General features: G+C 69.6%; 54 protein-coding genes and 11 pseudogenes. 32 read left to right on the top strand and 33 right to left on the bottom strand.

Annotation, left to right across the window (positions count from 1 at the left end; all coding sequences use genetic code 11):
- Positions 1-52: 52 nt before the first annotated feature.
- Both ACFVYK_RS13715 and ACFVYK_RS13710 read right to left on the bottom strand, forming a co-directional pair.
- Positions 53-538 (bottom strand): acyl-CoA thioesterase, encoded by a 486-nt coding sequence (locus tag ACFVYK_RS13715; RefSeq protein WP_389772714.1) that lies wholly within the window; start codon positions 536-538, stop codon positions 53-55.
- Positions 539-987: 449 nt separating this feature from the next.
- Positions 988-1680 (bottom strand): ScbR family autoregulator-binding transcription factor, encoded by a 693-nt coding sequence (locus tag ACFVYK_RS13710; protein WP_389772711.1) that lies wholly within the window; start codon positions 1678-1680, stop codon positions 988-990.
- Between the two features lie 150 nt (positions 1681-1830).
- Between ACFVYK_RS13710 and ACFVYK_RS13705 the strand changes: the two genes are divergently transcribed.
- A complete protein-coding gene (locus ACFVYK_RS13705; protein ID WP_389772710.1) occupies positions 1831-2841 on the top strand; it encodes a ScbA/BarX family gamma-butyrolactone biosynthesis protein in 1011 nt (336 codons plus the stop codon).
- Positions 2842-3119: 278 nt separating this feature from the next.
- On the opposite strand, the gene ACFVYK_RS13700 is transcribed toward ACFVYK_RS13705, so the two are convergent.
- The gene (locus tag ACFVYK_RS13700; RefSeq protein WP_389772707.1) at positions 3120-3770 is read right to left on the bottom strand and encodes a ScbR family autoregulator-binding transcription factor; all 651 of its coding nucleotides are present in this window, start codon (positions 3768-3770) and stop codon (positions 3120-3122) included.
- Positions 3771-3930: 160 nt separating this feature from the next.
- Here ACFVYK_RS13700 and ACFVYK_RS13695 point away from each other — a divergent pair, with 160 nt between their 5' ends.
- Positions 3931-4905, top strand: coding sequence for a ScbA/BarX family gamma-butyrolactone biosynthesis protein (locus ACFVYK_RS13695; protein ID WP_389772704.1), 975 nt, complete (start codon positions 3931-3933; stop codon positions 4903-4905).
- An 11-nt stretch (positions 4906-4916) separates the two neighbouring features.
- Here ACFVYK_RS13695 and ACFVYK_RS13690 read toward each other — a convergent pair whose 3' ends face one another.
- A complete protein-coding gene (locus ACFVYK_RS13690; RefSeq protein WP_389772701.1) occupies positions 4917-5507 on the bottom strand; it encodes a TetR family transcriptional regulator in 591 nt (196 codons plus the stop codon).
- A 140-nt stretch (positions 5508-5647) separates the two neighbouring features.
- Here ACFVYK_RS13690 and ACFVYK_RS13685 point away from each other — a divergent pair, with 140 nt between their 5' ends.
- The 4 genes and pseudogenes from ACFVYK_RS13685 to ACFVYK_RS13670 form a co-directional block, all read left to right on the top strand.
- Positions 5648-6739 carry an acyl-CoA dehydrogenase family protein gene (locus tag ACFVYK_RS13685; protein WP_389772698.1) on the top strand — a complete coding sequence of 364 codons (1092 nt, stop codon included), beginning with the start codon at positions 5648-5650 and terminating at the stop codon, positions 6737-6739.
- A complete protein-coding gene (locus ACFVYK_RS13680; protein WP_389772696.1) occupies positions 6736-7455 on the top strand; it encodes an HAD-IB family hydrolase in 720 nt (239 codons plus the stop codon). Before ACFVYK_RS13685 ends, ACFVYK_RS13680 begins: the two co-directional genes overlap by 4 nt.
- 21 nt (positions 7456-7476) lie before the next feature.
- Positions 7477-7680, top strand: a complete 204-nt coding sequence (locus tag ACFVYK_RS13675; RefSeq protein ID WP_389772693.1) for a helix-turn-helix domain-containing protein — start codon at positions 7477-7479, stop codon at positions 7678-7680.
- A 96-nt stretch (positions 7681-7776) separates the two neighbouring features.
- A pseudogene (locus ACFVYK_RS13670) lies at positions 7777-7905 on the top strand (DDE endonuclease); the annotation flags it as partial.
- Positions 7906-8141: 236 nt separating this feature from the next.
- Here ACFVYK_RS13670 and ACFVYK_RS13665 read toward each other — a convergent pair.
- From ACFVYK_RS13665 to ACFVYK_RS13655, 3 genes are all read right to left on the bottom strand, one after another.
- On the bottom strand, positions 8142-8675 hold the full coding sequence (locus ACFVYK_RS13665; RefSeq protein WP_389772690.1) for a hypothetical protein: 534 nt from the start codon (positions 8673-8675) through the stop codon (positions 8142-8144).
- 261 nt (positions 8676-8936) lie between these two features.
- Positions 8937-9251, bottom strand: a complete 315-nt coding sequence (locus ACFVYK_RS13660; RefSeq protein ID WP_389772687.1) for a hypothetical protein — start codon at positions 9249-9251, stop codon at positions 8937-8939.
- 4 nt (positions 9252-9255) lie between these two features.
- Complete coding sequence (locus ACFVYK_RS13655) at positions 9256-9555, bottom strand: phosphotransferase (RefSeq protein WP_389772685.1); 300 nt, start codon at positions 9553-9555, stop codon at positions 9256-9258.
- A 275-nt stretch (positions 9556-9830) separates the two neighbouring features.
- Between ACFVYK_RS13655 and ACFVYK_RS13650 the strand changes: the two are divergent.
- A pseudogene (locus ACFVYK_RS13650) lies at positions 9831-10039 on the top strand (transposase); the annotation flags it as partial.
- On the opposite strand, the gene ACFVYK_RS13645 reads toward ACFVYK_RS13650, so the two are convergent.
- The 4 genes and pseudogenes from ACFVYK_RS13645 to ACFVYK_RS13630 form a co-directional block, all read right to left on the bottom strand.
- Positions 10040-11575 (bottom strand): hypothetical protein, encoded by a 1536-nt coding sequence (locus tag ACFVYK_RS13645; protein ID WP_389772683.1) that lies wholly within the window; start codon positions 11573-11575, stop codon positions 10040-10042.
- Between the two features lie 451 nt (positions 11576-12026).
- Positions 12027-13655, bottom strand: a complete 1629-nt coding sequence (locus ACFVYK_RS13640) for a PHB depolymerase family esterase (protein ID WP_389772680.1) — start codon at positions 13653-13655, stop codon at positions 12027-12029.
- A 465-nt stretch (positions 13656-14120) separates the two neighbouring features.
- Entirely contained in the window at positions 14121-14243 is a 123-nt protein-coding gene (locus ACFVYK_RS13635; RefSeq protein WP_389772678.1) for a helix-turn-helix domain-containing protein, read from the bottom strand.
- Positions 14244-14319: 76 nt separating this feature from the next.
- Positions 14320-14571: pseudogene (locus ACFVYK_RS13630) on the bottom strand (IS3 family transposase); the annotation flags it as partial.
- 333 nt (positions 14572-14904) lie between these two features.
- Between ACFVYK_RS13630 and ACFVYK_RS13625 the strand changes: the two are divergent.
- A complete protein-coding gene (locus tag ACFVYK_RS13625) occupies positions 14905-16032 on the top strand; it encodes a serine hydrolase domain-containing protein (RefSeq protein ID WP_389772676.1) in 1128 nt (375 codons plus the stop codon).
- 42 nt (positions 16033-16074) lie between these two features.
- Here ACFVYK_RS13625 and ACFVYK_RS13620 read toward each other — a convergent pair.
- The 4 genes and pseudogenes from ACFVYK_RS13620 to ACFVYK_RS13605 form a co-directional block, all read right to left on the bottom strand.
- Positions 16075-16561: pseudogene (locus tag ACFVYK_RS13620) on the bottom strand (lamin tail domain-containing protein).
- Between the two features lie 316 nt (positions 16562-16877).
- On the bottom strand, positions 16878-17285 hold the full coding sequence (locus ACFVYK_RS13615; protein ID WP_389772673.1) for a hypothetical protein: 408 nt from the start codon (positions 17283-17285) through the stop codon (positions 16878-16880).
- Positions 17286-17413: 128 nt separating this feature from the next.
- Entirely contained in the window at positions 17414-18298 is an 885-nt protein-coding gene (locus tag ACFVYK_RS13610) for a PaaX family transcriptional regulator C-terminal domain-containing protein (RefSeq protein ID WP_389772670.1), read from the bottom strand.
- A complete protein-coding gene (locus ACFVYK_RS13605) occupies positions 18295-18930 on the bottom strand; it encodes a GNAT family N-acetyltransferase (protein ID WP_389772667.1) in 636 nt (211 codons plus the stop codon). The genes ACFVYK_RS13610 and ACFVYK_RS13605 overlap by 4 nt, the downstream gene beginning before the upstream one ends.
- A gap of 185 nt (positions 18931-19115) precedes the next feature.
- Between ACFVYK_RS13605 and ACFVYK_RS13600 the strand changes: the two genes are divergently transcribed.
- On the top strand, positions 19116-20087 hold the full coding sequence (locus ACFVYK_RS13600; protein ID WP_389772665.1) for an alpha/beta hydrolase family protein: 972 nt from the start codon (positions 19116-19118) through the stop codon (positions 20085-20087).
- Between the two features lie 495 nt (positions 20088-20582).
- Here ACFVYK_RS13600 and ACFVYK_RS13595 read toward each other — a convergent pair whose 3' ends face one another.
- The 8 genes and pseudogenes from ACFVYK_RS13595 to ACFVYK_RS13560 form a co-directional block, all read right to left on the bottom strand.
- Complete coding sequence (locus ACFVYK_RS13595; protein WP_389772837.1) at positions 20583-20960, bottom strand: fic family toxin-antitoxin system, toxin component; 378 nt, start codon at positions 20958-20960, stop codon at positions 20583-20585.
- Positions 20960-21199, bottom strand: a complete 240-nt coding sequence (locus ACFVYK_RS13590; RefSeq protein ID WP_389772663.1) for a hypothetical protein — start codon at positions 21197-21199, stop codon at positions 20960-20962. The genes ACFVYK_RS13595 and ACFVYK_RS13590 overlap by 1 nt, the downstream gene beginning before the upstream one ends.
- A gap of 604 nt (positions 21200-21803) precedes the next feature.
- Positions 21804-22172 carry an STAS domain-containing protein gene (locus tag ACFVYK_RS13585; protein ID WP_389772660.1) on the bottom strand — a complete coding sequence of 123 codons (369 nt, stop codon included), beginning with the start codon at positions 22170-22172 and terminating at the stop codon, positions 21804-21806.
- Entirely contained in the window at positions 22169-23614 is a 1446-nt protein-coding gene (locus ACFVYK_RS13580) for a PP2C family protein-serine/threonine phosphatase (RefSeq protein ID WP_389772834.1), read from the bottom strand. The genes ACFVYK_RS13585 and ACFVYK_RS13580 overlap by 4 nt, the downstream gene beginning before the upstream one ends.
- A 339-nt stretch (positions 23615-23953) precedes the next feature.
- Positions 23954-24010 (bottom strand): annotated as a pseudogene (locus ACFVYK_RS13575) (hypothetical protein); the annotation flags it as partial.
- 68 nt (positions 24011-24078) lie between these two features.
- Positions 24079-24426: a peptidase inhibitor family I36 protein gene (locus ACFVYK_RS13570; protein WP_389772657.1), complete on the bottom strand. Its 348-nt coding sequence runs from the start codon at positions 24424-24426 to the stop codon at positions 24079-24081.
- A 703-nt stretch (positions 24427-25129) separates the two neighbouring features.
- Complete coding sequence (locus ACFVYK_RS13565; protein WP_389772655.1) at positions 25130-25474, bottom strand: hypothetical protein; 345 nt, start codon at positions 25472-25474, stop codon at positions 25130-25132.
- A 513-nt stretch (positions 25475-25987) separates the two neighbouring features.
- Positions 25988-26197, bottom strand: a complete 210-nt coding sequence (locus ACFVYK_RS13560) for a hypothetical protein (RefSeq protein WP_389772847.1) — start codon at positions 26195-26197, stop codon at positions 25988-25990.
- Here ACFVYK_RS13560 and ACFVYK_RS13555 point away from each other — a divergent pair.
- From ACFVYK_RS13555 to ACFVYK_RS13530, 6 genes and pseudogenes are all read left to right on the top strand, one after another.
- Positions 26169-28589 (top strand): annotated as a pseudogene (locus ACFVYK_RS13555) (hypothetical protein); the annotation flags it as partial. The gene ACFVYK_RS13560 and the pseudogene ACFVYK_RS13555 sit on opposite strands and share 29 nt — an antisense overlap.
- Positions 28586-29236 carry a Type 1 glutamine amidotransferase-like domain-containing protein gene (locus tag ACFVYK_RS13550; protein ID WP_389772653.1) on the top strand — a complete coding sequence of 217 codons (651 nt, stop codon included), beginning with the start codon at positions 28586-28588 and terminating at the stop codon, positions 29234-29236. The pseudogene ACFVYK_RS13555 and the gene ACFVYK_RS13550, both read left to right, overlap by 4 nt.
- 629 nt (positions 29237-29865) lie before the next feature.
- Entirely contained in the window at positions 29866-30432 is a 567-nt protein-coding gene (locus ACFVYK_RS13545) for a hypothetical protein (RefSeq protein WP_389772651.1), read from the top strand.
- 11 nt (positions 30433-30443) lie between these two features.
- Positions 30444-31523, top strand: a complete 1080-nt coding sequence (locus tag ACFVYK_RS13540) for an acyltransferase domain-containing protein (RefSeq protein ID WP_389772831.1) — start codon at positions 30444-30446, stop codon at positions 31521-31523.
- 129 nt (positions 31524-31652) lie between these two features.
- Positions 31653-31981, top strand: a pseudogene (locus ACFVYK_RS13535) (DUF4440 domain-containing protein); the annotation flags it as partial.
- Positions 31982-32441: 460 nt separating this feature from the next.
- Positions 32442-33251, top strand: a complete 810-nt coding sequence (locus ACFVYK_RS13530; RefSeq protein WP_389772648.1) for an MBL fold metallo-hydrolase — start codon at positions 32442-32444, stop codon at positions 33249-33251.
- A 245-nt stretch (positions 33252-33496) separates the two neighbouring features.
- Here ACFVYK_RS13530 and ACFVYK_RS13525 read toward each other — a convergent pair.
- From ACFVYK_RS13525 to ACFVYK_RS13510, 4 genes and pseudogenes are all read right to left on the bottom strand, one after another.
- Positions 33497-33622: pseudogene (locus ACFVYK_RS13525) on the bottom strand (helix-turn-helix domain-containing protein); the annotation flags it as partial.
- Positions 33623-33818: 196 nt separating this feature from the next.
- Positions 33819-34340 carry a nitroreductase family protein gene (locus ACFVYK_RS13520; protein WP_389498007.1) on the bottom strand — a complete coding sequence of 174 codons (522 nt, stop codon included), beginning with the start codon at positions 34338-34340 and terminating at the stop codon, positions 33819-33821.
- Between the two features lie 360 nt (positions 34341-34700).
- Positions 34701-34955: pseudogene (locus ACFVYK_RS13515) on the bottom strand (hypothetical protein); the annotation flags it as partial.
- Positions 34956-35123: 168 nt separating this feature from the next.
- Positions 35124-36809: a membrane-associated oxidoreductase gene (locus ACFVYK_RS13510; RefSeq protein WP_389772646.1), complete on the bottom strand. Its 1686-nt coding sequence runs from the start codon at positions 36807-36809 to the stop codon at positions 35124-35126.
- Positions 36810-37581: 772 nt separating this feature from the next.
- On the opposite strand from ACFVYK_RS13510, the gene ACFVYK_RS13505 reads away from it, so the two are divergent.
- Positions 37582-37899, top strand: a complete 318-nt coding sequence (locus ACFVYK_RS13505; RefSeq protein ID WP_389772644.1) for a hypothetical protein — start codon at positions 37582-37584, stop codon at positions 37897-37899.
- Between the two features lie 378 nt (positions 37900-38277).
- On the opposite strand, the gene ACFVYK_RS13500 is transcribed toward ACFVYK_RS13505, so the two are convergent.
- On the bottom strand, positions 38278-39276 hold the full coding sequence (locus tag ACFVYK_RS13500) for an NADP-dependent oxidoreductase (protein WP_389772641.1): 999 nt from the start codon (positions 39274-39276) through the stop codon (positions 38278-38280).
- Between the two features lie 122 nt (positions 39277-39398).
- Between ACFVYK_RS13500 and ACFVYK_RS13495 the strand changes: the two genes are divergently transcribed.
- From ACFVYK_RS13495 to ACFVYK_RS13485, 3 genes and pseudogenes are all read left to right on the top strand, one after another.
- Positions 39399-40277 (top strand): LysR family transcriptional regulator, encoded by an 879-nt coding sequence (locus tag ACFVYK_RS13495; RefSeq protein WP_389772639.1) that lies wholly within the window; start codon positions 39399-39401, stop codon positions 40275-40277.
- Between the two features lie 462 nt (positions 40278-40739).
- Positions 40740-40898 (top strand): annotated as a pseudogene (locus tag ACFVYK_RS13490) (helix-turn-helix domain-containing protein); the annotation flags it as partial.
- Positions 40899-40913: 15 nt separating this feature from the next.
- Complete coding sequence (locus ACFVYK_RS13485; protein ID WP_389772828.1) at positions 40914-42962, top strand: NB-ARC domain-containing protein; 2049 nt, start codon at positions 40914-40916, stop codon at positions 42960-42962.
- Between the two features lie 174 nt (positions 42963-43136).
- On the opposite strand, the gene ACFVYK_RS13480 is transcribed toward ACFVYK_RS13485, so the two are convergent.
- The gene (locus tag ACFVYK_RS13480) at positions 43137-43367 is read right to left on the bottom strand and encodes a hypothetical protein (RefSeq protein WP_389772636.1); all 231 of its coding nucleotides are present in this window, start codon (positions 43365-43367) and stop codon (positions 43137-43139) included.
- A gap of 341 nt (positions 43368-43708) precedes the next feature.
- On the opposite strand from ACFVYK_RS13480, the gene ACFVYK_RS13475 reads away from it, so the two are divergent.
- From ACFVYK_RS13475 to ACFVYK_RS13450, 6 genes are all read left to right on the top strand, one after another.
- On the top strand, positions 43709-44614 hold the full coding sequence (locus tag ACFVYK_RS13475) for an NADP-dependent oxidoreductase (protein ID WP_389772633.1): 906 nt from the start codon (positions 43709-43711) through the stop codon (positions 44612-44614).
- An 85-nt stretch (positions 44615-44699) separates the two neighbouring features.
- Positions 44700-45761 carry an alkene reductase gene (locus tag ACFVYK_RS13470; RefSeq protein WP_389772630.1) on the top strand — a complete coding sequence of 354 codons (1062 nt, stop codon included), beginning with the start codon at positions 44700-44702 and terminating at the stop codon, positions 45759-45761.
- Positions 45762-45772: 11 nt separating this feature from the next.
- On the top strand, positions 45773-46252 hold the full coding sequence (locus tag ACFVYK_RS13465) for a MarR family winged helix-turn-helix transcriptional regulator (RefSeq protein WP_389772627.1): 480 nt from the start codon (positions 45773-45775) through the stop codon (positions 46250-46252).
- 345 nt (positions 46253-46597) lie between these two features.
- On the top strand, positions 46598-47644 hold the full coding sequence (locus ACFVYK_RS13460) for a S66 peptidase family protein (protein WP_389772624.1): 1047 nt from the start codon (positions 46598-46600) through the stop codon (positions 47642-47644).
- Between the two features lie 78 nt (positions 47645-47722).
- Positions 47723-48175, top strand: a complete 453-nt coding sequence (locus ACFVYK_RS13455) for a hypothetical protein (protein WP_389772621.1) — start codon at positions 47723-47725, stop codon at positions 48173-48175.
- A gap of 42 nt (positions 48176-48217) precedes the next feature.
- Positions 48218-48613, top strand: a complete 396-nt coding sequence (locus ACFVYK_RS13450; protein ID WP_389772618.1) for a hypothetical protein — start codon at positions 48218-48220, stop codon at positions 48611-48613.
- Between the two features lie 422 nt (positions 48614-49035).
- Here the strand turns inward: ACFVYK_RS13450 and ACFVYK_RS13445 are convergent, their stop codons facing one another.
- The gene (locus tag ACFVYK_RS13445; protein WP_389772616.1) at positions 49036-50367 is read right to left on the bottom strand and encodes an alpha/beta fold hydrolase; all 1332 of its coding nucleotides are present in this window, start codon (positions 50365-50367) and stop codon (positions 49036-49038) included.
- Positions 50368-50435: 68 nt separating this feature from the next.
- On the opposite strand from ACFVYK_RS13445, the gene ACFVYK_RS13440 reads away from it, so the two are divergent.
- Complete coding sequence (locus ACFVYK_RS13440; RefSeq protein ID WP_389772613.1) at positions 50436-51053, top strand: TetR/AcrR family transcriptional regulator; 618 nt, start codon at positions 50436-50438, stop codon at positions 51051-51053.
- Between the two features lie 779 nt (positions 51054-51832).
- On the opposite strand, the gene ACFVYK_RS13435 is transcribed toward ACFVYK_RS13440, so the two are convergent.
- The gene (locus ACFVYK_RS13435; RefSeq protein WP_389772611.1) at positions 51833-52096 is read right to left on the bottom strand and encodes a hypothetical protein; all 264 of its coding nucleotides are present in this window, start codon (positions 52094-52096) and stop codon (positions 51833-51835) included.
- A gap of 89 nt (positions 52097-52185) precedes the next feature.
- On the opposite strand from ACFVYK_RS13435, the gene ACFVYK_RS13430 reads away from it, so the two are divergent.
- Both ACFVYK_RS13430 and ACFVYK_RS13425 read left to right on the top strand, forming a co-directional pair.
- On the top strand, positions 52186-52338 hold the full coding sequence (locus tag ACFVYK_RS13430; protein ID WP_389772609.1) for a zinc-binding dehydrogenase: 153 nt from the start codon (positions 52186-52188) through the stop codon (positions 52336-52338).
- Positions 52339-52410: 72 nt separating this feature from the next.
- Positions 52411-52842, top strand: coding sequence for a YybH family protein (locus ACFVYK_RS13425; protein WP_389772606.1), 432 nt, complete (start codon positions 52411-52413; stop codon positions 52840-52842).
- Positions 52843-53012: 170 nt separating this feature from the next.
- Here ACFVYK_RS13425 and ACFVYK_RS13420 read toward each other — a convergent pair whose 3' ends face one another.
- Positions 53013-53168: a hypothetical protein gene (locus ACFVYK_RS13420; protein ID WP_389772604.1), complete on the bottom strand. Its 156-nt coding sequence runs from the start codon at positions 53166-53168 to the stop codon at positions 53013-53015.
- A 222-nt stretch (positions 53169-53390) separates the two neighbouring features.
- Between ACFVYK_RS13420 and ACFVYK_RS13415 the strand changes: the two genes are divergently transcribed.
- Complete coding sequence (locus tag ACFVYK_RS13415) at positions 53391-53786, top strand: MmcQ/YjbR family DNA-binding protein (protein ID WP_389772601.1); 396 nt, start codon at positions 53391-53393, stop codon at positions 53784-53786.
- Positions 53783-54142: an MmcQ/YjbR family DNA-binding protein gene (locus ACFVYK_RS13410; RefSeq protein WP_389772599.1), complete on the top strand. Its 360-nt coding sequence runs from the start codon at positions 53783-53785 to the stop codon at positions 54140-54142. Before ACFVYK_RS13415 ends, ACFVYK_RS13410 begins: the two co-directional genes overlap by 4 nt.
- Positions 54143-54226: 84 nt before the next feature.
- On the opposite strand, the gene ACFVYK_RS13405 is transcribed toward ACFVYK_RS13410, so the two are convergent.
- The gene (locus ACFVYK_RS13405) at positions 54227-54652 is read right to left on the bottom strand and encodes a hypothetical protein (RefSeq protein WP_389772597.1); all 426 of its coding nucleotides are present in this window, start codon (positions 54650-54652) and stop codon (positions 54227-54229) included.
- A 359-nt stretch (positions 54653-55011) separates the two neighbouring features.
- On the opposite strand from ACFVYK_RS13405, the gene ACFVYK_RS13400 reads away from it, so the two are divergent.
- Positions 55012-55242, top strand: a complete 231-nt coding sequence (locus ACFVYK_RS13400) for a hypothetical protein (protein ID WP_389772594.1) — start codon at positions 55012-55014, stop codon at positions 55240-55242.
- A 165-nt stretch (positions 55243-55407) separates the two neighbouring features.
- Positions 55408-55531 (top strand): annotated as a pseudogene (locus ACFVYK_RS13395) (peptidase E); the annotation flags it as partial.

Raw genomic sequence — 55531 nt, 5'->3', positions numbered from 1 at the left:
GAAAACTCCTGTCGTCATGAATTGGCCTACGGGTTCCTGGAGGCGAGCAGGGTTACAGGCGATCCCCGCAGAAATCGTCGAGATGCTTTCGCAGAGGCGGGCGGATGAGGTAGCTCTCCTGTTTGGTGAGGTCGAACATCACCATCCGGCTCACCGCCTTGACGCTCACCTGTTTCGAGTCGTCGAGTATTCGGAAGTTGAACTCGAAACTGGACCGTCTGATATTCGATGTCCACACCTCGACGCTGACCGGGTCCAGCGAGTACTCGAGCGGTCGCAGATATGCGATCTCGTGCGCGGCGACCACCGCGGTCTCACCGTCGAAGGCTCCGGTCGACATGAGCCATCTCATGCGTGCTTCTTCGATGATTCGCACGATCTCGCAGTTGTTCACGTGACCGTACGAATCCACGTCGCCCCACCTCAACGAGATCTCGACCGATGCCGGACCCATGCGATTCTCCGTGGGGCCGGAATACTGCGTCGTGACCTTCGGGCTGTCCAGTTTCACGGATTTCACGGATGCGTGACTGCTCATCGATAGACCTCGTCTCGGCATGGCCGTCTGCGCTCAGCGATCTGCCTGGTGCGCGGATTGCTGCAGGCGGTTCGTGGTCGGGAGGGCTCGGGATGGGTGGACATTCGAATCGTCGAGGGGGTCCTGTTCGGTCGCTCTGCCGCGCCGTCTCCTCGTTGAGACGGGTCCTCGTCGAGACGGGCCGAAGCGGATCGGCACACACCTCTGCACAGACCTCGGGCGGCTCTCAGGCCGGCCCCTGTCGAGCGCCTGGATCGATCCTGACACACGAAGCATACCTTTGGGAAGGTATTTTTCTGAGAGGAGGCCTGGTGTTGCGTCAAAAGTCGTCGAGTCACGGGTGGTTCACCTGGTCGCAGCGCTGCGGCGCCGAGGCGGGCGAGCCTCTCGGCAGGTATGCGGGCGGGCGCCCGGCGCGCCCTCGGCGCGCCGGGTGCCCGGAGGGAGGATCAGCGCTGGTCGGAGGCAGGCCGCGGCCGGGCGCGCAGCGCGGGGAACAGCAGGTCCCGCACCTCCCGCCAGCGTTCGGCGAAGTCGGCCCGCTCGTGGAGGTTGTTGGAGATGTGCTGGGCGCCGAAGAACGCCGCGACCGCCACCCGGGCGGCCACGTCAGGGTCCACGTGCTCCGCCAGCTGGCCCTGCTCCCGGGCTTCGCGCAGGAGCATCGAGATCAGGTTCGTCCAGTCCACGTAGGGCAGCGGGAGCTCGACGTCGATGACGTCCCGCTCGTTCTGCAGCCGGGTGCCGGCCTGCATGACCGGGTCGTTCAGGAACGCCGCCGTGGCCTCGTTGAACATCTCGATCACCGTGTCCAGCGGTGAGAGCCCCTTGGCCCTCACCGCCTGCAGTGCCAGAGGCCAGTTGGCGTACAGCGCCTCCACGACGGCAACGGCCAGGGACTGCTTGTTGGGGAAGTGGAAGTAGACCGCCCCCTTGGTCATCCCGACCTTCTCCGCCACGTCCTTGATGCCCGTCTGCTGGTAGCCGCGCTCCGCGAAAAGCTGCGCCGCGCAGTGCAGAATTTCCGCCCTGGTGCGCACCGCGCGCTCCTGCCGAGGTTCCGGCCCGAGGGTGACGGAGGAGCCTGCCGTCTCCGGCACCAGCCACAGTGGCCCCTGGTTGCTGTCCTGCCTCTGGCTCACTGTCGCTTCCTTCGCTCGTCGCTTGAAACCCCTAGCAATATACCTTCGCAGAGGTATATTTTCTCGTCGTGATCAGCGGTCACCCGGCCTGCCCCATGCGGCGGGGTGACCGCGCCTTGGGGACATCGCACAAGGGGGAGTGGTTTTCGCATGTCCATCAGCGCACCGCCAAGGTACCTTCCGGCACGACGGACAACGCCGACGGCCTCTGGCCGCAGACTCTCGTTCAGCCGTCAACTGCCGCCCGGCGCCGTCCACAAGGCCTCCGCGTCGGAGGTCTTCCTCACCGACGCCCGCCGGACGGAGGAAGACCGTTTCACGGTGGCCGCCCTGTGGCGCCGCGACGGGTTCCTCCATCACGACGGGAACAGCAGCCGAACCGATCCGCTGCTGCTGGTGGAGACGGTCCGCCAGGCGCTCATCCATGTCTCGCACCGCTTCTACGGCATACCGCAGGGGCATCCGTTCGTCCTCAACGCCCTCGAGTTCGATCTGCAGGGCAGTGGATCGACGGCCGGCCACGAGGGTCCGGTCCCTGTCGTCCTCGACGTCGCGTGCACGCGGACGGCAAGGACTCCGCGCCGCCTCGGCATGACCCTCGAAGCCGTGGCGTCGGTCGACGGCGCCCGCATCGGCCGGGTCCGCATGCACTGGGAGATGCTGGACTCCAGGCTCTACGCGATGGCCCGCGACCGCACGAGGCAACAGGCGCAAGCCCGGCCGGCCGAAGTGCTCCCCGAGGGGCTCCGGCGGCTCGACCCCCGTCAGGTGGGATACGGGCACGACGACCATGTGCTGCTCGCCCGGGACCCCGGGGGTCCCCACGGCGCGTTCTGGCTGGACATGAACCTCGGTCATCCGGTGCTTTTCGACCACCCGTGCGACCACGTACCGGGCATGGTGCTCCTGGAGGCGTTCCGACAGGCCGTGGCCGCCTTGGGCGCTCCGTCACGGCCCACCCTCACGCGTGTCGCCGCGGTCTTCAAGACGTTCGGGGAGCTGGACGCGCCGGTGCGCATCACCGTGCGGCCCGGGCCCGGCCGGGCGGCCGGACCGCGGAGTGCGGAGGTCACCGCCGTACAGGGAGACACCACCCTGGTCTCCGCACACGTCGCGTACCAGGTGCCGCAGGGCCTGACGCGCCGTGAGGCGGCGGCTTGAGGGACGTCACCGGACCGGCAGACGTCTTCTCCCTCCGCCCACCGCATCGGTGCCGGTAGGCGAGACGTGCCTGTGGTGCGCCATGTTGTTCGCGGTGCACCGGGGGCTCGCCTCCCACCCTTTTGGACGAGGGCCGGCCGGCGGACGGTGGCCGAGCGGTGCCGACCGAGAACTGGGCCCGGATCGCCGCTGCCCGTCCGCTGCCCGTCCCCTGTCGGGGTCGCCGCGGGTGCGCGCGGAGCACCTGCGGCCCATGGCCAGGAGCAGTGCTCAGGTTGTCAGGAGCGGTGCCCGGGGAAGAGGCATTGCAGGGTTTCCTCGGCCCGCTCCACCAGATCCTTGCGGTCGTTGAGCACCCAGGACATGTGCTGTGCGCCGAAGAACGCGGACAGCAGCACCCGGGCCAGCACCTCGGGATCGGCACCCGGGCTCAGCTGGTCCTCCTCCTCGGCGCCGGTGAGGAACTCGGTGAGCGCCTCGAGCGCCCCCACGTAGGGCGTGGGCAGCGAGGAGTCGATGTAGCGACGCTCGATCTGCAGCCGCGCCCCGGCCTGGATGACCGGGTCGTCGCGGAAGAGCACGGCGTTGCGGCGCACGAACTCGATGGCCCGGTCCAGCGGCGTGCGGTTCTCGCGGCGCAGAGCCTCCGTCACCTCGCCGACCCGGCCGTAGAACTCCTGGGCGACCGCGACGGCGAGCGCCTCCTTGTTGGCGAAGTGGAAGTAGACCGCTCCCTTGGTCAGGCCGGCTCGTTCGGCGACGTCGAGGACGGTGACCTCCGGAAAGCCCTTCGCGGCGAAGGCCTCCGCAGCGGCTTCCAGGACGCTCTCCCTGGTGCGGGCCGCGCGGTCCTGCTTCAGCGGCTCGCCCTTGGCGTTGGTCGCGGCCCGGCGCGTACGCACCGGGCGCGATTCCGATTCCCTCGCCACCTTGGCCCTCCATGTCCTCTTCGCGCGGAAAGTCTCATATGTGACCGTCCCTGGAATCCCCCTTGCATCATACCTTCCGGGAGGTATATTTTTTCGCCAGCACCGCCTGCTAGCGAACACCGATTCGTCAGCCTGCGCGCTTGTCACCATAGGGGGAACCATGCAGATTCATGCTGCGCTGCCGACTCTCAAGCCCGAACTGACCTTCCCGCAACCCGTTCCGCGTCATCTCGTCCACCGGGCGGCCATGGCGGAGGTCTTCGTGACCGATGCCCTGCCCGTCGGGGACGACCGCTTCCCGGTCGCCGCCCGGTGGCCGCGCGACCACTCGCTCCACCACCCGGACCGCCTCGGCTTCAGCGATCCGCTGCTGGTGGCCGCAACTCTGCGACAGGCCTCGCTCAACCTCGCGCACCGCTGGTACGGCGTCCCGCTCGGCCACCGCTTCATCGGCTTCGGCCTCTCCTTCGAGGTCACCGACCACACCGCGCCGCGCATCGGCCGCACCCTGCCGCCCGTCATCCTGGATGCCGCCTGGCACCGTTCGGAGGAGCGGTCCCGGCGGTCGGAGGTACGGCTGGACGTCGCCCTCGGCATCGTGGGCCGCGAGTTCGGCCGGGGCAGCCTCCGCTTCGCCGCCGTGGACGAGCGGCGCTACCCGTTGCTCCGCCACCGCGGTGCCCCCTCCGTGACCGCCCCGGAGGAAGCGGCGCACCCGCTGAGCGAGCGGGTGCCGGCCCGGCGGGTGGGCCGGCTGCGCGCCAACGACAGCGTCCTCGAACGCTCCTCCCGCGGCCGGCGGATGTGGGCCGGCCGCGACCACGCGATCCTCTTCGACCACCCTGTCGACCACATGCCGCTGGCGGCCCAGCTGAAAGGCGCCCACCGACCAGGCCACATGCTCACCGCCGAGGACCGGCCCGGGAACGGCGGCGCACCGCGGGTTCTGACCGGTCCGCCTGGCCTTCGCCGAACTCGATCGGCCCGTCGACCTGGTCGTCCGCGAGCAGCAGCCGCACGGAGCGGCCTCCCGGCTGCTCCTGACATCGCCCGGGGCGGCACGGTCGTCAGCACGGTCGCCATGACCTGGAGCGACCGGAGTGACCAACCGGACGGCCTTTCCCACGCCGCCTGACCGCCGGGGCCTCATCCCGCCCCTTTGGTGGCGAGCTTCGCCAGGACACTCCACATGTTCCGTACGCGCTGCGGGAGTTCCTCCCCGCTGAGCTCGCCCGACGCGTGGTAGGCGCCGAACAGCAGGGCCACCGTCAGGTCGGCGAACGCATCGAGGGGCAGCGCGACATCTAGCCGGCCTGCGGCCTCTGTCTCCCGGAGCAGCTTGCGGGACATCTCCTGGACGCTCGCCAGCAGCACCGAGGGCTTGCCGCCGGCCCGGAACTCCTCGTCGGCGAGGCGCAGTGCGGCCTGCAGGCGCACGTCCGCCGAGATGCGTTCGGCCACGGAGCAGATGAACTCCCCGAGTTCGGCCAATCCCTGGCCCTGTCTTTGGCCGATATCGCCGAGCAACTCCTCGACCACCGCCTCCAGGTGGCGCCGCAGCGCCGCGGCGAGGTCCTGCTTCGACGAGAAGTGCCCGTAGAGGGCGCCCTTCGTCAGGCCGGTCCGCTCGACGACCTGCCCCAGGCTGGCATCGGAGTAGCCGAAACGCACGAATTCCGCGGCCGCAGCGTCGAGCACCAGCTCATAGGTCCGGCGGGAACGCTCCTGCTTGGGCATGACGTAGCCCCTTTCTCCGACTGGCACCCCCGATCAACAGTAAAAATACCTTCTTGCAGGAATTTTTGAAACCCGTCGGGCGTCCTGTCGGTCCCCGATCTCCGTCCACTCTCCATCCACTCCATCCCAGGAGCCGAGCTGTGAACACGACCGCACCCGTCGCCCCCGCTTCCTCGTGGTCGGTGCGCGACCACGCCGCCGAGGCCGACGAGAGCCGCCGCCTGCACCCGGAGACCGTGTCGGCCCTGACCGAAGCGGGTTTTCCCCGGCACTTCGTCCCCGCAGCCTGGGGCGGCCACGAGGGAACCTTCACCGAACTGCTGCTGAGAACCGCCGAACTCGCCGAGCAGTGTGCCTCCACCGCCTGGTGCGCAGGGCTGTGGGCCGCGCACGGACGGTTCGCCGCCTACCTGCCGCCCGAGGGGCGACGGGACCTGTGGGCAACGTCGCCCGATGTGCGCATCTCGGCAGCCGTGGTGCCCCCCTCCGGCGCGGCTGTGCCCACCCCCGACGGCTGGCTGCTGCAGGGTGAGTGGCGGTGCGTCAGCGGCGTGACAGAGGCCGACTGGCTGCTGCTGGCCGTGCCCGAACCCGAGGGCGAGCCCGGGACCGGCCCTCTCGTCCTCGCGGTACCCGCGGAGGCGGCGACCGTGCTCGACACCTGGAACAGCACCGGCCTGCGCGGCACCGGCAGCCACTCGGTGAAGGTGGCCCCACTGGAGGTCCCTCGCCACCGCGCCTTCCCGCTGACGGAGATGCTGCGCGGCACCCCCGGCCCGGGGCGGGCCCGTTGTCACACGGTCCCCGCCCACCTCGGCGGCCCCGTGATCCTCGCCGCGCCGGCGCTCGGCGCGGCCCGCCTCGCGCTGCGCGCCTGGACGGCCCGGGCGGCCGAGCGGCTCGGGGGGCCGGGGAGCTCGGCACGGGAGGTGCTCGCCCGCTCCTCCGCCGAGATCGACGCCGCGGGGCTGCTGCTGGAACGGGCCGCGCACCGGGCGGACACCGAGCAGGGCGCCCTCGCCGTGGCGGAGAACCGCCGCGACGTGGCCTTCGTCGTCGACCTCCTGGTCACCGCGGTGGAGCGGCTCTTCCGCAGCGGCGGCGCCCAGGCCCACGATGCCGCCGGCGAACTTCAGCGCTGCTGGCGCGATGTGCACACGAGCGCGGCACACGGGGCGCTGCGCCTGGAAGCGGCCGCGCACGAGTACGCCGAGGCGGTGCTGGGCCGGTGAGCGCTGCCGGTCGTGGCCTGCGGGGGCCGCACACCCTGGTCTTCAGCGACGTCGACGAGACGCTGATCACGTGCAAGAGCCTCTTCGATTTCCTCGTCTACTACCGGCAGCAGCGGTACGGCCCCACCGCGGCCGCCGGCGCGACCGCGCTGCGCGCGGAGCTGGCGGCCCGAGCCGCCGCAGGCGAGCCGCGGGAGCTGCTCAACCGGGCCTACTTCCGGGCCTGGCAGGGGGAGTTGGTGAGCGAGGTGACCGCCTGGGGTCGACGGTGGTTCGCCGAGCGCGCTCGGGAGGGCGGCTTCTTCCGCACCGAGACACTGGCGGCACTGCGTTGCCATCTCGCCGACGGCGCGGCGGTGGTTCTCGTCTCCGGCTCCCTGCCGGCCGTCCTGGAGCCGATCGCCGAGGCGATCGGCGCGGCCGAGGTCGTCTGCGCACGGCCGGCGGCGCACCGTGGCCGGTTCACGGGGGAGTTGCTGGGGCCGCCGATGATCGGAACGGCCAAGCGGGAGGCCGTACGGGCCGTGCTGGACAGGTACCCGCAGGTGGCCGTCGCCGACTGCTACGGCTACGGCGACCACGTCACCGACCTGCCCATGCTCACCGAGGTCGGACATCCGGTGGTCGTCGGCGGCTCGCCGGAGCTGCTACGGCTTCTGCGGGTGTGTACAACTACTGAGGTTTTCGTCTTGTCGTCGGGTGGTGACGGTTCATGATCTCTGCGGTATGCCGGTGGTGTGCGTTATCCGGAGGGCGGGGGCCTGACCGCTGAGCGTCGGACTTTTCGGGGTGGATGCGGCTGCGGGCCGGGTGAGAGGTTCGCGGCGGGCGAGAAGACCGCGGTGATCGCGAAGGACCTGCAGGTGAGTGTGCGGTCGGTGGAAAGCTGGCGCCGTGCCTGGCGCGAGGACGGCATGGAGGCCCTGCGTGGCCGAGGGTAGAAGCCTCGCGGCGGCCCACGGGGCCTGGATCGTCTTCGAGGACGAGTCCGGATTCTCCATGACGCCGCCTCGCGCGCCGAGCCGGTAGTTGACCGACGCACCTGGGGCCGACGCGGACACACCCCCGTCACCCGGGTGACAGGCCGGTCCCGACGCAGGACCTCGGTCGCCGCCCTGTGCTGCTACAAACCGGGCGTGAAAAGCCGTCTCATCCACCGGCTCCGCAACCACCTCCTCCTCACGGTCGCCAACTACCGGCGCCGCTACCCGGCCGCGGGGTCGTCGGGCGCGCGGACCAGCGTGCGGTTAGCAAGAAGCGTGAGTTCGGGTCGGTGGACGACGCCGTGGTGGCGGCCATGCGGCAGCCCAGTTCACCTTCGGCGAGCCTGTCGCCGTAGGGGTCAGACGACGTAGGGGCCAGACGATGTGGGGACTGTGACGCGACCGCAGGGGCGGTGTGATCAGAAGTCCGAGATCCCCGGGTCGTCCGCACGCGGTGCCGGCCACCGTGGACCGGGCCGGGCGGGTGGGGCCGGCCTCGGGCGCTGTGTGCGGACGCGGCGCAGATGCTCCAGCGTCAACGCCGCCGGGACACCGGCCAGGAGGAGGGAGAGCCCCACCGGGAGCACCCCCGACCACAGCGTCGGTGACACGTAAGCGGTGCCGGACGTGCCGTCCACCCACCGTGCACGGACCGGCTGCGAGCGGACGTCGCCCTCGACGGTGACGTCAAAGGACGCGTTGCCGTCGTCTGAGGTGAAAGTGCCCGAGCACGACGTCGATGTTCCCGCGTTGGCCACGGCGTTGTCGTACGTGCGGCAGCGGACTTCGGTCACGGTCCCGGGCTCGCCCCACAGCGCCGCCCGCAGCTCTCCGGTGAAGTTCGTCAGCATGACGTAGGCCAGAAACAACCCGACCAGGCAGGCCAGCGCCAGCCACCAAGCGGGTCCGTCCTGCTCCGCTTGCCCGTCCGAAACGTCCGCACCCTCGCTCATCCCCCACCCCCCGGGTTGCCGACAGACCTCCATGGTGACCGCTCCGGAGCACCCCCGGAAGCCCTTGTGGAAGAGGCCGTCAACCGGCTCACGGCCGAGAGCTCCCTCCTCGTCGCGGCAGCGGCCGGCAACGCGGGCCGGGTCAGCGCGCGGGCGACGGCCTGGTCGTGCCGGCGCAGCTGAAGGTCCTGCCTCTGTCAGGTGGCCGCCACGTAGGTGAGGAGTTCGGCCGCCGCACGCTCTGAGACGAGGGTCGGATCGTCAGTCCAGGACTGCGTTGAAAGTCCTGCGGTTGGCCAAGGTGTAGGCGTGCTCCCTTTCGGACCACCGGATGCGCTCGGCGATCTCGTGATCGTCAGCGACGTGCGGAGACGGGTGCATGAGGTGGTGGCGCCACCACCGGGCATTGCGCATCTGGCGGTCGAGCGCGGCATCGATGAGACGTGAGCGGAAGGCGTCGTCGAGTCCGTACGCGCCTGCGAGGATGCGTACCTGTTCGGCCTGGTCGGCGGCGCCTGGAGCGTCGGGCTTGGAGGAAATGCACCAGGTCCACGCCATGTAGTCGAGGTCTTCCAAGGGATCACCGGGGGCGCTCGAAGTCGATGAAGGCCACCGGGACGTCGTCTGCGAAGACCGTGTTGTTCGGCCCCGGGTCGTGGTGGCAGACGACGGGATGCCGACCGGCCAGGCGGCTCGCGCGGGTGGGGTCGTGAAAGGCGCGGAGCAGGGAGTCGGCGGCAGCCACCTGAGGGTCTGTCCAGCGCTGGAAGCGGGCGGGCACCCAGCCGGGAAGGTAGCTGAGGATCTCGCGGTCGACCTCGTCGAACCCGAGATGACGCGGAGCGCCGGTGCAGCCCTGCCGTCGAAGGTCACCGAGCAATTCGGCGACGAACGCGGACGACGCGGTGACCGGCCGACGGACGGTATCGCCGATCCTGCGATCCGACGCCCGCTCCCGCAGCGAATTCCTCGCCCTAGCCCGACGAGGGACCGGAGAGATCATCGTTTAGGGCACGCCCGTCACCGAGTCCCAAGACCTCGCACAGCTCAACAACTTCGGGCCGGGCGATGCGGCGGTGGCCGTTCCAGCTCATCTCATCGTGCCACTCGCCCAGTGGGCCCTGCAGACCACACGACGGCACGATCCAGCCGCGCAACGAGCAGAACCTGCAGCAGTTCGTGAACCAGTCCACCTGGAATCCGGTGTCGGTGCGCCGGCGGATCGCTGAGCGGCTGGTGCCGCCGGTCGGCCCGGACGCCTGGGCGGTCGACGGCGTGTCGTTCCCCAAGGACGGACGGTGTCCGTCGGCGTCGCCCACCAGTCCTGCGGTGCGCTGGGCAAGCAGGCCAACTGCCGGGTCGCGTCACTCGACGGGGGGAGCGTCCTGGACCTCTCGGTGCGCTTCGTCAACGCCCGCGGTGTCGGGGAAGAAGCGCAACTCCTCGACACGACCCAGCTGGACGAGGAGGTGAGCCAGCCGGAAGTCCCCGTGCAGGTCGTTGTCCTGTGCCGCGCGCAGCTCATCGAAACGGCCCAGCTCCGCCAGCAGGCGAGCCATCTGCTGGTCACTTGATTCCCGCGCACCGGGAACTCGGGCGGCAGCCCGTCGGACAGCGACGGCATCGTCGATGCGACCCTCGTCGAGGAGTAGCTTGACGAGTCTGTCGGGGCTGTGGGGGTGGGCCTGGAGGAGGGTGATGGCCTCCTCCACCTGTCCCTGCCCGGCCAGGAGGTCGGCCAGCCTCAAAACGGCATAGGCGTCGTCGGAGTCGGCGAGCGCCCGCAGTCGGTCGATCCGGCCATGCTCGGCAAGCATCTGGGCCAGCCGGTAAGGAGCATGCCAGTCGTTGGGCTGCGCCTCGGTGCGGTCGCCCCATATGGCGATGGCGTCGTCGATACGGCCCTGGTCGGTAAACAGATGGGTCAGTCTGTAAACGGCGAGAGTGGAGCTTTCACCGACGAGCGCGCGCAACTGGTCGACACTGCCCCGCTCGGCCAGCAGATCGATGAACGCGGACAACTCGCGCTCACTGCGCGGATGCTCCAGCTCACGGGCCAGAGCGACGGCGGCGTACGTGTCACCGTCGTCAACAAGGGCCCGCAAGTCTCCCCTACTGTGCTTCTCCCTCAGCCAGAAGATCAGGTTGTTGCGGGCGTAGCTGTCGCCCGCGTCGGCTCGGGTCCGCAACTCCTCCACACGGTCCTGCTTCGCCAGCATGCGGGCCAGGGCATCACAGGCCGCCTCCCGCCCCCCGCTACTGTCGCCGGTATCGGCACGCGTCCGCAGCTCGTCGAGACGGCCGTGTTCCATCAGCAGGTGAGCCAGCCTGTCGGCGCCGTAACTGTCGTCGGCGTCGGCACGGGCCCGTTGGACGTCGAGAGCCTCGTCCACACGGCCGTGGTCGATCAGCAACGTGACGAGCAGGACGGTAAGTGAATCCGCGTCGCTGGGAGATGTGTCGGCCGTACCGAAACTGGCCTGCGCCGCGACGGCATCGTCGAAACGTCCCCCGTCGACCAGCGCAACTACCAACTTCTTCGCGGCGTCCAGGTTTCCGCCCTCGGCGCGGGCCTGTAGTTCATCGAGAGCGCCCAGCCCTGCCAGCGTGGCGTACAGCAACTGGGCCACGATGGGTGAGCTGCTGGTTTCGGCAAGATCGCGCAGTTCATCGATCCGGTCCTGCGCTGCCAGCAGACGCGCCAGATGCTCGGCCGCATGCCTGTCGCCCGCATCGGCCCGGGCACGCAACTCATCGCCGCGGCCCAGCTTTGCCAGCAACTCCCCCAGCCGGTACGCCACGCGGTGGTCGCCCGCGTCGAAGCGCACCTGTAGTTCCCTTATCTCGCGCTTGATGGACCGGCGCTTGCTGAAACGGCCATAGTTCACGATTGACACCATGAGGTCTCCGTGCCCTGGCCACAAGGACGAGAATGCACTGGGTCAGCTGCTCTGAGTGATTTTGAAAGGCCAGCCGTCGCCCCTTTGCCAGTACCGGCGCCTCGCGAAGACCCGCCTGCGACCTCGCTCCGCCCCGTCAGCCAAAGAAAAAGACCTCTTACTGGATCCTGGTCGTGACCGCCCTGAACGCGGCAGGGTCCGGCTCGTCACCGATGTCGGCCCCCACCCCTGTCCCATGCCCCGGGCGTCCGGCTCCCTGGAATGGGTGCGACGCCGGCACACCGGCGACGGCTGGTGGGGCTGACAACGCCGCGGCCCCGGAGAGACGGCCCGCTCCGTCTTCCGGAGACGGACGCTCACAACCGGCCTCACACCCGGCCGGATCACACGGCCCTCAGGTCCGGAACAGCAACAGCTGTTCCGGACCTGAGGGGTTCGCCTCGGAGGCCGACTATCCGAGGGTCCACTGCTGGTTGCTGGCGCCGCTGCACGACCAGAGCTGCACCGGGGTTGCGTTGGCGGTGGAGGCCCCGCTCACGTCCAGGCACAGGCCGGACTGGACGCCGGTGATCGTGCCGTTGGGGTTGACGTTCCACTGCTGGTTCGGCTGGCCGCTGCAGGAATAGACGATCACCTGGGTGCCGTTGGTGGTGCCCTTGCCGCTGGCGTCCAGGCAGAGGGTGGTGCCCCCGACCGTGACCGTCAGCTCGTTCGCCGAGGTGTGCGTCCAGGTCTGGTTGGGCCGGCCGTTGCAGCTGTATATCTGCTGCTGGGTGCCGAAGGTCGTCGTCGAGTTCGGGTCGTCCAGGCACTTGCCCGCGCCCACGGCGTGGAGCGGTCCCGTGGTGGCGGTGGTGATGCCGCTGACGGTCCAGGTGAAACGGGTGCTGCCGGTGGCGCCGGTGGTGTCGGTGGCGCTCACGACCACGCTGAACGTGCCGCCGCTGCTGGGCGTGCCGGAGATCAGGCCGCCGGCGGAGATCGACAGGCCGGGGGGCAGGCCCGTGACGCTGTAGGTGAGGGTCTGGCCGGCTGCCGAGTCGGTGGCGCTGATCTGGAGCGCGCGGATCGCGGTGCCGGACACGGCGGTCTGGTCGCCCGGGTTGGTGACGGCGACGGTGTTGCCACCGGTCGAGCCGCTGCCGTCCAGGCCCATGAAGTGGATGGCGTAGGCGGCCATCTGCGTGCCCTGGATCGGCAGCTGGTGCCCGGCACCCACCATGCTGTACGTCTCGACCTGCGTGCTGCCGGAGCTGTTGTTGTACCGGGCCCGGTTCCAGTTGGTGACCGGGGTGTCCCTCGACGACGGGGTCTGACTCACCCCGAGCACGTTCGCCCACTGCTTGGTCTCTTCACCGAGGTTGTTGTAGTTCAGGGTGGTGTCGGCGGTGCCGTGCCACAACTGCACGCGGGGACGCGGCCCGGTGTAGCCGGGATCGGCGTTGCGCGCCAGGTCGCCCCACTGCTGCGGGGTCATGGAGACCTGACCCCCAGCGCAGGGCCCGTTCCAGCCGCGCACAGTACCCGTGTAGAAGCAGTGGTAGGGCACGCCCATGAACGCGGCGCCCGCCTTGAACACGTCCGGGTAGTCCGCGAGCATGACGTTGGTCATCATCCCGCCCGACGACTCGCCGGTGACGTACACGGCGTTGGGGTTCCCGCCGTAGTGCTGCTCGGTGTAGGTGATCATCGACATCAGCCCGACCGGGTCACTGCCGCCGTTACGCCTGAGTGCCTGGTCGGACGAGACGTCCCAACAACTGCCGCTCGGGTTGGACGAGGGGTAGATGACGATGAACCCGTTCTTGTCCGCCAGCGACCCGAAGTCGGTGCTGGAGTAAAGGTAGGGCCCGGAGCCCTGGCAGCCGTGCAGCGCGAGCAGGATCGGCGGGTTCGCCTTGACGCTGTTCGGCACGTACACGTACATCTGCAGATTGGTCGGGTTGGCGCCGAAGTTCGTGACCTGGGTCAACGAGGCCGCGGCGGCCTGGGGCGCGGCGGACAGGCCCACACCGACAGCCGCGACGACCGCCAGGAGCAGGCCGAACAGGCGGAACCGCAGGTACCGTATTCGTGCCATGGGATCTCTTCCTCCACGGTTCTGTTAGCGCTAACAGTGCAGCATCGCTTTCCACCGTCACACTGTCGCCAGATCCGCCGTTGGCTGCCGCACCACACCGGGCCCTCCGCCAAGCAGCTCCACTTGAGCCCATTCCCTGCTCGACAAATCACCCGAGGGACTTCCCTGAGCGACGCCATGACGCCCGACCAGGGCGGATGGTGATCGGGGCCCGACGGTGGCGGACCCCCCAGAAGTGGGCCGGTCGTCCACGCGGGATCCCTGCACTTCCCGACGGGTGGGGCGGATGACAGAACCGGGGCAGGGTTGGTCCTCAGGTCACATTGAGCACTCCTGAAGAAGAAGGCGATCACTCACGAGATAGTGAGCGCTCACATTCAGCTGTGGGGGGGTCAGGTGTGTAGTCGGGCATCCCGGGCGGTGCACCGATGGAACGCCGAGATGACACTGACACATCCCGCCGCGCTACCTCAAGGGGCGCGCAGCGCCGATCGCGATCGTCGACGCCGCACGATCCAGGCGGTCGACGACGGCCCGGTAGGACGCGCCGGCACAAAGCCCACGTGAGATCTCTTCCCGCTCGCCCATGGTCGAGCTTCGGCGCGCGCTGTGCGGGGTGCGGGAGCGATCCCTCCGTAATGCTTGAGGACGGTGAACACCGAGCCCGGAGTTCGGCGTTCTCCGCCTTCAGGCGCTTGAACTCTGCAGCCTCGTCCGAGGTCACGCCCGGACGCTGGCCGGCATCGACTTCGGCCTTGCGGAGCCAGGTCCGCACCGTCTCAGCAGCACCGATGCCCACCTTTGCGGCGACCGCCTTCATCGCGGCCCACTCCGTCGGGTAGTTGGGGCGGATCGCCGCGGCCATGCGCACCGCACGCTCACGAAGCTCAGGAGGGCAGGGGGACGGACGTGCCACGACTCGATCCTCTCAGGGAATCGAGCCTCCATCAGACCCGGAGCGGTTCACCACCTCGCTCCTCGTTCAGATCCTGTCTTTGAACCCCCGTAGCGCACCCGGCCGGCGGGGGGGGTAACCCCACCTTCAAGCAGGTGGTTGGCGGTATCCCGGTCCGGACCTTGATCGAAAATACTGGGTCCAGATCAGGTCGTCCCCTACCAGTGACGGGAATTCTTCTTGTACGAGCACGGATACGCAGCCAACGGGTCACGTACGTCCACGAGGGGTGGCCGCAGCCGGGGGGAGCACAGGCTGCGGGTCGCGGTCGTCGGGGCGGTCGCCACGGTCGTGATGAGCGCCGGTCTCGCCCTGCCGGCGTCGGCTGTCGGCAGGGCGGATGCTTCCGCGACACGAGGCGGGCACGCGGCCACCCAGGCGGCCCTGGACTTGGCCGTCCAGGACGGGGCGCCCGGGGGCATCGTGCTCGCCGAGCAGGGGCGCGACATCTGGGCGGGAGATGCGGGCACTGCGGATCTGGCAACCGGCCGCAAGCCGCAGGCCGATGACCGCTTCCGGGTCGGTTCGATCACCAAGACGTTCGTGGCCACGTCGATGCTCCAGTTGGAGGAGGAGGGGAAGCTGAGCCTGGACGACACGGTGGACCACTGGCTGCCGGGCCTGGTGCAGGGCAACGGGCACGACGGCGGCGAGATCACGCTACGGCAGATCCTCAACCACACCAGCGGCATCTACAGCTACACCGATGACGAGGCGTTCAAGCGCAAGGAGTTCGGCACCGACTTCCTCAAGTACCGCTACGCCACCTGGACGCCCCGCCAGATCGTCCGACTCGCCATGACACACCGGCCGGCCTTTGCCCCCGGCGACGACTGGAGCTACTCCGACACCAACTACGTCATCGCCTCCATGGTGATCCAGAAGGCCACCGGCCACTCCTACGCCCACGAGATCGAGCAGCGCATCCTGCGCCCCCTGCACCTGGACTCCACCAGTCTGCCGGGCACCCGCGCCCGCGTCCCCGGACCCAGCGGACGCGCCTACTCGAAGCTGACCGGGGAGCTTGCCGGACCGGGAGAGCCGAACAGCGCGATCTACGACGTCACCGAACTCAACCCCTCATTCGCGGGTGCCGCAGGAGAGATGATCTCCAGCAACCAAGACCTCAACCGGTTCTACCGGGCCCTGCTCTCCGGTCGGCTTCTGGAGGAGCCTCAACTGAAGGAGATGATGACGACCGTCTCGATCAAGAACATGCCCACCTTCTCCTACGGCCTGGGACTGATGAGGATGACGTTGTCGTGCGGTACCGAGATATGGGGGCACAACGGCGGGATTCAGGGCTCCATCTCGCAGACTATGACGACGGCAGACGGAGATCACGTGCTGTCGCTGAACTTCAACGGCGACTGGAACATCCACGAACAGCGCCTCGTCGACGCCGAATTCTGCGGTGTCTGAACTTGACTCGGGGATCTTGAAGGCGTCGCGAAAACAGGCGGGTCAGTCGCGGCCGCCGCGGCGGTGGCCCCACGAGGCAGCCTCGACGAAGCGGCCGTGGTCGTTGCGCAGGGTCGCGGTGTCGTGGTCGTGGTCGTTGTTCCACACGTAGGCGCGGCGGTCCCGGTAGACGTCGGTGCGAGTGTCGCGGCCCTCACCGGTGTGGACACGGACGGTGGCGCGGCCGGCCAAACGGTAGTGCTCGAAGGTGTAGCGGTGCCCGGAGTGGTCGGTCAGGGTCCACCCGTCGAGGCTGACCGCGCTGCGGGTGGTGTTGGTCAGCTCCACCCACTCCTTGTTCAGCGACCGGTTGGAACGGTCGTCACGTCCCGGTTGGAACGGTCGTCACGTCCCGGCGAGTCGTAGTGAACGGCGGAGATCTCCACTTCGCCTGTTCCGGACGGTGGTCGGCCCCGGACGCCGGCAGCGCCGCCACGGACACGAGGGCGCTGGCCGCTAGCGCGGCGGCGGCCGGACGGCGGGCGGTGATAGAAGCAGAAACGGACCCGTTCGGTCCCGCTCCTTATAAGACCAGGTCAACGCCCTGCTCCCGCAGCTCGAAACGTCAGCCCCCTCAGTCCCGCCGGGCCTCACGCGCACACGAGGGCGAGGCTTGAGTGTCTTGAGCAGAGCAGCTGATAACTACCAGGCTGAGTCCCGTCAGTCCCGTCAGTCCCGTCAGTCCCGTCAGTCCCGTCAGTCCCGTCATCTAGACAGCAGAGGCGCTGACCTGCAGTTTTGCTGAGGGACTGAGCCGCGGGACTCAAACCAGCGATTCGTTGGACCCGTGACGTGCGAGTGCAGGCTCAGTGACCGTGGTCCTGCCGGCGAGGCCTCGATCGAGCAGGTCGCCGACACCGCTCCCCTAGACACCGCCGACGGTCCCTCAGGATCGGCCGGGGGTGCCGGTCCGGTCGGGTGTAGAGGCGGTAGTCGGCCTCCAGGCCGCGCGCGGTCTTCGGCTCGCTGATGTTCAGGCGGTGGGTGGAGATGGCGGCGGCCACGATTCTGTCGTCCAGGCCGGGGTCGTGGCGGCGGCCGCGCAGAACGAGGGCGAGGTGACGGCGGGCTTCGGCGAGCAGGTGCCGGCGGTGGAAGCGACCGCCTTCGTTCATCAGGATCACCGTCGCGGTGACCTCGATGGCCGCCAGAGCGACGTCGACCACGGCGGCGACCCGGGCCCGGATCGCGACAGCCGCGGCATGTCGGAGCACGCACGAACGTGCGCCGGTCGGTACGGATCAAAGTGCACCACCTGATCGGATGCCCGTCGGTCCGACAAGAGCGGGTGCTCTCTTGGTGCCGTAGCCCAACGGGCTTGATGTGGGCCTTCCGTTCTGTCTCAGCGCGTGGCCCGGGCTGCTGCTTCTCGGGTGATGTCGGTGTAGAGGCGGAAGAGGGCCGGGCGGCCTTCGCCGTGGCCTCGTTCGTGCAGGGCTGCCCAGCACTGGGCGATGAGCTCCCGGGCCTGGGTGCCGGGCCAGGGCTGGGGCAGGAGCTGAGGCGGCAGCAAGGGGTCGGGCTGGATGGAGCGGGTAAGTTCGGCGGCCAACTCAACCGCGATGGTGAGGAGTGCGGACGGGGAGAGTAGGGCACCGTCGGTGAGCCGGGCGAGGCGTGGCTGGGCGATGCGGATGAGGCGGTGGTAGCGGTCGGCGATCTCTTGCAGGGGCCACAGGCGGCGGGCGAGTTCGGCAGCCGCTTTGGTGTCACCCCTGCGTAGATCCGTCGTGGTGAGGAGGGTGAGCGCGCCGTGGACGCCCAGGCGGTGGGCCGCCTCTTCGACGTACGGCTCCCAGGTGTTGGCGCAGACATACAGTCCGCCCTGGAGCGGGGCGCCGCCGAGGTGGACGAGTGTCTCGCGCAGGGAGTCCCGGGCGGTGCGCTCCGATTCCGGCATCGCGAAGGCGGCCAGGTGCCAGATGCCGTCCCAGGGCGCGAGCCCGGCGTCCTGCTGGAATGCGTGCCGGAGGAAGTCGGCGTTGGGGACGAGGGCACGCGTGGTGTCCGCGGTCGCGTGCAGCTTCGCCTTGCGGCCCCGGCCCTCGTGGGTGAACCGGCCTTCGACCACAAGGCGTTTGATGCACAGCCGTACCTGCTGGTCGCTCATGCCCAGGGTGTTGGCGATGGTGTACAGCTCGTCCGCGCTGACGGTGCCGTCCTCGCGGATCAGTGCGTGGACGAGCAGGCGGGTGGGGACCTCGACGTGGTCGGCTTCGGCGCTCACAGTTCTCTCGCTCCTGTGTTCGCGACGGGGCGGTGCATGGTGGTCACCGCGCCGAAACCCAGCAGCCTGCGCAGGCAAGGAATCTGCTCGGTCCGTACGGCCGTGAAGCCGCGCCGCTCGTAAAGGGCTCTGGCGCGCGGATTGGTGTCGATCACGTCCAGTCTGACCTCCCGGCAGTCCTGCTCCGCCGCGACGGCGGCCACTTCCTCGATGAGCAGGCTCCCGACGCCGCGGCCGCGTACATCTCGGTCCACGGCGATGCCGTCCATGACGAGTTGCCCGGGAGCCGGATGGCGTTCGAGCAGGACGAGAAGCAGGAGTCGGTGCAGTCCTCGCAGGTGTCCGTATGCGCGCAACACGGCGGAGGCCGATCCTCCGGTGAGGGCCCGGCCACCGAGCTGGTAGCCGGCGAGGCCGACGAGCCGCCCGTCGAGGAGTGCGCACACCGCGCGATCTGCGTTCAGGTGGGCGGCGATGAAGGGCACCGCCTTGTCCGCCGGGTTCAGCGCGGGGCCGAGTTTGCGGCCGAAGGCGTCCCAGTACAGCTCGGCCGCTCGCCGCTCGGCTCCAGCCGGAACACCCCGCCGCACTGTCACCGCTCCAGCGCCCGTGGCCGTTTCGTCCAGTCCCATGCCCGTGCCCCCTTTCTCACTGCAATCAGCCTCTGAATCTATCACGCTTGCTACGATCGTTTTTCAAGCGATAGTTCCAGGCTGGTACACCTGAACAAAGGCGGTCAGATCCCATGTGCCCAACAACCAAGCCCCGGCCGCGAAAACTCCGCATTGCCGTGTGGTCACTCGTCAGCGTCCTGGTCGTGACCACCGGTCTTGCCGGTGTGGTGCTGTGGCAGAACTCCTACGACATGGACGAGCAGCGGGTTTCGATCCGCCACGGCCGCCACACCCTCAACGGCGTACTCGCCACGCCCAAGGACGGCCGCAAGCGCCATGGCCTGGTCGTGTACCTACACGGCGACGGACCCGTCGACGCCACCCACGACGACGGTTACAAGCCCATGTGGGAAGCGAACGCCAAGGCCGGGTACGCCTCCCTGTCCTGGGACAAGCCCGGAGTCGCCGGCGCCCCCGGCGACTGGCTCGACCAGTCCATGGACGACCGGGCCGACGAGGCCGCCGCCGCCATCGCCTGGGCGCGCGCCCGCCCGGACATCGACGGCGACCGCATCGGGCTCTGGGGCGCCAGCCAGGCGGGCTGGGTCCTGCCGAAGGTCGCCGCCAAGACGCTGGTGAGCTTCGTCATCGCCGTCTCCCCCGCCATCAACTGGCTCCAGCAGGGCCGCTACAACCTCCTCGCCGAGCTGCGCGCGGACGGGGCATCGGCAGCCCGTATCAAGGGCGCGATCGCCAGGAGCGACGCCACCCGCCGGCTGCTGAAACGCCAGGCGCCGTTCGAGGAGTACGTCAGCTCCATGCAGGGCGACACGGACGGCATGACCGCCGACCGCTGGCGCTTCATCTCCAAGAACTACACTGCAGACGCCACGCAAAATCTCCGCGCCCTGCGCGGCGTACCGGTGCTGCTGGCCCTCGCGGGCCATGACATCAACGTGGACACCGCTGACACCGAGCGCGTCTACCGCAAGACGCTGGACGCAGGCGGCACATTGACGGTCAAGCGCTACCCCGACGCCGCCCACTCACTGCTCAAGCACTCCATCGAGCAGTCCGACCTCAAGACCACGCTCACCGCACTCTTCTCCCCCCGCAAGCTCTTCGCAGAAGGATTCCTGGACCACCAACGGCAGTTTCTCCAGGAACTCGGCTGAGGCAGCAAATCCACTCCCGACACCCACACCCCCGCGAGTCCGACCACGGCACCTGGTGCACGTTCGCGTGCACCACCCGGTGCACTGTGAAGCGAACGCCGACACGGCAGGGGCGTACTCGAGGAGGGAGTTGATGAGGTCGACGGCCACCCTGAGGTGAGGATCGCGCTCGCCTTCCACCATGCGCGCAGTGTGCGAGCTGCTGGGTCTCCTGCTTGGGCGGTCGGGTCTTGCGGGCGGCGATCTCGTTCAGCTTGGCGCGGGCCCGTTCGGAGACCACGGGCAGGAACTTCAGCTCGCGATCCGGTCGCTACGCCGGGAGGTCCAGCGGATCAGCTCGTGCGCCACCCCGGCAATCCCCATCACCGGCCGGCGCCCCGGCAAGAACCCGCAAGGACGTCCGTGAGGCGGGGCGGGGCCGGGCCAGGGCGCTCGCACGTCCGGAGCCCATGCTGGTTCAGTCCAGGTCGTTCCACGTCCACGGGCCTGCGGGCGTCAGGTGGTTGTGGGCCAGGTCCGCAGCAGAGCGGCGATCTTACCCGCGGTGCAGGCGGGGTCAAGGAGCAGATCCTTCAGGGCGATGGCGTCCTCACGACCGGGCTTGACGGAGATCCCGGCGGCTTCGAGGTACATGACGCCGGACGCGGCGGCGACGGCCATGTTGGAGCGCTCCAGCCAGCGGCACCGGCCCAGCGAGTGCATCAGGGCGGCGGCTTTGGCGTAGGGGCCGCCGTAGACGGGCTGCTCGAAAATCTCGGCCCGGTGGCGGGCGACCGCCGAGACGGGAACGCCGTAGTCGTCGGGGGCCGGGTCGTCCGCGCCGGCGGCCTCCGCGACTTGCAGGATCCAGGGAACGTCGATGTGCAGGTCCATCACGCCGCGCGTGCTCCCCGGGGTGCCTGCTGGGCTTGTTCCGCCTCGTCGAAGACCGCCTGGTGTTCGGCCAGAAAGCGGGCGGCCGCGTCCACCGCTCGGGCGCGCAGGCCGGTGGCATCGTCCTGTACCAGCCTGGCGAGGTAGTCCCCGATGCTCAGTCCCAGGTCGGCGGCGCGCTTCTTCGCGAGTTCGGCCACGTCCTCATCCACGCGCGCGCCCAGTTGTGTCTTCGCCATACCGCCATGGTAACAGCTGTTACCGGGATAGGCGGGTCGCCGACGGAACGGTGGTCCCCTGCGTCCAGTCCCCGTCGAAGAGAGCGGGCGACAGGCGCTCATGGGGACAGCTGTTGCGCGATCCGGCGCCCGGCATCACGTCTCAGGACGCCTGAGTGCTCAGGACCGCTCAGACCGCCGATCACCCACGCGCGCATCGCCTGGCTCCCGTCCGCCGCCCGGCGGGCGGCCGGTCTGCCGCGGGGAGGCCGGTGCGTCGGCCCCCACGGCGCGTGATGTTCCCTGGGCGGTGGGGTCGAGCGCAGAGGCCCCCGACGCGCAACGAGAATCGTGCTGTTCGTGTTCCACGCGGTACGCGGGTGTCGCCGCTGGCAGCAGCCGCCCAACTGGCCGTCGACGAGCGCGGCCGTGTCGTCGTCGACGCTGCGCTGCGTTCGGTCTCGCACACCGCAGCTCGGCGTGTAGCGCCATGGCGGAGCGGATGAGCGCGCGTCGCGACGAGTACGTTGGTCGCGGCGCGCGTTTGGCCATGCCCCGACGCCGGCCGCGGTAGAAAGGCGGGCTGTGCGGTGCCGGCCGGCTATCGACTGGCGAACGAGGGGTTTCAGGCGGTGGTGCGGTTGCCTTGGCGTGCGGCGAGCGCGGCGTCGGCGCTGGAGTAGGCGGGCAGGAAGGTGTCCATCCCGGTGACGCTGAGCAGGCGGCCCAGCCGGTCGGGGATGGCCGCCAGGGTCAGGGAGCCGTCGGCGTCCTTGGCGCAGCGCCAGATGCCGACGAGGGCGCCCAATCCTGAGGAGTCGCAGAAGGTGACGCCTGAGAGGTCGGCGAGCAGGTCGGGGTGGCCGTTCGCGATGAGTTCCAGGGCGCGGGCCCGTACGGCGGGTGCGGCGGCGATGTCGAACTCGCCGGACAGGACGATCACAGCCAGGGCGCCGTCGGTGTGCGGGACGTCGATGTGGAATGCGTCGGTCATGGGCGTGGGTTCTCCTGCCCGACGCAGACGTCGGCGGTCGGGGCGGCGGCGCTGTGGACGGTGGTGGTGATGCCGACGGGCGCAGCATCGGGGGTGGGGACGGACAGGGCCAGCAGGGCCACGTCGTCGCGTTCGGTGTCGGGGAGGGTGTCCAGGAGTGCGACGGTGTCGTCGATCAGGGCGCCGGCACTGACCGGCGCCGACCGCCGGGCCAGGAAATCGGTCAGGCCCGTGTCGGCGAGCATGCGGCCGTCGGCGGTGCGGGCCTCGGTCAGCCCGTCGGTGTACAGCAGCAGTCCCTCGCCGGGTGACAGGTGCAGGGTGAGTGAGGCGAAGGCGGCTTCGGCGAACGCGCCGACCAACATGCCCCCCTTGGCGCGGACCGCCTCCACCCGCACGCCGCCGCCCTCGACGGGGCTCAGGCGGTAGGCGGGCGGGTGGCCGCCGGTGGCCAGTGTGACCGTGAAACCGCCGTCCCGGGCCGGATCGAGCAGGCCGAAGACGGCGGTGCAAAAGCGGGTACCGACCGCCGCGTCCAGCAGCAGCGCGGTGTTCAGGGCTTTGAGCGCTGCCGTGGGGTCCGCGTCGACGAGGGCTGCGGCCCGCAGCGTGTAGCGGGTCAGTGAGGTGATCGAGGCTGCTTCGGCGCCCTTGCCGCACACATCGCCCAGGAAGAACGCCCACCGGCCGCCGCCCACGGGGAAGACGTCGTAGAAGTCACCGCCCACTTCCTGCGGGGAGGCGGTCTTGTAATGGCAGGCCAGCTCCAGGCCCGGTACCGCGGGCAGTGCCGGGGGCACCAGGGTGCGCTGCAGGGTGGAGGCGAACGCGGCGATGGCCGCCTTGTCCCGCTCCGCACGCTGGCGGGCCTCTTCCTCCGCCTGGCGCTTCTCCTGCTCGACCTTGCGGCGCTCCTGCTCGGCGCGTACCGCGTTCAGTGCCGACAGCCGCAGCTCAAGCTGGTCACGCACTACCGCGGCCAGGTCCCCGAGGGTGGAGGCATCGGCCTCGCTGATCTCGCGGGGGCGGGTGTCGAGGACGTTGACCGTGCCCAGGCGGTGCCCGTCGGCGGTGATGATCGGAGCGGCGGCGTAGAACCGCACCCCCATCGGGCCGGCGACCAACGGGTTGGAGCAGGCGACCGGGTCCAGCAACGTATCGGGGATGACGGTGGTGTCATCGGTGAGCACCGCCGAGGCGCACAGGCCCGGATCGCGGCCGATCTCGCTGACGCCTTCCAGCCCGTGCGCGGCCTTGAACCAGATCCGGTCCTCATCCACGATCGTCACCGTCGCCACCGGCACGTCGAACAGCCGTGCCGCCAGCGCCGCGACTCTGTCGTAGGCGCCGTCCGGCGGAGTGTCGAGAATGTCGTAACGACGCACCGCCGCCATCCGCGCCGCCTCGACCGGCGCGGCCACAGGCCCGCTCGGTGCTGTCACAGGCGGGCTCGCTTGCTCCGGCATGTCCCTCGTCTCGTCATCCCCCCCAGGAAGGCACCGACCAGACAGCCAGCACCCCGGAACCCTACCGAACGCCCCCAGCGTCACCGCACATCGGGCACCGCCGAGCGGCCGGTCCACAAGCTTGCGGAAGAAGCCCGTGACCCACGGACGTCCGCGCCCGCGGTCAGCCGACGCGACAGTGCCCACGCACTCCCCCGCCATGGCGCCCGCTCCCGGCCGGTGGAGCCCTCCACTCGGTGGACGATGCCCGGCATCGTCACCTGGGGGCAGGTCATGCGCCTCGTCGAGCGTCAGCGGGCGCAGCCCTTCCGTGTCGTGCTCCACGGGCGCGAGGTCGATCTCGTCGAGGTCGAGGTGGTCGTAGTCGTCCATGAACTGGGCAACGTCGCCGGGCCTCCCGGGCATGACACCCGGGAGGCCCGGCGCAGGGGGCGCGACGGTCAGTAGCCGCAGTTGGTGACCCACTTGTGGGAGGAGATGCGGTCGTTCCACTCCGACGGGATGTTGCCCGATCCCCCATTGGGGGCGCAGGTGGAGGCACCTCCGTAGCCGATGTCCGCGTATAGGCGCACGTCGCCGAAGGAGCCCGGGTAGCCGTTGTTCCACCAGGACGAGGCGCGGTCGTTCATGTTGAAGTCGTCGCCCCAACCGCAGGTGCGCCAGTCGGAGTCGTTGCCGCTCCACCCGCAGGCGGAGCCGCCGCGGTTGGCGTTCTCCCACACCCAGTAGGCGCCGTTGGCGGCCAGGTCGGAGGTGTCGTCCGCGGTGGCGGCACTCGCTGTGGTCAAAGTGGCGGGCACGGTGAGCAGTGGTAGCACGAACGCGTGCCGTGGCGGTGATGCCGGTGGTTGCACGGTGACGCCTCATCGGGGGAGACGCTCCTCTCGCTGTTGCGGTGCTCGCGAACCCCGGTCCGGCCGCTACCCGTTGTTGGCCGCCGGGATGGTTGCACTGAACAATCAATCGCCGAAAAATCCGCCCTGGGAGGTCGAGATCCGCCCGGGGCGGGGAGCAAGGGCGGGAAAAGGCCCGATCCGGGGCCATGGCCCGCAAGGAGCGTCCGCTGGAGGGGACGATGGACCGCTGCTGCGCTTCGCCGACGCCCTGCGCCGATTACGTCACGAGGCGGGATCCCCGCCGTACCGGGATCTGGCGCACCGCGCCCACTACTCGGTGGCCACCCTCTCCAGCCGCCGCCTCCGGGCGGCGGCTGCCCAGCCTGGACGTCACGCTGTCGTACGTGCGGGCCTGCGGCGGCGACCCGCAGGAGTGGGAGCAGCGCCGGCATGCTGTCGCCGTCGAACCCAACCGATCATGTGTTGCGACGATCCCTGCTCTGTGCGGGCCCTGGTCCGGCCGTGGCCCGATCGCGCGCCAACTCGATCGATGACGCGCGATCGGGAGTTCCAGCCCGCGTCGGCGGTCAGGACCGTCAAGTACGCGATCGGCGCAACACGCCGCCCGGACGTCTTGGTCCTGGGGCGAGACTGGCTAGCATTGCGGCAGGTACTGCTGGTCGTGCTGCCAGCCCCATTGGTCGAGGTTCACGTCGCTCACGTAGACACCCCGGTGCCCGGTGTCGTCGTCGGTTTTGAGCCAGATGTCGTCATAGTGGCCGTTGTTGGAGTACCAGGCGCCGTATGTCCAGCAGTAGAAGTAGCTGGTGCCGGCGTACAGGGTGCCCGCGTGCGACGAGGTGTTCGCGTCAGGGCTGTAGTGGGTCCACTGGTCGATGACCGTGGTGAAGTTGTAGGTGGAGGCCGACGCGGGCGCCTGCGGCGCCTGCGGTGCCGCCACCGCCTGGGAGGCGGTGACGAGGAGCCCCGCAGTCGCCATGGCTGCGAGCGTGACAGATATGCGGGAACGTGAACTCATGTTCCTTCTTCCCCTGTGTATGCCGCTGGGTGGTGCCGTAGCGGCAGTCCGTCCCGGGCGGTCAATCCCGGACGGCTCTCAAGGTAGGACAGCCCGCAGCGACCTTCCCAACACTTCAACACTCACCGAAACGTTGAAACCGCCAGGCAGTGACGGTGCCGGGCCGGGCCGGCCTCAAGTCGATGCAGAACCAGGGCATCGAGCCAGTCGGCTCTTTTCACGGACTGCGGTTCTGATTCGCTTTTCGTGAACCGGTCACGGTGGGTCATGCGACGTAGGTCAAAGGCTGTGGTTCCTGTGCACTTCTGTGGCGAGGAAGTCTCGCGCAGCGGAGGTGACCCGGTCGCGAATGTGCTGCTGGTCCGGAGGTTGATCGTCGGGCAGGTCGAGCGCTCTCGCCAGAGCGACGATGGGTTGCAGCGCCTCGGGGTAGTCGAGTTCGGCTGCGGCTTCTTCATAGATCAGCTTCGCCCCTTACACGGGATCGAGTTGGCACGCCACGATCTGGCCGGCCCACCACTGGGCCGCGGTCCATCGCGCCTTGGCAAGATCGTCCGAGGCCAGCGGCAGCAGGCTCAACTCTTCCAGCACTAGGCCAAACAGCTCGCGGGCCTGGGGATACTCACCACGCGCGAGGCCAGCCAGCAAGGCAAGCGACGGAGCCTCCCGCACCGCCGTGTTCAACCTCGACCCCGCGGGCAACCTCGCCACCACGACCGACACCGAGGGCAAGACGGTCACCTTCCGCTACGACGACTGGGGCCGCGTCGACAAGATCACCACCGCCGAGGGCCGCGTCACCGTCTTCACCGACGACGACGCCAACCGCGTGACCTCCATGCTGCGCGGCACCGGCTTCAACAGCGACGGCCACACCGGCCCGACCTGGACCTACGCCTACAGCAGTGATGCGGCGACCCCGGCCGGCACCACCACGGCCACCGATCCGGAGTCCCACGGCGCCAAGTACCAGCACGACGGTGACGGCCAGGTCACCGAGGTGACGGACGCGCTCACCCATAAGCGGTCCACGAAGTTCGACGCCAACCACAACATCGACTCCGCCACCGACGCGATGGGCTCGGGCGCCACCCCGGGCAACGCCACCGACTACGGCTTCAGCGACCGCAACAACCTGGAGACGGTGACGCTGCCGACCAAGGGCAAGACGGTCAACCACTGGCAGACGATCGCCGGCGGCGACGTGCCGTCCGACTCCACCAACCCCGACGGCGAGAAGACGCAATTCACCTACGACGCGGCCGGCAACACGGCGTCGGTGGCGCAGAGCGGCACCGGCGGCGGCAACGTCTCCTACACCTACAACCCGTCCTCTCCCACCTGCGGCGGCTTCGAGGGCCAGCGCTGCACGCAGAAGACGAAGATGACCTCCACGAAGTCGGTCACCACCAACTTCCACTACGACGCCGAGGGCAACCTCGACACCGTCACCCCGCCCGCACCACTGGCCAAGACGACCTACACCTACGACGCGCTCGGCCGCACCAGGACGGTGACCGACGCCCGCGGTGTCACGGTCACCTACACCTACGACAACCGCGACCGCATCAAGGTCGTCGATACCACCACCAAGGCGAGGGTGGAGTACTGGTACGACGGTGACGGCAACCTCGTGCAATGCTCGGACGGCACTGGCACCGTCAAGTACACGTTCGATCTGCTGCAGCGCGAGACGGTCCGCACTCTCCAGGACGGCTCGCAGACCCTGCTCGCCTACACCGCGGCCGGCAATGTCGATTATTACAAGGACCCGGCCGGGACGACCGATTACACCTGGAACGAGGTCAACAAGCTCAAGGAGTTGAAGGACCCCCACGGCAAGGTCACGGCATACAAGTACGACAACAATGACGTGCGCACCACCACCACTTACCCGGGCGGGACGGTGCAGACGGTCAGCGTCGACAAGTCCAGCCGCCCGGAGTCCATCAAGACCACCTCGCCCCAGGGAACGCTGGTCAATCTGGCCTATCCCTTGCCCTGGCCCGAGTTGAGTGATCCAATCAGCCATCGCCGCCATGCATGCAGGCCAGGGGGAGCATTGAGGATTCTGCGCGAGCGAGTGGGGACCACAGCCGGGCACGCGATGCAAGGACCCGCCGACGTAGATGCCTACACACTGGATTCAGGCACCGGCCTGGCCATCACCGTCTGGACGTACGGAGCCACCCTCATCGAGGTCAACGTGCCGGACCGGCGCGGCCGTTCCGACAACGTCGTGGTCCGGCTGCCCGACCTGCGGTCCTACGAGGACCCCGCCCTGAACGCCTACGTCGGCGCGACCGTCGGCCGCTATTGCCGCTGCGTGACCGGTGGCCGCATCCAACTCGACGGCAAGTTACACGACTTGGACCGCAACGACGACGGGCACCACCTCCACGGGGGCTCCCTGGGCTTCGACAAGCACGTCTGGCGGGCCGAGCCACAGGTGCTTCCGGACCGCCTGGTGCTCGCCCTGCGGCTGGACAGCCCGGACGGGGACCAGGGCTACCCCGGGGCACTCGCCGCCGAGGTGCGCTACGAGATCGACACCGAGTCCCGCCTGACCTTCGACTTCCGGGCGACCACCACGGCGCCCACGGTGGTGGGCCTCACCAACCACGCGTTCTGGAATCTCGGCGGCCAGGAGCGGACCGTGGACGATCACGAACTGACCCTGAACTCCACCCGTTACGTGGCCTTCGACGAGCGTCTGATGCCGCTGGCGGGCCCGCCCCGGCCGGTCGCGGGCACCCCGCTCGACCACACGCGCCCCCGCCGGCTGAACGCCTCCCCCATCGACAACTTCTTCGTCCTCGACGATCCCGCGTGGGCCGCCGAGGTCGTCCACCGGCCGTCCGGCCGGGTCATGCGCGTCGTCACCGACCAGAGCGGCGTCGGCGTCTACTCGGGCGATCACTTCCGCCGGCCGCGGGCGGGCCTGTGCCTGGAGACGGGTGCTTGGCCGGACGCCCCGAATCGTCCGGACTTCCCCTCGGTGCGCCTGGATCCGGGCCAGACTTACCGCCACCGGACCGTTCACGAGTTCCACACCATCGGAGACCTACCCGCGTGAAGCTCTACCTGTCCTCCTTCCGGATCGGCAACAGGCCGCAGGAACTGCTGCGTCTGCTGGGAGACGGCGGCCGCCGCACCGCCCTGATCCTGAACGCCGACGACTACAAGGACGAGGATGGGCGGGCCTCCTCACTCCAGCGCGAGCTGGACGAGCTCTCCGGCATCGGCCTCGACCCGTTCGAGGTCGACCTCCGCGACTACTTCGGGCGCCCGGAAGAGCTGGAGAAGGTGCTTTCCTCGGTCGACTGCGTCTACGTCCGGGGCGGCAGCGTGTTCGTCCTGCGGCGCGCCTTCCGGGCGAGCGGCGCCGACCACGTCCTGAAACGGCTGATCGAGGAGGAGGCCGTCGTCTACGCCGGCTACAGCGCGGGCCCCTGTCTGCTCGGGCCGGACCTGCACGGCATCCGGGGCGACGTGGACGATCCGGAGCTCGTGCCGAGCGGCTACGAGGACACGACGATGGACTGGGAGTGCCTCGGCCTGCTGCCCTTCGCCATCGCCCCCCACTACCGCTCGGACCACCCCGAGTCCGGGGAGATCGACCGGCTGGTCGAGTACTACATCGAGCACCACGTCCCCTTCGTCGCCCTGCGGGACGGACAGGCGATCGTCGTGGACGGGGACACCCGCAGCGTCGTCGGATGACCGGCGGCTGGGAAGACGCCACCGACGCCGCCGAAGCCCCTGCTGGAGGCGTGCGACGCCCACCAGGCGGATGCCACGGGCACCCCCCGGCCGGTGCGGCGCAGGGAGACCACCGCGGCACTGGTGGAGGGGCGACACGTCCGGCTCTTGCGTGAGGACGGCCGCGCCGTCGGCATGTTCACCCTCACCACCAGGCCGCGTGCCGAGGAGCCCCCTGGACAACCGCACGCCGACCGCCCCGCCTAGCTGAGCCGCCTCGCCGTCGCCCCCGCCCACCTCGCCGCAGGCTCGCTGGTCGGCGTCCGCTGCGTGCGGGAGGCCGTCCGTCTCGCCGGCTCGCTCGGGGCCGACGCGCTCCGGGCGGAGGCCAACCCGGACATCCGAAGCACCCGCGCCCTACTCGCGTCACTCGGCTTCGAGCAGTGCGGCCCGGTGCACTCCGACGACACGGGTCGTCGCTACGTGTACCTCTCCAAGTCCCTTGCCGGCTGGCTGAACCGCTTCGGCCTGCTCGGAGATCCCGGCTCATCCTCGGCCTGCCGGCCGGGCGGACCGCGGGCGCCGGGCCGGGGGCGACGGTGGCTCGGGCGGGCGAGCGGGACGAGGAAGCCGCCCGGGCGCTCGCCCACGTGAGCAACGTGATCCTGCCGCGCCTGGAACGCCTGTGCTGGCTGGAACCGGGAGTCGACGCGCTCGCCGTGGAAGCGTTCCGCATCCGCGTGCGCGAGGCCGCCGAGGACTTGCAGGCACCGGACCTGGCCTCGCGCGTCGACGCCCTGGAGACTGATCTCGCTGCGTTCCAGCACGCCACGGTCGGCGCGATCGCCCACGACATCTACGTGAACGGCTGGAACTACGGAGGCCCGTCGCTCGACGGCCTGCGTGAGGTGTCCGAACGTCCCGCGACCTGTCCCAACTGCGCGCGGGATCGGGCCGCCGTCATCACCATGACACACGTCGTCCACGCTGGACTGACCGTGCGGACCCTCCAGTGTCGGCGCTGCGGGGACCTGTGGTGGACCAGCGAGGAATCGGACGACCAGGCATTCATGCTCGAAGGAGCGTTGGACGTCCGACACGTCGTCGAGGCGGATCCTTCGGGTGCGCCGCGCGCCCCAGCGATCCGCCGTGGCGGGTGGCGCCGGCAGCCGCAGCACGACGGCCACTCGCGGGACTTGGAGTGCCATGATCTATGATTATCGTCGTGATGACGATAAAAGACAGTGCGAACGCGGCCGAAGTCCGGGAGGCGCTGGGCCTGGGCGAGGAGCACCGTGAATGGACCGAGGCGCTGGAGCGCACCCCCGTCGGCACCACCGAGGCGGAAATCCCCACAGGGAAGCAACTGAATGCCCTGCTGGCGCAGTTGAAGGTGCCGGCCGAGGACCACGCGGAGTTGGCCAAGGCGGCGCAGAAGGCCACCGAGCCCGGTACGGCCTGGTGCTGGCTTGTGGAGCGCACGGTCGCGGCCCTGCGCGCCACGATGGGCCTCGACACGCCCATGCCGTCGCGCCCCGCCCTCACCGACCACGGCCCGACCGGCCGATGGCTCACGCTGCTGGCCTGCCTCGCCGTCGTACCCGACGTCCGCGCCCTGCACGCGACGATGGAGGTGCCCGACGAGGTCTCGTGGGCGAGTCTGGGGATCCTCGGAGAGAAGGTGGCCGTACGGCGAAGGACGCTGGAGGAGGCGGCAGACGGCGTCGAGGCCGAGGCTGAGACCCCCTTCCCTTTCGACGACTACGTCCTGCCGGTGTTCCAGGGCCGCCGCTACCGCCTCGACGGCTTCGACTGCCGAGCGTCGAACGACTCCATCGACGTACGACTGCCTCACGGCACACAGCCGTTCGGGATCCTCCCGGACGTGGCCTGGGCTCATGAGATCCACTACTTCTTCCGCCGACTCCCCCACCGGTATGCGAACGGGGTGAAGTTCGGCTACACAGGCATCTCCTGCTACGTCGGCAGCTGGATCAACGACCCTGCTGTGGCGGACTTCTTCCCCGAGGATCACGAGATCCGCCGCTTCACCAGCGCGTACCAGTACATCAACAACAGAGGGCCCGGCCCGGCAGACAAGACGGGTCTCACCCCCGGCGACCGGGACGCACTGGAACACGCCTTCGGACAAATGCCTGCGGACCGCGCCACAGCCCTCCGCCTGACTCCCACCACCCCCGTGCAGCGGGCAGTCCTGGAACACCTGAAGGCCGGCAACCACTGGGCTTTGAACTACAGCGGTCAAGCGATATGGGACTACTCACCGTTCCCCCGCAGGTCCGCATGAACTGGGCAGCAGTCGGGACGGAGCAAGCTCTGCCCGCGCCTGCAAGAACCTCGTCGACGAAGCCGCCGCCCGCACCTCCGTCAGCGAGGTCGTCGGCGACTGAGTATGCGAGCCCGTGTCGGTACGTTCATGGACAGTGCAACAGAAGATGTGAACCAGGCGATCGCGGGCGGGTTGCAGCTTATGGATCCGCGCGTCCGCGCCTCTCGGGAACTCGCCGCGCAGCTTCTCGACCCGGAGTTCGTGGAGGTCGGCGGGTCGGGGCGGCGATGGACAGATGAGGCCATAATCGCCGGGCTGCCTGATCATCCGGGCAGTTCGGCGGACGGTCCTCGATATGAGCCCTCGGAGACTTCGGGAGTGCTGCTCGCGCCGGGCCTGGTGCATCTGACCTTCGAGACCCTGCTCGGCGAACGCAGGACCAGGCGCCGCTCGTCTGGCGCAAGAGGGACCGTGAGCAATCCGAGGACGGCCGAGGTGGTCGGGCCTTCGCCGTGCGCCAGGCTCTACAGGAGCCCCATGAGGTGGGCGAGCCACCGGCCTGGAGAATCGAAGTCCAGACAGCGTCGCCCCCTCCACCCTGGGTGCTTCAGCGGAGGCCCGAAGGTCCTTGCATCCGGTACCTGTGCCGTGACCGGGAAGGTTCGCCGGGTCGGCCAGGCTGCGGGTGCGGCGGGGCGTCCGCCCCAGCTCGTTCCTCTCGTTGAGCGGTGAGGACATCAGAGTGACGGACGTTGGCGTTGAGCCACCGCACCTAGCAGCGGGTGAACCGCCTCAGCGGCTTGTCTCGTCGGGTTGCGTCCCCTTGGGGAAGAGGACGAGCGGGGTCGGCTGTTGATGTCGGCATCGTCAAGTGGTGAGTTCATGAAGGGCTAGGTTCTGGTGTCGTCTTCTGAGCGAGTCGCGTCGGTCACGGGTGTGCAGCTTCCGATCTGCAGTACCTGCGGCGTGCAGTACGGGGTGCCGCGGGCTGATTGCCCGATCTGCCTGGACGAGCGGCAGTACGTCGGTTGGGATGGTCAACAGTGGACGACACTGGCCGAGTTGCGCGCCAGTGGCCGTCGCGGTCGGCTCGATGAGGAGGGACCCGGTGTGATCGGGGTCGGTGCGGTGCCGTCGGTCGCCGTCGGCCAGCGCGCGCTGCTGATCCGCTCACCCTCCGGCAACGTGCTGTGGGACTGCATCGGCTACCTCGATGACGACCTTGCCGCCGAGATCGAGGATCTGGGTGGGATCAGCGCGATCGCCGTCAGCCATCCGCACTTCTACGGCGTGATGACCGAGTGGGGCCGCGCCTTCGACGCTCCGGTGTATGTCCATGCCGCGGACCGTGACTGGGTCGGGAGGCCCGATCCGGTGATCGAGTACTGGACGGGCGACACCCACCCGATCGCGCCCGGCATGACGCTGATCAACGCGGGCACGCACTTCGCCGGAGGCACCGTGCTGCACTGGGCCGACGACCCGGACAAGCGCGGCGCGCTGTTCAGCGGCGACATCTTCATGGTCGTGATGGACCGGCGGTGGGTCAGCTTCATGTACAGCATCCCCAACTTCATTCCGGAACGACCGAGCACCATCCGCCGCGCGCTTGAGCTGGTCGAGCCTTTCGCCTTCGAACGCATCTACGGGGCATTCTGGGGACGCGTGGTCAGCGCCGACGGGGCGGCCGCCGTCCAGCGTTCCGCGGAACGGTACCTGCGCTTCGTGCTGGAAGACGGCTCGTAGCCGAGCCGGGTCACAGGGGCGCCTGGTCAAGGGGCTGCGCCGATCGCCCCCAGGCGTCGTCGGCCGGCGCTGCCACCGATAGGTTCCCCGACTTGGATCAAGCCGCGATGTTGACTGGGCGTCCGCCCCAGCGGATGCCCTTCGCGCTTCGGATGCGGGCGCGTTCCCTTGCGTTCGGCGGCCAGAACGTCGCGGTGGCGGGCGTTGGCGTCGCGCCGACGCAGACAGGCGTGCTGGCCCCTCAGAGGGTCCGGACAGGCCAAACCGATCTCGTCGAACCGGTGGATCACATCCCGCACCGTGTCCTCGTCCGCCTGAACCAACCGGGCGATCCCCGGCGGCCGGTTCCCGCCGACCGAGGCCGGCGGCATCGACGCCCATCGGCAGCGCGCCGTGGTCGTGCTGCCCCGCCGTGTGATCCGCTGTAACCGCCGGCCTTCTTGATCGGTGAGCTACTGGACCTTGACCGGCTCCCCCACCGCGCCTCCCCACATCGATCAGATGTCGGCCCACATCCGATCGGTTCAGGCGTCGTCGCCAACTCGGCGAACCTGCCAGATCACAGCGCTACTCCGACAGCGACCAGGGAGCGGCCCGCAGGTCGGCGATGCTGCGCCGGTCGCGGCTCGCTGGCGGCCCTCCGGCGGCCTTTCCCAGCGCGATCATGGAGACGATCACCCATCCCCGATTCGGGCGCAGTTCTTCGGTGATGCCTTCCAGGTCGAAGGCCCGGAACTGATGGGCGTCCAGTCCCATCGCCTGGGCCTGGACTGTCAGGTGCGCGACGGCCTGGCCAAGGTCGTAGTCCGCGAACTCGGAGTACGGCAGTTGCGTTTCACCGACGTAGCGGCGTGCCAGGGCGACGACGAGCAGGCCTGCTTCCGTCGCCCACCGGGCCGAGCTGGGCGCGAGGTGGCGTACTACTCGCTCGTACTCCGGCTCACCGGGCCGGCTCGTGAAGAACCCCCATGGCTGGGAGTTCCCGGCTGACGGTGCCCACCGCGCGGCTTCCAGCAGCAGGCTGAGGGCGTGGTCGTCGACGGTCGCTGACGGGTCGAACTTGTAGGGGCTGAACCGTCCTGCCAACAGAGGATGGATACCGCCGGTTGGTTCCAGATCACGTTCCACGTCCCGGTGCAACCGACCACCGTACGGTCGTATTCCAGGTGGGAACGGTGGCTGGTCGGACACTTTCGGAACAGGACACAGCGCTCCTGCGGGGAGATGGGCCTGATGCGCGCAACCCCGCCGAATATGCCCTCCGCCGTGACGTGTTCGCGGAGATTGCGCTCCTCCGCGGGGACGCCGACCAGCCCTCACCGCCTGATCAGCCAACCCGGCGGACGGCCAGGTCACCGAGGTGACCGACGCGCTCCCCCGCAAGCGGTCCACGCCACGGTGGCCGACCCGGAGTCGCACGGGACGAACGTTCGGGGCACCGACCCGGGCTGTCCAGGTCGGGCCGGTGTGGCCGGAGCCGCCCAGCTCGGTGGCGCGCAGCATGGAGGTGACGCGGTTGGCGTCGTCGTAGGTGAAGACGGTGACGCGGCCCTCGGCGGTGGTGATCTTGTTGATGCGGCGCGAGGAGTCGTAGCCGAAGACGGTGGACTTGCCTTCGGTGTCGGTGGTCTTGGCGAGGTTGCCGGCCGGGTCGAGGTCGAAGACGGCGGTGCGGCCGGTGTGGTCCTTGGCCTGCCACAGTGACCTCGTGCCACGCCTGCCCCTCTGACCTGCGAATATGCAAGGGCTCTGCGGCTGTCGCTCCCTCCCCGGCGGCGAGGCCGCACCGCAGCCTGGTGAGCCTCGCGCCGGGGCCCGAACCGGGACCCAGGCCGGTTGGCTCGGCGGGGCGTGAGGCGTGGCTGTTCCTCGTCATGGGCGGCTGATCGTGCGGGTGACGCCCGCCGCGATCGTCGTCGCGAGGACCCAGCCCGCGATGATCAGCGCGTAGGCCAGTGACTGGAGTCCCGAGCTGGTCGGCGTATAGGCGTGTTCCTGGCCGAAGTCGATGATCGGCAGCAGAAGGTCGAGGGTGTAGAAGAACGCGTTGAAGGGCGGGGCCTCGTCCGGTTTCAGGGCGCGGGGGCGCTCGGCCGTGTAGGCGAGTGTGCCGATCAGCAGGAGTGAGAACAGCCAGGAGGCCGCGCGGACGGGGCGGAAGCCGTAGCCGACCGTGGCGTCCTGGACGTAGCCCCACAGACGGGCGTAGGCGGGCAGAGTTGCGCGGTGCCGGCGCTGTCTGGCGAGTTGTACCGTGCGGGCCGCGCCGTCGTCGCCGATGCGGCGGTAGGCGGTGGTGAGTTGTTCGTACGAGAACGGGACGTGGCCGTCGCTGTCCCGCCGCAGTAGCGCCAGCCGGCGTTCGGCCGGCTCGTGCGGGGCGAGGGTGGTATAGGTCAGGCCGTCGAGCCGGACCTCGTCGGGCCAGGTCTCCGGGGTGATGTGGAGCAGATCCAGTTGGGCACGGCGCAGTGAGACCATGCCCTGGACGGGCCGGGCCCCGCGGAACCACAGTTCACCGGCGACCAGGCTGCTGGCTCGCAGCGCGACACCGCCCGGGTGGGAGAGCGTTGCGTAGGAGAAATTGAGCTGGCCCGGTATGCGCGCGCCGCGCAGATTGATCCGGCCGTTCGAGACGAGCCGCGTCGCGTGCAGATCCGCCCCGACGCTGAGTGTCGAGGCGTGCAGGGTGGTGGCAGTGGGGTTGTCGAGCCGCGAGTCGCTGATGACCAGTGTGCCCGCGATCGTCGCTCCCTTGAGGCAGAGTTCGCCGTTCGCCTTCAGGTGCCGGGCATGGAGGTCGGAGCCGACCGCCAGGCCGTTGCCGTGCAGGGCCACGCCTGCGGGGCAGTCGAGCTGCGCCTCGTCGAGGTCGAGGGCGCCCGCGATGCTCGCGCCGTACAGACGGAACGTGCCGTGGACGCTCAGGCCGCGTGCCGAGAGGTGGTCCCCGATCACGGCGCCGTTGAGTTGCAGGACGTCCTCGTGCCGCCGGTTCGGGACAGGCGGGACGGGCGGGGCGGCGTCGTCGTCGGATAGCGGTGCGGGGGTCGCGTCGGGTCCCTCGGCCGGCTCGCCGACGCGGGCACGGTCCAGGAACAACGCCCCGGTGATCCGGGCTCCGGCCAGGCGTACGGGGCCGCGCACCCGGCACAGCGTCAAGCGCAGTGAGTCGTCGAGTCTGAGGGACGTGGCATGCAGCGATGGCAGGACGGAGACGCCGAGGCTGAGTCGGCGTAACTGGGCCCCGTACAGGTCGATTTCCTCCTCGAAGTAGCAGGCCCACAGGTGGATGGGGCAGTCGACGGCCGCGTACTGGAGGTCGAGCCGGCCCGTGATCCGGGCGCCCGCGACCTTGAGGACGGCGGTCTCGCCCGCCGTGCGGGGCCCGTTGAGCAGCAGTTTTCGCAACACCTCGGCGCGCAGGGTGCGTTCGGGCCCCCAGGTATTCCCGGCCGTGGCTTCCTCGTCGGGGGTCGTACGGAAGTTGACCTCGGCCCCGCGCGAAAACGCCTGCCAGACCCGCCGCTCGGCCGGGGTCAGCTCATCGATCTCCATCGCGCGACTGTGGCCACGCGGGCCGGTCCTTGTCAACGGGTCCACAGGACTACCAAGATCAAAAGAGCTGCCGGTCAGGACACCGTGGATCTCGGCCGCCAAGCGCTCGCCCACGTCGAGGCCGGCTCGTCCGCCCCGGTGGAGTACCTGCGCCAGCAATGCGGTGGCCACGGCCCTGCGCCAGCAGTGCGATGGCCACGGCTTTGCGCCAGCAGTGCGGTGGCCACGGCGATGACGCACCCCATGGCGACGGGGCACATCAGCAAGGGCACGACGAAGAAGAAGCCGTCGCCGGTCCAGGCGCTGTGGGCGGCGTACAAGTCGATCACCACGACCTCGTCATGCCACAGTCCAAGCCGCACCTGCTGCCCCTCGCTGCAGGAAGGACCGTCGCCGTCCACCGACACCGTCCTGCTGGACCCTTCCCCCCGCACGATCGCCCGGTGGTTTGTCCTGGAATCTGGCGTTCTGGCCGATCAGCGCTCAGACTCAGGATCACCGGCAGCACGCGCCAGGCGAGGCGCCCACATGGCCGAGTCCCGTCCCCCGAATCTGCTAACGGCAGCACCGGTCCCGTTCTCGGGCCCCTCGTGAGCGGCGCCGCGCCGCGCCTCGCCGCGCCCCAGGCCGTCACCGTCACCGTCACCGGCGCCGGGTCAAGGAAGCGTGTCGGGGCGCCCAGCGGTCCAAGTGGCGTATCACGGCATGCAGGTGAAGGCGGACGCTGGTGGAATCTGCTGTGTCCCTGACCTCCACTTATTGGAGACACATCATGCTGTCCTTCCGTACGACCTTCGCGGGCGTTGCTCTTGCTGCTGCCGCGGTGATGGCCGGTCCCGGCATCGCCTCGGCCAACGACCACTCCGAGCGGGGCGAAGGGCCGGCGCCCCACGGGCAGTGCAACGACTTCACCACGCAGCTCGGAGCGGTGAATGTCAACCAGGGCCCGGTCTGCATCAACTTCGGCCCTCTCGACGAAGCAGGTGAGAACAAGGGCGGTGGCGACGACATGAACTTCGACTGCAACGCCGCCGTCACCCAGGTCGGCCTGGTCAACGTCAACCAGGGCCCGGTCTGCATCGACTTCTGAACCGCACGCTGAAGAGCGGGCTGCCCCCAACCGTCGTTCGACACACTCGTCTCTGCGTGTCGTGGACGGTTGGGGCAGCCGTATGTGGCTGAGGTCGGTGAAGACCGGCATGCACAGTCCACCAGTTGCGGCCGACCATCGGCCGGAGCCGTCGTGAGCTGGGGCGACTCCCGTGGCTCGAGCACGGCGTACAGCGACGCTCCGTAGGTGTCCTGCGTGTGATGGACGTCGGGGGCTTGCGGTACTCGGACCGCATGCCCCAATTCGCCGCGTAGAGGGGATCGATCACGGCCTCGGATCCCGACAGGAGGCGCCGGTGCGCGTGTCTGGGCCGTGTCCTGCTGCCCCTGGTGGATCAGGAGTGTTGGAGTTCGGCGATCACGAGACCACCGTCAGCACGATCTTGCCTTGGATGTGGCCCTGCGCGGCTCGGGTGTGTGCGCTGCCCGCTTCGGGCAGCGGGTAGGCGCTGTCCACCCCGACCTGGAGCTTGCCCTCGTCGAACAGGCGCCCGATCTCGGCGAGCTGGGGGCCGTTGGAGCGCACCTGAATGTTCGAGACGGTGATGCCCAGTCTCGCCGTCTCTTGCGGGTCGTACTGGGCGAAGAACACCGGAAGCATGGTGCCGCCGCGCTTGAGCACGCTCAGGAAGCGTGAGCCGTCCGGGCCACCGACGGTGTCGATCACCAGGTCGACGCCACGGACCACGTCCGCGGCCTGCGTCCTGGTGTAGTCGATGAACTCGTCGGCGCCGAGTTCGCGCAGGAACTGCTCGTGCCGGCCCGAGGCCACCGCGATGACGCGTGCCCCCTTCCATTTCGCCAGCTGCACCGCGAAGTGGCCCACTCCACCGGCGGCCCCGTTGACCAGCACGGTCATCCCTGGCGTGACCGGCACCGGCTGGTGCACCTGGCCGGTGAAAGGAGAGGGCACGTCGTGGCCGAGATCGACCAGGTACTGCCAGGCCGTCAGCACGGCCATCGGCGCCCCAGCCGCCTGCACGTGGTCGAGACCGGCCGGCTTGTGAGCCAGGTCCGAAGCCGGCGCGGCCACGTACTCGGCGTACGTCCGGCCGTCGAACCCGGGGAACCGCAGCATGCCGAAGACCTCGTCACCGGCGGCAAACCCCAGCACGTCCGGAGCGACCGCCTGGACCACGCCCGACATGTCCGTTCCGGGGATCAGGGGGAAGTCCAGCGCCGGCCTCATCTCGGCCGGCATGACCTTCATCCCCTCACGCAGGTACCAGTCCGGCGGGTTGACGCCCGCCGCGTGCACCCGGACGAGCACCTCGCCCGGGCCGATCTCGGGAACCGGCACCTCGTCATACTGCAGAACTTCCGGCCCGCCCGCTTCGTGGAACTGGATCGCCTTCATCGCGCCTGTCGCTTTCTTGGGGAGACGTTGCTCCTTCAGTCAAGGCCCAGGACGGCATGGCCGTCCAAGACCGGTTCGGCAAACTGATCATTCCGAAACGGCATGGCCCGTACGCTGGAAGAGTGAACGATCAGGGACAGGACCTGGAGCTGCGGCTGGTGCGCTACTTCACCGTGGTTGCGGCGCACCAGCACTTCGGCCGGGCCGCCGCCGACCTGCACGTGGCCCAGCCGGCGCTGAGCCGCCAGATCCAACGGCTCGAGAAGTACCTCGGCGCACGACTGCTGGAGCGCACCCCCCAGGGCACCCGGCTCACTTCGGCCGGCCAGACGTTCCTCCCCCAGGCCCGAGCCCTGCTGCAGGCCGCCCGCCGGGCCGAGTCGGCCGTGCGTGAACAAGCCGAGACCGAGCGCATCGCCATCGGCTACGTCGAAGACCTGGTGATCACTGCCGCCGTACGGGAACTGCGCCGCCGTTACCCGGACGCCGAGATCGCCACCCGGCATCTGAGCTGCCGCGACGTCGGCGCGCTGTCCGACAAGCGCGTCGACGCCCTGATCGCGCGGGCCCCGCTGCCGCTCGCCGCCGAGGACGTGTTCACCACCCCGCTGTACGAGGAGCCCCGGATGCTCGTGGTCCCGCGCGGGCATCCCTTGGCCGACCGCGCGTCGGTGACCGCGGAGGAGCTGGCCGGCGAGGAGGCGGCGCCATGCGCGTTCGAGACCGCGGACGACTGGACCTCCTACCGGATCCTCGGGGCCGGTGTGCCGCCGATCGAGAGCTACGAGGACAAGCTCGAACTCGTCGCGAGCGGCAGGGCGATCGCCGTGCTACCGGTCGGCGATCGGCGTAGCTCACTGCGTCCCCACCTCGTCACCGTCCCGATCGAGGGCGCTCCCCCCAGCCAGGTCGTCCTGGTCAGCCGCAAGGGCGACCCGAATCCGATGATCAGGAGCCTCCGGCTGGCGGCCAAGGCCGCCCTGACCGCCCCGGCAGCCTGACCAGGGCCAGCCGAACCGCTTGGCACTGAAGCGCACCGAGCAGTGCTCACGCGCGCCGTGCCCGTCGCGCATCTGCCAGTACCGCTCGGGGCCAGGTCGCGCCGGCTCAGCGCGCCCGACCCCCTGTGGAACGGCGATCGCGCACGCCGTCTCGTCCAGGAACCGTTGCCGTATCGCGTGAAGGTGCAGAAGAGTCAGATCCGACCGGGTCGTCCTTGAGATGCGCTCCGGAGCGCTGCCTGTCGCGAGCGGCAGCCCGGCAACGCCTCGATCGACTTCCTACGTTGCGGTAACAGCAGCAGCCGTGGTGACGACATCTCGCCGTTGGAACGGCTGCGTCGGTTGCGACCTGGGAGCGGAAGGGCGCGATGCGTTTCACCCGCAAAAGTAGCGTCGTGCATACTTTTCGCGGGCGAGGTACGGCGTTTCGGCTGGGCCGCACTGACCAGGGGACATTCAGACATGGGCACCGGTACACCGGCCACCGGCAATTTCGGCGCGCTTGTGCATGCTCTGCGGACGGGGGCCGGGCTGAGCCAGGAAGGGCTGGCGCATGCTGCGGGAGTGAGCGTGCGGGCGCTGTCGGACATGGAGCGTGGACACTCCCGGGGGCCGCAACGCCGCACCGTGCAGGCGTTGGCCGCAGCCTTGGGCCTGGACGCGGCCGGTGCGCGGGAGTTGGAGCACACCGCGAGCCTGGGTCGTGCCCGCCGGGCCCCTATGACGGACGTTCCGCCACCTGCTGCCGTACCGGATGCCGTCGCGCAGACTGGCGCGCCCGATCTGCTGCCGCGCGCGCCGCGTGGCTTTCATGGGCGGGCGGCCGAGCTCGCCGTTCTGTCCCGGGCCGCCTCGGGCGAGGCGCCCGTCTGCCTGGTCATCGGGCCCGCCGGGGTGGGGAAGACGGCTCTCGTGCTGCATTGGGCCCACCAGGGCCGTGCCGGATTTCCCGGCGGGCGGCTCTACGCCGACCTGCGTGGCTTCGCGGACACGGGCGAGCCGGCCCTGATGGAGGTACTGCGCGAGTTCCTGCTGGCACTCGATGTGCCGCACGGCCGGATACCGGATTCCGTGAACGCCGCGGCCGCACTGTTCCGGTCGCTCGCCGCCGACCGCCGGCTCCTTGTGGTGCTCGACAACGCGCGGGACTCCGAGCAGGTCAGGCCGCTCCTGCCGGGCGGTCGCCGCTGCGTCACCGTCGTCACCAGCAGACACCGGCTGTCGGGGCTGATCGTCACCGACACCGCCCGGCCCGTTGCGGTGGACGTGCTCGGGCAGCAGGACGGCACGATGCTCCTCGCCGGTGTACTGGGCACGGAACGGGTACGCGCAGAGCCGGTGGCTGCCCGACGGCTGGCCGAGCTGTGCGGCGGGCTGCCCCTCGCACTGCGGGTGACGGCTGCCCGGCTGGCGCAACGGCCCGGCTGGTCGCTGGACGCGATGGCCGCCGAGCTGTCCGACGAGACGCGCCGGCTGAGTCTGCTGGACGTGGAGGACACCGGCGTACGAGCGGCGCTGCGTGTGACGCTGCAACAGCTCCCGCAGCAAGTCTCCCGTCTGTTCGCCCATCTCGGCTGCCACCCCGGTACGCACGTCGACCGGTATGCGGCGGCCGCCCTGGCGGACACGGACCCGGCAGCCGCCGAGACCTCCCTGGAGCGGCTGGCCGTCGCGCACCTCGTCACGGAGACGGCGTCCGGCCGATGGACGATGCACGATCTCGTGCGGCTCTACGCACGCAGCCTGGACGCCGGGCCGGACGCGCTCAAGCGTGTGCTCGACCACTACATCGCCACGGCCCTCGCGGCCGTGGCGGCGGCCGAGCCCGGCAACGAGGACTGCTTCCCGCTGCCGGAGGACTACCTGCCGCCCGCCGCCGTGCGGGAGTTCAGCGACCGGTCCGCCGCCGTGGCCTGGTACGCAGCCGAGCGGGACGACCTCACGCTGGCGGTGGCCGCGGCGCACGCCGCCGGACTGCACGGCAGGACCTGGCGGATCGTCCTGGCGTTGTGGCCGCTGATCGTGTGGCGTGTGCGCGACGGCTGGGCCCCGCTCCTGGAGACCGCGCTCGAGGCGGCACGGGCCGACGACGATCAGCACGGCGAGTCACGGGTGCTGAACGTGCTCGGCTGGGTGCTGATCGAGGAAGGGCGCATCGCGGAGGCGCTGACCCGTTTGCGGGCCGCCTCCGCGCTTGCCTCCCGGGCAGGTGACGCGGTGGCCGAGGTGAACGCCCTGATCGTTCTCGCCGTGGCACAAGCGGCGCTCGGCGGCCTGGACGAGGCCGCGGAGGGGTGCGAGCAGGCGGTGGAGCTGGCGCGCAAGGCCGGCGACCGGACCATGGAGAGACTGGCCATGCAGCACCTCGCCCGCCATTGGACCGACGCGGGGAAATGGCGCCAGGCCCTCGACACAGCGACCGAGGCCTTGGCCTTCGACGACCGATCGGGCACGGCCGACGTACCCCGGATACTGCTCCTCATGGTGAAGGGAGAGGCGCTGCTGGGGCTCGGGGACGAGGCCGAGGGCATCGGGCAACTCGACCTGGCGGCCCGGGAAGCGGAGTCGTCCGGCTACGACGACGGCGCGGTACGGGCGCTCGGCGCGCTGCTGCGGGTATCGGCAGATGAAGGGCTCCGCACACGATACGACGCGGCAGTCGTGCGACTCACGACGCGGACGTGAAGCTGGGCGGCGACACCGCGGGTGGCGTACAGGGGATGGGCCAAGACCAGGAGGCGGGACACCGCTGAGGCAGTCATCGGTGCAGTCACAAACGCCCTGACCTGGGCTGGGCTGGGCTCCATGTCCTCGGCGGATACGACGGGGCGGGCCGGTTGTCCGCGGTCGGCCGGAGCGTCACACCGCGCCGCATGCGTCTTGGCAGCTCGGCGAACATCTCGCCCCGGCCGGCCCCCGGGCGGTCTTGCCGTCCAGGCGGTCCGCCGTGGGCATGCCGTCCAGGCGGTTCGCCGTGGGCATGCCGTCCAGGCGGTCCGCCGTGGGCATGCCGTCCAGGCGGTCCGCCGTGGGCATGCCGTCCAAGCGGTCCGCCGTGGGCATGCCGTCCAGGCGGTCCGCCGTGGGCATCGCCTTGACGGCGGCCGGGGCGTCCTCCGGGGGAAGTGTGGCCGGCCGGCATCGGCTTGTTCTGGCAAACGCCGTTGCGGTCCTTCTTGACGAGCCTGGCCGGCTCCAGGCCGCGCGGCGCGGCGTTCACGCTCGGGCGGCTGAGCCCGAGCCTTTCACCGAGGGCGGCCATGCTCCAGCAGGCGCCTCCGGTTCGACCGCCGTCCCCAGGGAGACCGGCGGCGGCCGCGACCGATGTCGCGCAGCCCCCCGGCGCCCAATACTTGGCTAGCCACATGTTTGTTGTTACGTTGATTATGTGTCCAGCCACCTAACCGGGTGGCTGCGCGGGAGGAGTCGTCATGAGAGCCATCCTGTTCGACCGTTTCGGAGGCACGGAAGTGCTGCGCGAGGCGGACATCGAGGTCCCGCAGCCCGGCCCCGGGCAGATCCGCGTACGCGTCAAGGCGGCCGGGGTGAACGCGCTGGACGGCAAGATCCGCTCCGGGGCGCTGGAGGCCGTGTTCCCCACGCCGCTCCCCGCGGTCCCTGGTCGCGAGCTCGCCGGCGTGGTGGACGCCCTGGGCGAGGGTGTGAGCGACGTGCAGGTGGGCGATGAGGTGCTGGGCTGGTCGGACACCGGCTCGTACGCCCAGTACGCGCTGGCCACCACCGTGGCCCCCAAGCCCGCCGGCCTCGACTGGCAGCACGCGGTCGCGCTGCCGGTGGCGGGCGAGACGGCCGAGCGCGTCCTGAACCTGCTGGGGGTGGCCGCCGGGGAGACGGTGCTGATGCACGGCGCCTCCGGAGCGGTCGGAACCCTGGCGGTCCAGCTCGCCACGGCCCGCGGAGCGCGTGTGATCGCCACCGCCGGTCCGGCGAACCAGGAACACCTCGCCTCGCTCGGCGCCACCGCGACCCTCTACGGCGAGGGCCTGGTCGAGCGGGTGCGGGCGCTGGCCCCCGACGGCGTGGACGCGGTGTTCGACCTGGCCGGGAAGGGAGCCCTGGAGGACTCCATCGCCCTGCGCGGCGGCACCGAGCGCATCGTCACCATCGCCGACTTCCGCGCGCACCAGCTCGGCATCACCTTCTCCAGCGGCGGCCAGGAACGCTCGGCCGCCCGCCTGGCCGCGCTCGCGCAGGACGCCGCGACCGGCAGGCTCGTCACCACCGTCACCGCCTACCCGCTCGACCAGGCCGCCACGGCCCAGCAGGTCAGCGACGCCGGGCATGTGCGGGGCAAGCTCGTCCTCACCCTCGACTGATCACGCCCGCCCCTCCATCCGCCGCGCCCTCCTCCCGCTCACCCGATCACCACCTGTGCCGATCACCGCACCGAAGGACCCCTTCATGCTGAATTCCCTGTGGACGCCGACCACTCTTGGCGGCATATCTCTGCCGCACCGCCTGGTCATGGCCCCCATGACCCGTGACCGCTCCACGCCCGAAGGCGTCCCCACCGAGCTGAACGCCGAGTACTACGCCCAGCGGGCCTCGCACGCGCTCATCATCACCGAGGGCACGCAGCCCAACGCCGACGGCCAGGGCTACCTCCTGACCCCCGGCATCCACAACGACGAACAGATCGCCGGGTGGCGCAAGGTCACCGACGCCGTGCACGCCGCCGACGGCCGCATCGTCATCCAGCTCATGCACACCGGACGCATCGCCCACCCGGACAACACCCCCCACGGCCGCCGTCCGGTCGCCCCTTCGGCGATCCGGCCGCAGGGCATGATGTTCACCGCGTCCGGGCCCCAGGAGATGCCGACCCCCCGTGCTCTGTCGACGCAGGAGGTCGCGGCGACCGTCGACGACTTCCGGCGCGCCGCGGCGGCCGCCGTCGCGGCAGGCGCCGACGGCGTGGAGATCCACGGCGCCAACGGCTACCTCGTGCACCAGTTCCTCGCCGACAACACCAACCAGCGCACCGACGGCTACGGCGGCTCCCTCGACAACCGCATCCGCTTCGCCGTCGAGGTCGCCGCCGCCGTGGCCGACGAGATCGGCGCCGAGCGCACCGGCATCCGCATCTCCCCCGCGAACCCCTACAACGACATCGCCGAGTCCGACACCGCCGAGCTGTATCCGGCGCTCCTGGACGCCCTGCGCCCCCTGGACCTGGCCTACCTCCACGTGATGCACGCCGGCGACGAGGAACTGCTCGGCACCCTGCGCGCGCTGTGGCTGACCACGCTGATCCTCAACCGGGGCGGCGCCGACCTGCCCGCCCGCGCCAAGGACGTCGACAACGGCACGGCCGACCTCGTCTCCGTCGGCGCCCTCGCGCTCGCCAACCCGGACCTGGTCGAGCGCCTGCGCGCCGGCGCGCCGCTGAACACCCCCGACCCCGCGACCTTCTACGGCGGCGCAGCGGCCGGCTACACCGACTACCCCACCCACACCGGCTGAGGAACCGAACCATGCCCACCCCCGAACCCCGCATCCCCACGACGGCCGGCGCAGGACCGATGAGCTACGCGATCTTCCAACTCGCCCGCGCCCACCGCGCCCGCGCCGCCGCCATGCTCCGCGAGATGGACCTGCATCCCGGACAGGAACTGTTGCTGATGCAACTCCTGGACCGGGACGGTCAGACCCAGTCCGAGCTGCTCGAAAGCGTCGGCCTGGACCACTCCACCGTCTCCAAGTCCCTGCGCCGCATGCAGGACGCCGGCCTGCTCGTCCGCGAGCCGGCCGCACACGACCGCCGCGTCATGGTCGTCCACCTCACGGACAAGGGCCGTGCCATGCGCGAGCCCATAGCGGCCCTGTGGCGGGCCCTGGAGGAGACCTCCGCCCGGAATCTGTCGGAGCAACAGGCGCAGTCCTTCGTCGAGACCGCCTACGCCATCACCGAGGCGATCAGCAGCCGCGCGCTGCCGCACGAAGAGTCCGCGTGACTCCCCGGTGTGCACCCCATGCCCGCGTACGCCACACCACACCTGAGGGGCACGCGGGCTGGGGTGCACACCGTCCCGCATGCGGCGCGATCCACACCGTCCCGCATGCGGCGCAGTGCACACCGTCCCACATGCGGCACACCGAGCCTCCGCCAACTTGAAGACGCAGGTCAAAGGGCTGGCGTGACGTCCCTTTGAGGTACTCGCGCCGGCTGTGGGCGACAGTCCACGAAGTAGATCGTTCGTCAGGGGATGGCTTCGGCCCCTGTTTGACGTCGATGAACGGAGAATTCCCGTCTCAAATGAAGATGATCAGTAGTCGATCAGACCTCTAGCCTGACGGTCATGACCTCACCTGCATATCCTCCAAAGCCTATGCCCGGTGACCGCATAGCAATCATCTCCCCTTCGTCCGGATTGCCCGAGCTCTTCCCTCTTCCGTACGAGCTGGGGCTCAAGCGGCTGCGTGAGGATTTCGGCCTCGAACCAGTGGAGTACCCGTCCACTCGCAAAATGGGATCCACGCCCAAGGAACGCGCCGACGACATCCACGCCGCGTTCGCCGATCCCTCGGTCAGGGCCGTGATGGCCAGCATCGGTGGCGACGACCAGATCACCGTGCTTCCTTTGCTGGACCGCGAGCTGATCCGCGCTAACCCCAAGCCCTTCTTCGGGACGAGCGACAACACCAACCTGCTGGTCTTCCTGCACAACCTGGGCATCGTTGCCTACCACGGCGCCTGCCTGATGACCGAGCTCGGCCGCCCCTGCGCACTCCACCCCATGACCGCTGACTCGGTACGCGCGGCCTTGTTCACCTCGGGCCCGTACGAACTCCGCCCCGCCACGCGCTACCGCGACACCGACCGCGACTGGGCCGACCCGGCCACCTTCGGCAGGGAGCCGGACTCGCAGCCCGCCGAGGGCTGGATCTGGCACCAGCCCGACCAACTCGTCCAAGGCCGCGCCTGGGGCGGCAATCTGGAAATCCTGTCATGGCTGCTGATGGCCGACCGCGAGATCGCACAGGACCCAGCCGTCTACGAGGGCGGCGTGCTGTTCTTGGAGACGTCGGAGGAGATGCCGAGCGGGGAGGAGGTCTTCCGGATCTTGCGCAACATGGGAGAACGGGGCCTGCTGGCGCGCTTCCCGGCCCTGTTGATGGGCCGCGCCAAAGCGTGGTCCTTCCAGCAGCCGAACAGAGCGGAGGAGAAGCTACGTTATGCCGCTGAGCAGCGCGAAGCGGTGCTGCGCGCGCTGGCGAGGTACGCCCCGCACACCATGGCGGTGTTCGACGTCGACTTCGGGCATACCGATCCCCAACTGGTGATCCCTTACGGCGGAACGGTCAGCGTGGACGGCCCCGCGCAGCGGATCACGGTGAAGTACTGACAGCGCTGGAGATCCTCAGCTCACGACAAAGCACCAGAAACAGGCCCTCGCCAAGAGGCGCACCGTACGATCCGGTGCATGGACCCCGAGTTACTGAAAGGGATCACCGCGCGGCGCGCAGAACTGGACGAACTCGAAGAACAGCTGGCCAAGGAGCTGGCGGACGTGCGGGCCGAGCGCGACGAACTCGCGGTCGCCGAACGGGTCCTTGAGCGCGTGAGCGAGCAGCTCGCCGACGAGCGTGCCTCGGCCATGCCGGCGCCCGGGCAGGTGGGTGGACGGGCCGCGATGCTGATCCCGCACCGCGCGCCGGACGTAGAGGAGGCCATGCTTCCGCCGGACTACCAGCGCATCCTCGCCGCTGTGCGGCAGGCCGCCGGACCGGTCATGGCCCGTCAGGTCGGCGAGATGCTGGGCGTGGACATCAGCGTGTGGGGCAAGCTGGAGCCGTTGCGCGGGAAGATGGTCAGGCTGGTCGACCGCGGCTGGCTGCGGAAACTGCCCGACGGCAGGTTCACCACCCGCATGTGATGCGGGCGTAACCACGGTGCCTCCGGCGGCCGTTGGAATTGTGTGACGAAAACCAATGAACACGCCGAGGACACCTGCCCGCTTGTCTACCAGCGCCGTCTGCCGCTGTCCACGCGGACCGTCAACCACCTCGCCGATCTGCTACGACGACACCTGAAGGCGATACGGTCCAGGTGGCGGATCCTGCCGCCCGGGAAGATCGCGGTGATCGTCCTGGCCGTGCTGCGGCACGACCAACGCCTGGCCGACATGGCCGGCGGCAACAACGTCTCGGAGTCCACCGTCCGCCGATTGCGCGACGAACTGATCACCCTGCTCGCCGCCCAGGCCCCGCGCCTGGACCGCGCCCTGAAGAAGATCACCAAGCAAGGCGGGGAGGTCGTCCTGATCGACGGCACCCTCATCCCCACCCAGCGCTGTACCGAAGTCAACCGCTGACGGACGATCTACTCCGCGGACTGCCGCCCGCGACCAGCTTGAGCACCCCGAAGAGCCGTCACGTCAGCCCTTTAACCTGCGTCTTCAGGTTGGCTGAAGCTCGCCGTCCCGCATGCGGCGCGACCACCGCCAGGTCGGCCCTTACCACCCACCCCCTCGCGGCTGCCTTGGGACGCGGCCCGTCCGGCGGCGAGGCGCACTGCGGACCCGCCCCCACGGCCCGCCTCCCTCAGCCCGCCCGGCACGCAAGCGCCCACGTCAGCAGCCAGTCTTGCCCCGCCCACCAAGCCCCCCGCTGACGACCTGACGGAAAGTGAGACCCGATTTCCGGACTGCGAGATCGCCCTTGGCCGTACCTGGCGCAGGGCCCGGGGCGGTTTCTAGGGTTCGCCCGCCGTTGCCGGTGACGGACTGCAACGACTTCATTTGTGGTCGCGCAGAAAGGCAAGGACCTCGTCGCGGGTCGGATAGTTCGGCAGGGGTGCTGGTTTGTCCTGAAGGAACGCGGTGATGACGGCGGCGGCTCGGTCGTCGTTGTCGTCCAGGCTGTTCCACATGTGATGTCCGACTCCGGGCATGTACTGCGTGCGCTGGATGGCGGGGTCATCGGCAAGGACGGCGGTCGCCCATTGACGGACCTGGGAGGAGCACTCGGCGATCATCAGCATCGCGGGGGTCCGGGACTGCCTCAGTCGCGATGCGATGGCGGGTGAGTCCTTGACCGTCTGCTGGATGCGGAGGCTGGCGGCGGGGCTGAAGGAGAAGTTCTGTGCAGTGTCCTCGGCGGGGATGCGGTGTGCGTCGCGCGCACAGTAGGCGGATGCGGTGTCGCCGCCGAGGTCTGCGGCGGTGAGGGCGTTGTCGCCTTCGGCCTGTCCGATCAGTCCGGTGTCGGGGGTGAGGAGTCCCAGTCGCATGAGGCCGAATGCCACGGCGTACCGGGGGACGTGCGTCGATCGCGGTCCGGTCATGGCCGGGGCGAGGCCCCGTGCGGATTTTCGGCCCTTGCGCCCGGTGATGTGCGCGGTGGGGCCGTCCATGGGGCCGGGCTCGGCGATGATCGCCCGGTGCAAGCGTGCGGCGATGCTCGGGTCGGCCAGGGCTCGAGTGAGCACGACCCCGCCTGAGGAGAATCCGAGGATGTCGACCTTGCCCTTGTTCAGGCGGTCGACGAAGGCGGCGAGGTCGCGGACCGACCTGGAAATCGTGTACTGGTCCATGGGGAGCAGGTCGCTTCGTCCGCCACCGGCCTGTTCGTAGGCGTAGACGTCGTAGCCCTGGCGTGCCAGGAGTTGCAGGAACCGGTGGTCGAGCACCGAGATGCCACGGACCGGTCCGCCGTTCAGTAACACGAACGGGATGGGATGCCGGGCGGCGGAGTTCGCGGGCGGGTAGTGATATACCGCGACCCGGCTGCCTGTGGCCAGGCTCCAGTGCTGTGTGGCCACGAACGGCAGGGCGGGCGGGTACCGCCGGGCCGTCGGCACGGTCGGGATGCAGACCGCCACCGTCAATGCTGCCGCGACAACCACCGGCAGGAACGGCACGAGCCGCGCCGGCCAGGTGCGGCGCCGACCCCGCCACATCGCGAGGACAGCCCCGGCTCCCAGGGTCGTCAACCATGCGGCGAATCCCGAACCTGTCCCGTCCGTGAGGGCGATCAGTGCGAGAAAGACGACGACCAGCGTCGCGACGGCGGCAAGGGCCAGCAGTAAGCGTCCGATGAATCGGGTGAGACGTATGGCGGACGGCACGGCGAACCTCCGATAGTTTCAGAACGCTGTTTCAAAACGACGTTATCAGAGAAGGTAGGCTGCTGGTCGTGGGTAGGCCGAGAACAAACGACGAGGCCGTCAAAGAGCGGCTTGTGGTGTGCGCGACGGAGATGCTCGCCACCCGTCCGCGGGAGTCGGTGACGGTCCGCGCCGTGGCCACTGCTGCCGAGGCGTCGACGACGGCGGTGTACTCCTTGTTCGGCGGTAAGGATGAGCTGATCGGTGCGGTGCGTGACAGAGCCGCCGCTGGCCTGTTCCAGCACGTGTCGGCGGTGCAGACCTCCGCGGACCCTCTCGCCGACCTCTACGCTCTGGCCGTCGCCTACCGTCGTTGGGGGTGCGGGCACAGGCACCTGTACACGGTGCTGTTCGGTGGCCTGCAGTCCTTCGACCCGTCGGGGGAGGTCGGTGCCGGTGACCCGATCCGTCCCCTCCTCGCGGCGATCGATCGCGCCTTGACGGCGTCCGTCCTCGCCGGCGACGCAACGTCGATCGCCCTGTCGATCTGGGGAACCTTGCACGGGCTCGTGACTCTCGAACTGGCCGGGGCCCTCGACGCCACCACGGCCGAGGCCGCATTCCGCTCGACGATTCACGCCACACTGCGCGGATGGACGACCCCGGCGGTGTTCTGCGGCCTTCGCCAAGCCGAACTCGCTCCTTGACAGGATCAGGGCCGGTATCCGGGCTCTCCCGGTCCTGGCTGGGGCGGTGGTGCGTGACCGGCTGGTAAGCCGGCCCTTCACCGTGGTCCCGGCGGGGCAGAGTCCACCACAGTGGGACCTGGGGATCGGCCGGCGGTCCCTCGGCGAGGTAGAGGCGGGTCCAGAGGAATGCCTCCGGGTTGGCCGGCAGCCACTGCTCGGCCAAGGTGCCCTTGCGTACGACCCGCATGAGCTGGTCGCCCCGGTCGAGGTCGACTCCGCGGACGCCCAGCGCTCGGACGCGCGGGCGCCGTTGGTGACCGCCAGCGCCAGAATCGCCCGACGGCGAACTGCGCACCGCGCGCAGCACCGGTGACGGGCCCGCGTCCCCTCCCTCACCGCCCGACGGCCTGACCAGGGCGCCTCGAGCCCATCGCCCCTGACCGAACCACCCCCACAACGACCCCGGCCGCCGTCGAAAGAGGACGGGGCGGGCGCTCACGGCCCGCGCGACCGGGATGAGGGCCTGGTGAAGTGCCGCGCTCGCGGGGCTTCACCAGGTGTCCCCCAGCGACAACCAGATGTCCGCACCTGACTGAGCGATTCGCCGGATTTCGGCTGAGGATCGAGAGGTGCTGCGGCGACCACTTCGCCGCGGGCCGCAGCGGGGCAACCCCGCGGGGCCGTACCCGACAGGTAAGGAACTGGCATGGACAAGCGTGCACCGTCCGCAGGCGCCGCCTCTGCGACGATGCGAGCGGTCGTCGTCTCCCAGCCCGGCGGCCTGGATGCCCTTCAGGTCACCACGGCGGCGATGCCCGAGCCGGAGCCCGGAGGGGGCCGGAAAACTGCGGGACGCGGGCGTCGACCATCCCCTGGTCGACGACGGCGCCATCGCCGACCAGGTGGGCGAGCTGATGCCGGAAGGCGTCGACGCCGCACTGGAACTGGTGGGGCTGCTCGGTCCTCGCCGACACCTTCCGCACCGACCGCCGCCACGGCACCGTCTGCTTCACCGGAGCCCTGGCAGGCCAGTGGACGCTGCCTGACTTCAGCCCGTTCATGATCCCGGGCGGAGTGCGGCTGACCGCCTACGCGGGCCAGGCCGGCGACCTGCCCGCCGAGGTGTTCCAGCAGCAACTGCCCCGCCGAGGTGTTCCAGCAGCAACTGCGGGCCATCGCCGCCGGGCGACTCAAGGTCTCGGTCGCGAAGGTCTACCACGGCCCGGAGCAGGTTCGCGCCGCCCAGGCCGACGTCGAGACCGGCACAACACCGGGCAAGCACGTCGTACTGCTCGACGACTGAGAAACACACACCGTTCCGCGCCGACCGGAGCCGGCCGGCGGCGGCAAGCGCAAGCACGAAAAGGAGACTGTCATGGGCGTCAACAAGGAAGAAATCAGCAAGACCATCATCGAGCTGGAGAAGTCGTTCAACGAGCGGTGGAGCGTCGGCGACAACCGCGGCTACCTCGACGCGTTCGCCGACGAGGTCAGCTATTTCGACCCGATCCTCAAGAACATCGTGGTCGGCCGGGACAAGGTCATCGCATGGATCGACTCCATCTACTCCAACCCGCACATCGTGCGCAACGAGTACCTCAACCCGCAGGTTCACGTCAGCGACAGCGGTGACTTCGCTGTCCTGGCGTACAACCTGAACACCTACGTTCTCGACGAGAACGGCAAGGAGAAGCAGCTGCGCGCCTGGAACGCCACACACGGTTACCGCCTCATCGACAACCAGTGGCGCATCGCGCACTCCAACTGGGCGTTCTCCGAGACCGTGACGGAAGAGATCGCCTCCTGACCGGGAGAACCCGAAGCGACGCCCCCGGGTACCAGCGTGCCCAGCGAAAGGACCGACCGACCAGTGAGCAAGGCCAGGGAGGCGGCCGACCCCGGCGGCCCGGCACCCCGCTCCCGGACGCGATCAAGGATGTGGCGGCCGTGGGGATGCCGGCTTGTGCCGCGCCCGCCTCAGCTGCCGGCCCTGGCTTCGCGGGCCACGAAGGCGGCCGGGATGAGACCGGTGTGGCCACGGAAGAAGCGGCCGAAGTTCGCGGGATCGGTGAACCCGAGATGGACGGCCACAGCCCGGGCGTGTTCGGCGAAGAAGTCCTCGACGGTGCTCACCTCAAGGCCGTACGGAGTGCCGACCGGGGGCTGGAAACCGTACAGCGGCACCGCGGTCTGCCCGGGGCGTCCGACAGAACGCCTGGACTGTCGCTTGTCGACCATCACGTGTCCGCAGCCTACCGCCCGTTTCGCCCGCTCCAGGGAAAAGGATGGGGCGTGCCGTCCGCGTCCGTGGCCGACGCCCCGGCCCGCGCCACCACCTGAGGAAGGAAGACACTCATGAACGGATCGACCCTGCAGACGTTCGCCGCCGAGTGCGCGGAGGAACTGCCCGGAGCGCAGCTGGAGCATCCCTTCGGCCCGGACTGGGAGGTCTTCAAGGTACGAGGCAAGGTCTTCATGCTGATGACCGAGGTTCCCGGGCGTCCTGTCGTGATCCTCAAGGCGGACCCCGGCGAGGCCCAGGCTCTCCGGGAACACAACAGCCACATCACCCCCGGCTACCACATGAACAAGAAGCACTGGATCACGCTGGAGGGCGGGACAGGCGTCGACAAGAAGCTCGTCAGGGAGCTCGTCACCGACTCCTACCTGCTCGTCGTCGCCCACCTGCCCAAGGCCAAGCAGCCCGTCGACCCGCACACCTACGGCACCAGCACGCGGGCGGCCCGGTGAGCGCGGCCGGTGACCGCCTCCAGGACACCGCCCGCCAGGCGGCCCTCGCCCTCCCCGACGTCAGCCACGGCCGCCCCTTCACCCCCGACCTCGACGTGTACAAGGTCGCGGACAAGGTGTTCCTGATCGTCACCGACGACCCGGACGAACAGATCATCACGGTCAAATGCGAGCCCGAGCACGCGCGGGCACTGGAGCGCGGCTACGCCTCGATCACCCCGGGCCGCTACCTCGACAAGAGGCACTGGATCTCGCTGGGGCCCGGGCGGGGCATCACGAAGCGGCTGATCATCGATGCGGTCGAGCACTCCTACGACCTGGTCGTCGGCGCTCTGCCACAGAGCGAGCGCCCGTAGGGGTGGGCTTCTGACAAGGCCTTGACTGACAGCAGGTCAGGCCGACAGCGCGACCGAACCATCGCCCGACTCAGAGATGCGGTGTCAGCAGTTGCGGATCGACCAGACCGGCTCCCAGTCCACGTCGGGGGCGTCGTCGGTGACGACCGGGAAGGTCTGGAGGACGTTGCCGTTCTGGCCGTAGAGCGTCGCCTCGGCGTTGTCGGTCTGGCTGTTCATGACTTCGCCCGCGCCGTGCCAGTCCGACAGGTAGTAGCGGTTGCAGTCGTACAGGAAGAAGACCCGCCACTGGCTGACCGTGGGGTCCCAGACTGCGGCGCAGAAGTTCCCCCTGTCACAGTCGACGTGGTCTCCGGCGGGCACCAGTTGCGAAGCGGCGGCTGGTGAGATCGTCGGGGAGACGGCGGACGTGGCGGAGGACGCCGCCTGGGCCGAGCCGGAGGCGCAGACGGAGCCCAGCACCAGGGCCAGGGTGCCGATCGCGCCGGGAAGAGATCGCTTGGTACGCATGGGTTCGGTTGCTCCTGCGGGTCTCGAGCGGTGGGAGTGAGGACGGGACTACCTGCGGAGGACCCCCCTGCGAGGTCGGGCTGTCGCGGACTCGCAGAGGCGGCGCGTACCGCAGATTAGGGGGCCGCAGGTCCCGGCGGTCCCTGACAGATGTCAGGGACCCGCGCCGGTGCAGTCCGTCACGTTGCTGCGTCCGGTGACCTGTTCTCACGGCCGTGTCCGCGCTTCGGTCCGTCCGTCCCACCCCCTGCGGGACATGCCTGTCGAGTACGGGCCATGGGCCGGGTGTACGACCTCTTCCGCCGGTGGCAGCGCGATGGCGCCTGGCAGCTGGCTTCGTAGGTCAGAAGGAAGAGCAGATGCTGCGGACGCTGCCGGGGACCGGGGCGCGCTCGCCGGGTGCGCGCCGCGCGCGGCCGCCGCGCCAGGCCCCCATCGGCGCCGTCCAGCGACGCCGCGACAAGGAGGCCGACGTCGCCCACGCCGCCGACCGGCTGCTGAACAGCGACCCAAGCGCCTGGGAGCGCACGACGGCCGGAACGCCTCACCTACGGTGCGGCCACCCCGCCACCGGGAGGACCAGCCGATGAGCGCGCACCCCGACCACGCACCCGTCACGCCGTACGCAGGCCGACGAGCGGGCGTTGAACTGCGCGGCCGCCACGCAGCCCCACGAGCGCGGGGCACTGCGGGTCCCGTACTGGTGGATGCAGGGCTCGTTGCGCGTGGCCCGTCTGCCGTGCTTGGCTCGTCCGATGAACTTCCTGTTGACGGCGAGTGGCCTGCGTAACGAGACACTGCGGGACGCACTGCGGGACATGCTCGGAAAGCCGTTCGGATCGGCGAACGTCGTGTACGTGCCCACGGCGTCGGTCGCCG

Source organism: Streptomyces sp. NPDC058291 (assembly GCF_042880855.1).
Classification (GTDB): Bacteria; Actinomycetota; Actinomycetes; order Streptomycetales; family Streptomycetaceae; genus Streptomyces.
Note: the sequence above shows the minus strand (reverse complement) of the source record. Positions and strands in the feature narration are given on the sequence as shown.

What these genes read in the sequence shown, in the direction of transcription:
- ACFVYK_RS13510 (WP_389772646.1), bottom strand. Translation starts at nt 36,809, where the DNA reads ATGGAGATCGATGAGCTGACCCCGGCCGAGCGGCGGGTCTGGCAGGCG.
- ACFVYK_RS13585 (WP_389772660.1), bottom strand. Translation starts at nt 22,172, where the DNA reads ATGACCGACGCATTCCACATCGACGTCCCGCACACCGACGGCGCCCTG.
- ACFVYK_RS13435 (WP_389772611.1), bottom strand. Translation starts at nt 52,096, where the DNA reads ATGAACGGGCTGAAGTCAGGCAGCGTCCACTGGCCTGCCAGGGCTCCG.
- ACFVYK_RS13480 (WP_389772636.1), bottom strand. Translation starts at nt 43,367, where the DNA reads ATGCCCACGGCGGACCGCCTGGACGGCATGCCCACGGCGGACCGCTTG.
- ACFVYK_RS13565 (WP_389772655.1), bottom strand. Translation starts at nt 25,474, where the DNA reads ATGGCGACTGCGGGGCTCCTCGTCACCGCCTCCCAGGCGGTGGCGGCA.
- ACFVYK_RS13425 (WP_389772606.1), top strand. Translation starts at nt 52,411, where the DNA reads ATGGGCGTCAACAAGGAAGAAATCAGCAAGACCATCATCGAGCTGGAG.
- ACFVYK_RS13405 (WP_389772597.1), bottom strand. Translation starts at nt 54,652, where the DNA reads ATGCGTACCAAGCGATCTCTTCCCGGCGCGATCGGCACCCTGGCCCTG.
- ACFVYK_RS13540 (WP_389772831.1), top strand. Translation starts at nt 30,444, where the DNA reads ATGACGATAAAAGACAGTGCGAACGCGGCCGAAGTCCGGGAGGCGCTG.
- ACFVYK_RS13625 (WP_389772676.1), top strand. Translation starts at nt 14,905, where the DNA reads ATGAGCGCCGGTCTCGCCCTGCCGGCGTCGGCTGTCGGCAGGGCGGAT.
- ACFVYK_RS13640 (WP_389772680.1), bottom strand. Translation starts at nt 13,655, where the DNA reads ATGGCACGAATACGGTACCTGCGGTTCCGCCTGTTCGGCCTGCTCCTG.
- ACFVYK_RS13470 (WP_389772630.1), top strand. Translation starts at nt 44,700, where the DNA reads ATGCTGAATTCCCTGTGGACGCCGACCACTCTTGGCGGCATATCTCTG.
- ACFVYK_RS13690 (WP_389772701.1), bottom strand. Translation starts at nt 5,507, where the DNA reads ATGCCCAAGCAGGAGCGTTCCCGCCGGACCTATGAGCTGGTGCTCGAC.
- ACFVYK_RS13400 (WP_389772594.1), top strand. Translation starts at nt 55,012, where the DNA reads ATGCTGCGGACGCTGCCGGGGACCGGGGCGCGCTCGCCGGGTGCGCGC.
- ACFVYK_RS13475 (WP_389772633.1), top strand. Translation starts at nt 43,709, where the DNA reads ATGAGAGCCATCCTGTTCGACCGTTTCGGAGGCACGGAAGTGCTGCGC.
- ACFVYK_RS13705 (WP_389772710.1), top strand. Translation starts at nt 1,831, where the DNA reads ATGTCCATCAGCGCACCGCCAAGGTACCTTCCGGCACGACGGACAACG.
- ACFVYK_RS13715 (WP_389772714.1), bottom strand. Translation starts at nt 538, where the DNA reads ATGAGCAGTCACGCATCCGTGAAATCCGTGAAACTGGACAGCCCGAAG.
- ACFVYK_RS13595 (WP_389772837.1), bottom strand. Translation starts at nt 20,960, where the DNA reads ATGGACCTGCACATCGACGTTCCCTGGATCCTGCAAGTCGCGGAGGCC.
- ACFVYK_RS13665 (WP_389772690.1), bottom strand. Translation starts at nt 8,675, where the DNA reads ATGAGCGAGGGTGCGGACGTTTCGGACGGGCAAGCGGAGCAGGACGGA.
- ACFVYK_RS13460 (WP_389772624.1), top strand. Translation starts at nt 46,598, where the DNA reads ATGACCTCACCTGCATATCCTCCAAAGCCTATGCCCGGTGACCGCATA.
- ACFVYK_RS13695 (WP_389772704.1), top strand. Translation starts at nt 3,931, where the DNA reads ATGCAGATTCATGCTGCGCTGCCGACTCTCAAGCCCGAACTGACCTTC.
- ACFVYK_RS13590 (WP_389772663.1), bottom strand. Translation starts at nt 21,199, where the DNA reads ATGGCGAAGACACAACTGGGCGCGCGCGTGGATGAGGACGTGGCCGAA.
- ACFVYK_RS13455 (WP_389772621.1), top strand. Translation starts at nt 47,723, where the DNA reads ATGGACCCCGAGTTACTGAAAGGGATCACCGCGCGGCGCGCAGAACTG.
- ACFVYK_RS13635 (WP_389772678.1), bottom strand. Translation starts at nt 14,243, where the DNA reads ATGGGCGAGCGGGAAGAGATCTCACGTGGGCTTTGTGCCGGCGCGTCC.
- ACFVYK_RS13465 (WP_389772627.1), top strand. Translation starts at nt 45,773, where the DNA reads ATGCCCACCCCCGAACCCCGCATCCCCACGACGGCCGGCGCAGGACCG.
- ACFVYK_RS13500 (WP_389772641.1), bottom strand. Translation starts at nt 39,276, where the DNA reads ATGAAGGCGATCCAGTTCCACGAAGCGGGCGGGCCGGAAGTTCTGCAG.
- ACFVYK_RS13415 (WP_389772601.1), top strand. Translation starts at nt 53,391, where the DNA reads ATGAACGGATCGACCCTGCAGACGTTCGCCGCCGAGTGCGCGGAGGAA.
- ACFVYK_RS13605 (WP_389772667.1), bottom strand. Translation starts at nt 18,930, where the DNA reads ATGGGACTGGACGAAACGGCCACGGGCGCTGGAGCGGTGACAGTGCGG.
- ACFVYK_RS13645 (WP_389772683.1), bottom strand. Translation starts at nt 11,575, where the DNA reads ATGGTGTCAATCGTGAACTATGGCCGTTTCAGCAAGCGCCGGTCCATC.
- ACFVYK_RS13505 (WP_389772644.1), top strand. Translation starts at nt 37,582, where the DNA reads ATGCTGTCCTTCCGTACGACCTTCGCGGGCGTTGCTCTTGCTGCTGCC.